General features: G+C 54.7%; 53 protein-coding genes and 1 pseudogene (2 of these 54 only partly in view). 24 read left to right on the top strand and 30 right to left on the bottom strand.

Annotation, left to right across the window (positions count from 1 at the left end; genetic code table 11):
• The 3 genes from gndA to SIL79_RS19935 all read right to left on the bottom strand — a co-directional run.
• Positions 1-31, bottom strand: the 5' portion of a protein-coding gene (gene gndA / locus SIL79_RS19925; protein WP_162206762.1) for an NADP-dependent phosphogluconate dehydrogenase. Its footprint begins 1,508 nt before the window's first position; 31 of the gene's 1,539 nt are visible here — the first part of the coding sequence; its start codon is at positions 29-31; the stop codon falls past the left edge of the window.
• Positions 32-188: 157 nt separating this feature from the next.
• Entirely contained in the window at positions 189-503 is a 315-nt protein-coding gene (gene sugE / locus SIL79_RS19930) for a quaternary ammonium compound efflux SMR transporter SugE (RefSeq protein WP_039033745.1), read from the bottom strand.
• A gap of 291 nt (positions 504-794) precedes the next feature.
• Entirely contained in the window at positions 795-2,711 is a 1,917-nt protein-coding gene (locus SIL79_RS19935; RefSeq protein WP_162206761.1) for a propionyl-CoA synthetase, read from the bottom strand.
• Positions 2,712-3,102: 391 nt separating this feature from the next.
• Between SIL79_RS19935 and SIL79_RS19940 the strand changes: the two genes are divergently transcribed.
• From SIL79_RS19940 to SIL79_RS19975, 8 genes are all read left to right on the top strand, one after another.
• Positions 3,103-3,510, top strand: coding sequence for a MerR family transcriptional regulator (locus SIL79_RS19940; RefSeq protein ID WP_025009395.1), 408 nt, complete (start codon positions 3,103-3,105; stop codon positions 3,508-3,510).
• A gap of 60 nt (positions 3,511-3,570) precedes the next feature.
• Complete coding sequence (locus SIL79_RS19945) at positions 3,571-4,740, top strand: isovaleryl-CoA dehydrogenase (protein ID WP_025889846.1); 1,170 nt, start codon at positions 3,571-3,573, stop codon at positions 4,738-4,740.
• 68 nt (positions 4,741-4,808) lie between these two features.
• Complete coding sequence (locus tag SIL79_RS19950) at positions 4,809-6,416, top strand: carboxyl transferase domain-containing protein (RefSeq protein WP_025009397.1); 1,608 nt, start codon at positions 4,809-4,811, stop codon at positions 6,414-6,416.
• Positions 6,417-6,427: 11 nt separating this feature from the next.
• Entirely contained in the window at positions 6,428-7,282 is an 855-nt protein-coding gene (locus SIL79_RS19955; RefSeq protein ID WP_233962749.1) for an enoyl-CoA hydratase-related protein, read from the top strand.
• A 13-nt stretch (positions 7,283-7,295) separates the two neighbouring features.
• Positions 7,296-9,353, top strand: coding sequence for an acetyl/propionyl/methylcrotonyl-CoA carboxylase subunit alpha (locus SIL79_RS19960; RefSeq protein ID WP_162206759.1), 2,058 nt, complete (start codon positions 7,296-7,298; stop codon positions 9,351-9,353).
• Positions 9,354-9,355: 2 nt separating this feature from the next.
• Positions 9,356-10,246 carry a hydroxymethylglutaryl-CoA lyase gene (locus tag SIL79_RS19965; RefSeq protein ID WP_162206758.1) on the top strand — a complete coding sequence of 297 codons (891 nt, stop codon included), beginning with the start codon at positions 9,356-9,358 and terminating at the stop codon, positions 10,244-10,246.
• Between the two features lie 64 nt (positions 10,247-10,310).
• The gene (locus SIL79_RS19970) at positions 10,311-11,012 is read left to right on the top strand and encodes a CoA transferase subunit A (protein ID WP_071476287.1); all 702 of its coding nucleotides are present in this window, start codon (positions 10,311-10,313) and stop codon (positions 11,010-11,012) included.
• Between the two features lie 15 nt (positions 11,013-11,027).
• Positions 11,028-11,684, top strand: a complete 657-nt coding sequence (locus SIL79_RS19975; RefSeq protein WP_025009400.1) for a CoA transferase subunit B — start codon at positions 11,028-11,030, stop codon at positions 11,682-11,684.
• 159 nt (positions 11,685-11,843) lie between these two features.
• Here the strand turns inward: SIL79_RS19975 and recN are convergent, their stop codons facing one another.
• Together recN and SIL79_RS19985 are read right to left on the bottom strand one after the other, a co-directional pair.
• The gene (gene recN, locus SIL79_RS19980) at positions 11,844-13,505 is read right to left on the bottom strand and encodes a DNA repair protein RecN (RefSeq protein WP_162206757.1); all 1,662 of its coding nucleotides are present in this window, start codon (positions 13,503-13,505) and stop codon (positions 11,844-11,846) included.
• 96 nt (positions 13,506-13,601) lie between these two features.
• Positions 13,602-14,555 carry an AEC family transporter gene (locus tag SIL79_RS19985; protein WP_039033737.1) on the bottom strand — a complete coding sequence of 318 codons (954 nt, stop codon included), beginning with the start codon at positions 14,553-14,555 and terminating at the stop codon, positions 13,602-13,604.
• 223 nt (positions 14,556-14,778) lie between these two features.
• Between SIL79_RS19985 and SIL79_RS19990 the strand changes: the two genes are divergently transcribed.
• Positions 14,779-15,681: a LysR family transcriptional regulator gene (locus SIL79_RS19990; protein WP_039033736.1), complete on the top strand. Its 903-nt coding sequence runs from the start codon at positions 14,779-14,781 to the stop codon at positions 15,679-15,681.
• A gap of 53 nt (positions 15,682-15,734) precedes the next feature.
• Here the strand turns inward: SIL79_RS19990 and SIL79_RS19995 are convergent, their stop codons facing one another.
• The 13 genes from SIL79_RS19995 to SIL79_RS20055 all read right to left on the bottom strand — a co-directional run bounded on the left by SIL79_RS19995 (position 15,735) and on the right by SIL79_RS20055 (position 28,991).
• Positions 15,735-16,706, bottom strand: a complete 972-nt coding sequence (locus SIL79_RS19995) for a PstS family phosphate ABC transporter substrate-binding protein (RefSeq protein ID WP_025889126.1) — start codon at positions 16,704-16,706, stop codon at positions 15,735-15,737.
• A gap of 347 nt (positions 16,707-17,053) precedes the next feature.
• A complete protein-coding gene (gene phoR / locus SIL79_RS20000; protein ID WP_039033735.1) occupies positions 17,054-18,355 on the bottom strand; it encodes a phosphate regulon sensor histidine kinase PhoR in 1,302 nt (433 codons plus the stop codon).
• A 74-nt stretch (positions 18,356-18,429) separates the two neighbouring features.
• Positions 18,430-19,119 carry a phosphate regulon transcriptional regulator PhoB gene (phoB, locus tag SIL79_RS20005; RefSeq protein WP_025011640.1) on the bottom strand — a complete coding sequence of 230 codons (690 nt, stop codon included), beginning with the start codon at positions 19,117-19,119 and terminating at the stop codon, positions 18,430-18,432.
• A gap of 695 nt (positions 19,120-19,814) precedes the next feature.
• Entirely contained in the window at positions 19,815-20,771 is a 957-nt protein-coding gene (gene rpoS, locus SIL79_RS20010) for an RNA polymerase sigma factor RpoS (RefSeq protein WP_025889143.1), read from the bottom strand.
• A 78-nt stretch (positions 20,772-20,849) separates the two neighbouring features.
• The gene (locus SIL79_RS20015) at positions 20,850-21,722 is read right to left on the bottom strand and encodes a peptidoglycan DD-metalloendopeptidase family protein (RefSeq protein WP_162206768.1); all 873 of its coding nucleotides are present in this window, start codon (positions 21,720-21,722) and stop codon (positions 20,850-20,852) included.
• 93 nt (positions 21,723-21,815) lie between these two features.
• A complete protein-coding gene (locus tag SIL79_RS20020; RefSeq protein ID WP_039033733.1) occupies positions 21,816-22,451 on the bottom strand; it encodes a protein-L-isoaspartate(D-aspartate) O-methyltransferase in 636 nt (211 codons plus the stop codon).
• Positions 22,448-23,194, bottom strand: coding sequence for a 5'/3'-nucleotidase SurE (surE, locus tag SIL79_RS20025; protein WP_039033732.1), 747 nt, complete (start codon positions 23,192-23,194; stop codon positions 22,448-22,450). The genes SIL79_RS20020 and surE overlap by 4 nt, the downstream gene beginning before the upstream one ends.
• Positions 23,191-24,255, bottom strand: a complete 1,065-nt coding sequence (gene truD / locus SIL79_RS20030) for a tRNA pseudouridine(13) synthase TruD (RefSeq protein WP_039033731.1) — start codon at positions 24,253-24,255, stop codon at positions 23,191-23,193. Before truD ends, surE begins: the two co-directional genes overlap by 4 nt.
• A gap of 35 nt (positions 24,256-24,290) precedes the next feature.
• On the bottom strand, positions 24,291-24,770 hold the full coding sequence (gene ispF, locus SIL79_RS20035; RefSeq protein WP_028781518.1) for a 2-C-methyl-D-erythritol 2,4-cyclodiphosphate synthase: 480 nt from the start codon (positions 24,768-24,770) through the stop codon (positions 24,291-24,293).
• Positions 24,771-24,785: 15 nt separating this feature from the next.
• Positions 24,786-25,538, bottom strand: a complete 753-nt coding sequence (gene ispD, locus SIL79_RS20040) for a 2-C-methyl-D-erythritol 4-phosphate cytidylyltransferase (protein ID WP_144361217.1) — start codon at positions 25,536-25,538, stop codon at positions 24,786-24,788.
• A gap of 28 nt (positions 25,539-25,566) precedes the next feature.
• On the bottom strand, positions 25,567-25,869 hold the full coding sequence (gene ftsB, locus SIL79_RS20045) for a cell division protein FtsB (protein ID WP_039033729.1): 303 nt from the start codon (positions 25,867-25,869) through the stop codon (positions 25,567-25,569).
• 98 nt (positions 25,870-25,967) lie between these two features.
• On the bottom strand, positions 25,968-27,263 hold the full coding sequence (eno, locus tag SIL79_RS20050; protein WP_039033728.1) for a phosphopyruvate hydratase: 1,296 nt from the start codon (positions 27,261-27,263) through the stop codon (positions 25,968-25,970).
• A 147-nt stretch (positions 27,264-27,410) separates the two neighbouring features.
• The gene (locus tag SIL79_RS20055; protein WP_233962801.1) at positions 27,411-28,991 is read right to left on the bottom strand and encodes a CTP synthase; all 1,581 of its coding nucleotides are present in this window, start codon (positions 28,989-28,991) and stop codon (positions 27,411-27,413) included.
• Between SIL79_RS20055 and SIL79_RS20060 the strand changes: the two genes are divergently transcribed.
• Positions 28,933-29,079 (top strand): hypothetical protein, encoded by a 147-nt coding sequence (locus SIL79_RS20060; protein ID WP_232786079.1) that lies wholly within the window; start codon positions 28,933-28,935, stop codon positions 29,077-29,079. The genes SIL79_RS20055 and SIL79_RS20060 overlap by 59 nt on opposite strands.
• Before the next feature lie 126 nt (positions 29,080-29,205).
• Here the strand turns inward: SIL79_RS20060 and mazG are convergent, their stop codons facing one another.
• The 3 genes from mazG to rlmD form a co-directional block, all read right to left on the bottom strand.
• Positions 29,206-30,021, bottom strand: coding sequence for a nucleoside triphosphate pyrophosphohydrolase (gene mazG / locus SIL79_RS20065; RefSeq protein ID WP_144361218.1), 816 nt, complete (start codon positions 30,019-30,021; stop codon positions 29,206-29,208).
• Between the two features lie 116 nt (positions 30,022-30,137).
• Positions 30,138-32,348, bottom strand: a complete 2,211-nt coding sequence (gene relA / locus SIL79_RS20070) for a GTP diphosphokinase (protein ID WP_071476291.1) — start codon at positions 32,346-32,348, stop codon at positions 30,138-30,140.
• Between the two features lie 126 nt (positions 32,349-32,474).
• On the bottom strand, positions 32,475-33,812 hold the full coding sequence (gene rlmD / locus SIL79_RS20075; protein WP_071476292.1) for a 23S rRNA (uracil(1939)-C(5))-methyltransferase RlmD: 1,338 nt from the start codon (positions 33,810-33,812) through the stop codon (positions 32,475-32,477).
• 99 nt (positions 33,813-33,911) lie between these two features.
• Between rlmD and SIL79_RS20080 the strand changes: the two genes are divergently transcribed.
• Positions 33,912-35,264, top strand: a complete 1,353-nt coding sequence (locus tag SIL79_RS20080) for a histidine kinase dimerization/phospho-acceptor domain-containing protein (protein WP_452580744.1) — start codon at positions 33,912-33,914, stop codon at positions 35,262-35,264.
• A 64-nt stretch (positions 35,265-35,328) separates the two neighbouring features.
• Here the strand turns inward: SIL79_RS20080 and cadR (SIL79_RS20085) are convergent, their stop codons facing one another.
• Entirely contained in the window at positions 35,329-35,736 is a 408-nt protein-coding gene (cadR, locus tag SIL79_RS20085) for a Cd(II)/Pb(II)-responsive transcriptional regulator (protein WP_004364961.1), read from the bottom strand.
• A 95-nt stretch (positions 35,737-35,831) separates the two neighbouring features.
• Between cadR (SIL79_RS20085) and SIL79_RS20090 the strand changes: the two genes are divergently transcribed.
• The 4 genes from SIL79_RS20090 to SIL79_RS20105 all read left to right on the top strand — a co-directional run bounded on the left by SIL79_RS20090 (position 35,832) and on the right by SIL79_RS20105 (position 40,691).
• The gene (locus SIL79_RS20090) at positions 35,832-36,728 is read left to right on the top strand and encodes a cation transporter (protein ID WP_004574643.1); all 897 of its coding nucleotides are present in this window, start codon (positions 35,832-35,834) and stop codon (positions 36,726-36,728) included.
• 3 nt (positions 36,729-36,731) lie between these two features.
• Positions 36,732-37,244: a signal peptidase II gene (gene lspA, locus SIL79_RS20095; protein WP_004863699.1), complete on the top strand. Its 513-nt coding sequence runs from the start codon at positions 36,732-36,734 to the stop codon at positions 37,242-37,244.
• Positions 37,245-37,265: 21 nt separating this feature from the next.
• On the top strand, positions 37,266-38,555 hold the full coding sequence (locus SIL79_RS20100; RefSeq protein ID WP_319619287.1) for an ISL3 family transposase: 1,290 nt from the start codon (positions 37,266-37,268) through the stop codon (positions 38,553-38,555).
• A gap of 255 nt (positions 38,556-38,810) precedes the next feature.
• A complete protein-coding gene (locus SIL79_RS20105; RefSeq protein ID WP_319619911.1) occupies positions 38,811-40,691 on the top strand; it encodes a methyl-accepting chemotaxis protein in 1,881 nt (626 codons plus the stop codon).
• Positions 40,692-40,738: 47 nt separating this feature from the next.
• On the opposite strand, the gene SIL79_RS20110 is transcribed toward SIL79_RS20105, so the two are convergent.
• A complete protein-coding gene (locus SIL79_RS20110; protein WP_319619912.1) occupies positions 40,739-40,927 on the bottom strand; it encodes a YgaP family membrane protein in 189 nt (62 codons plus the stop codon).
• Between the two features lie 324 nt (positions 40,928-41,251).
• Here SIL79_RS20110 and tnpA point away from each other — a divergent pair, with 324 nt between their 5' ends.
• The 3 genes from tnpA (at position 41,252) to SIL79_RS20125 (ending at position 43,519) form a co-directional block, all read left to right on the top strand.
• On the top strand, positions 41,252-41,587 hold the full coding sequence (gene tnpA / locus SIL79_RS20115) for an IS66-like element accessory protein TnpA (protein ID WP_023911066.1): 336 nt from the start codon (positions 41,252-41,254) through the stop codon (positions 41,585-41,587).
• Entirely contained in the window at positions 41,584-41,919 is a 336-nt protein-coding gene (gene tnpB, locus SIL79_RS20120; protein ID WP_003156940.1) for an IS66 family insertion sequence element accessory protein TnpB, read from the top strand. Before tnpA ends, tnpB begins: the two co-directional genes overlap by 4 nt.
• 61 nt (positions 41,920-41,980) lie before the next feature.
• Complete coding sequence (locus SIL79_RS20125) at positions 41,981-43,519, top strand: IS66-like element ISSal1 family transposase (RefSeq protein ID WP_076612155.1); 1,539 nt, start codon at positions 41,981-41,983, stop codon at positions 43,517-43,519.
• A gap of 159 nt (positions 43,520-43,678) precedes the next feature.
• On the opposite strand, the gene SIL79_RS20130 is transcribed toward SIL79_RS20125, so the two are convergent.
• From SIL79_RS20130 to clrA, 6 genes are all read right to left on the bottom strand, one after another.
• On the bottom strand, positions 43,679-45,547 hold the full coding sequence (locus SIL79_RS20130; RefSeq protein WP_319619913.1) for a WD40/YVTN/BNR-like repeat-containing protein: 1,869 nt from the start codon (positions 45,545-45,547) through the stop codon (positions 43,679-43,681).
• Between the two features lie 62 nt (positions 45,548-45,609).
• Positions 45,610-46,695: a P-loop NTPase gene (locus tag SIL79_RS20135; protein WP_051375859.1), complete on the bottom strand. Its 1,086-nt coding sequence runs from the start codon at positions 46,693-46,695 to the stop codon at positions 45,610-45,612.
• 10 nt (positions 46,696-46,705) lie between these two features.
• The gene (clrC, locus tag SIL79_RS20140; RefSeq protein WP_452580805.1) at positions 46,706-47,500 is read right to left on the bottom strand and encodes a chlorate reductase subunit gamma; all 795 of its coding nucleotides are present in this window, start codon (positions 47,498-47,500) and stop codon (positions 46,706-46,708) included.
• 29 nt (positions 47,501-47,529) lie between these two features.
• Complete coding sequence (locus tag SIL79_RS20145) at positions 47,530-48,267, bottom strand: molecular chaperone TorD family protein (RefSeq protein WP_251877795.1); 738 nt, start codon at positions 48,265-48,267, stop codon at positions 47,530-47,532.
• 16 nt (positions 48,268-48,283) lie between these two features.
• On the bottom strand, positions 48,284-49,264 hold the full coding sequence (clrB, locus tag SIL79_RS20150) for a chlorate reductase subunit beta (protein ID WP_108241478.1): 981 nt from the start codon (positions 49,262-49,264) through the stop codon (positions 48,284-48,286).
• A gap of 12 nt (positions 49,265-49,276) precedes the next feature.
• On the bottom strand, positions 49,277-52,048 hold the full coding sequence (gene clrA, locus SIL79_RS20155; RefSeq protein WP_319619915.1) for a chlorate reductase subunit alpha: 2,772 nt from the start codon (positions 52,046-52,048) through the stop codon (positions 49,277-49,279).
• A gap of 457 nt (positions 52,049-52,505) precedes the next feature.
• Between clrA and SIL79_RS20160 the strand changes: the two genes are divergently transcribed.
• The 3 genes and pseudogenes from SIL79_RS20160 to SIL79_RS20170 form a co-directional block, all read left to right on the top strand.
• Positions 52,506-52,832: a c-type cytochrome gene (locus SIL79_RS20160; protein ID WP_023445618.1), complete on the top strand. Its 327-nt coding sequence runs from the start codon at positions 52,506-52,508 to the stop codon at positions 52,830-52,832.
• A 237-nt stretch (positions 52,833-53,069) separates the two neighbouring features.
• Complete coding sequence (locus tag SIL79_RS20165) at positions 53,070-53,918, top strand: chlorite dismutase family protein (RefSeq protein WP_319619916.1); 849 nt, start codon at positions 53,070-53,072, stop codon at positions 53,916-53,918.
• Between the two features lie 169 nt (positions 53,919-54,087).
• Positions 54,088-54,431: pseudogene (locus SIL79_RS20170) on the top strand (NapC/NirT family cytochrome c); the annotation flags it as partial.
• Between the two features lie 88 nt (positions 54,432-54,519).
• Here the strand turns inward: SIL79_RS20170 and cadR (SIL79_RS20175) are convergent.
• Positions 54,520-54,927, bottom strand: coding sequence for a Cd(II)/Pb(II)-responsive transcriptional regulator (cadR, locus tag SIL79_RS20175; protein ID WP_004364961.1), 408 nt, complete (start codon positions 54,925-54,927; stop codon positions 54,520-54,522).
• A gap of 95 nt (positions 54,928-55,022) precedes the next feature.
• Here cadR (SIL79_RS20175) and SIL79_RS20180 point away from each other — a divergent pair, with 95 nt between their 5' ends.
• The 3 genes in view from SIL79_RS20180 to SIL79_RS20190 are tightly spaced (at most 21 nt apart) and all read left to right on the top strand, a layout consistent with a single transcriptional unit that may run on beyond the window.
• Positions 55,023-55,919 (top strand): cation transporter, encoded by an 897-nt coding sequence (locus SIL79_RS20180; RefSeq protein WP_004574643.1) that lies wholly within the window; start codon positions 55,023-55,025, stop codon positions 55,917-55,919.
• Between the two features lie 3 nt (positions 55,920-55,922).
• On the top strand, positions 55,923-56,435 hold the full coding sequence (lspA, locus tag SIL79_RS20185; protein ID WP_003821921.1) for a signal peptidase II: 513 nt from the start codon (positions 55,923-55,925) through the stop codon (positions 56,433-56,435).
• Between the two features lie 21 nt (positions 56,436-56,456).
• Positions 56,457-57,671, top strand: the 5' portion of a protein-coding gene (locus tag SIL79_RS20190; protein ID WP_237145758.1) for an ISL3-like element ISPpu12 family transposase. 75 nt of this gene lie beyond the right edge of the window; only the first 1,215 of its 1,290 coding nucleotides appear in the window; the start codon lies at positions 56,457-56,459; its stop codon lies beyond the right edge, outside the window.

Below are 57,671 nucleotides of genomic sequence, written 5' to 3' on the forward strand. Positions count from 1 at the left end.
CGATGTCAGAAAGATGCTTGTGGGTTTGCATTGTTATTAATTCCACGGGTAGCAGAGGAGCCGGTCGTTTTGTGAGCCAACAACCGGCCTTGAGTGGATTAATTATACTGATTAACGAAAGTTAATTACCAGCCGCCCTTGACGATAACCTTGTTTGAAAAACACGATTAACAGACAAACATCCGGGTTCAATTAGCCAGTTTCAGTCCCAAAACACCAATAAAAATCAACAGCAAACTGCCGATTTTCATCAGACTGGCACTCTCGCCGAATAGCCAGATCCCCACCAATGCCGTGCCCATAGCGCCAATGCCTACCCAAACACCGTAAGCCGTGCCTATAGGCAATGACTTGGTCGCCAGCCCAAGCAAACCGACACTGATAGCCATAGCGCCCAAGGTCAACAGACTCGGAATTAACTTGGTAAAACCCTGGGTATATTTAAGGCCTATGGCCCAACCTATTTCAAACAAACCTGCGAGGATTAAGAGTAACCAGTTCATGAACCCGTCCCTTTTTAAGAGGGGTCGTCCCCGATAGTGGAAAAGGCGCTTACAGGGTCGTCCCTGCGGCCAGAGTGATAAGGCTACATAGTGAGCTTAAGTTGCAAGCCTGAATGTAAAACTTGGATGCTACTACTTTGTATGTAACTACTTGTTGTTGCCCCGAACGGAGCAGCGGCATCTTAGCAAAGGCCGACTAAAAGGGCAAAGTGTAAGAGGCGCGCCTTTGCAACATGAAAAACAGTTAAAAAAACGCCTGCCGACGGCAGGCGCAAAAGGAGAAAGTCAGCCTCAGGCGTGCTCTTTCACCAGAGAATCAGCATAGCCCATACGGGTCAGTGCGGTGCGCACCAGATCCAGAGTAGCGGGATCTTCTATGGTCGCCGGCGCCTTGAACTCCTGATTGTCGGCAATTTTACGCATGGTGCCGCGCAGTATCTTGCCGGAGCGGGTCTTGGGCAACTTGGGTACAGCGCTCACCAAACGGAACGCCGCCACCGGGCCTATTTCCTGGCGCACCAGGGCCACCAGCTCCTTGTGTAGCTGTTCTTCACTCAGGGTATTGCCCATCTTGAGCACCACCAACCCCAGCGGCACCTGGCCCTTTAGCTTATCTTCGACACCGATAACCGCCGCTTCAGCCACCGCCGGGTGCTGACAAAGCACCTCTTCAAAGCGCCCGGTCGATAATCTATGACCGGCCACATTAATGATGTCATCGATGCGACTCATGATGTAGAGATAGCCCTCTTCATCCATATAGCCGGCATCTCCGGTGAGATAATAGCCGGGATACATGGCCAGATAGCTGTCATGGTAGCGCTTATCATTTTGCCACAGCGTGGTCAGGGTTCCAGGCGGCAGAGGCAGCTTGATAACCACATTGCCCGACTGCCCGGGAGCCACCTGCTCCCCCATTTCGTCCAGTACTTCCACCTGATAACCGGGCACGGCTCTTGCCGGTGACCCGGCTTTGACCTGAATAGGGGCAACCCCCATCAAGTTGGCAGCAATGGCCCATCCGGTTTCGGTTTGCCACCAGTGATCTATTACTGGCTTGGCCAGCTTCTCAGCCGCCCACTTCAGGGTATCCGGGTCACAACGCTCGCCGGCCAGAAACACGTTTTTCAGGCAAGAGAGGTCACTTTGAGCCACATAGCTTGCCTCCGGGTCCTCACGTTTGATAGCGCGAATCGCAGTCGGTGCGGTAAAGAAACTCTTGACCTTGTACTTGGCTATGGTGCGCCAAAAAGTACCGGGATCCGGGGTGCCCACAGGTTTGCCTTCAAACAGCAAGGTGGTGGCACCTACCAGTAGCGGTGCATAGACAATATAGGAGTGACCCACTACCCAACCCACATCCGAGGCTGCCCAGAAGACATCACCAGGTTCTATGTCATAGATGGCCTTCATCGACCAGGCCAGCGCTACCGCATGACCACCATTATCACGCACAACCCCCTTTGGCTGCCCTGTGGTGCCTGAGGTGTAGAGAATGTACAAGGGATGAGTGGCTTCGACCGCCACACAATCGGCAGGAGTCGCCTGACAGATAGCACTCTGCCAGTCATGATCCCGCCCTGGCTGCAACTCGGCCTGATACTGACTGCGACCGAGAATAAGGCAGTTTTCCACCTTGTGCTCGGACAGTTCCAGCGCCTTGTCCAGCAGGGGCTTATAAGGCACAACACCTGAAGGTTCTATGCCGCAAGAGGCAGACAATACCAATCTGGGTTTGGCATCGTTGATCCGGGTTGCCAGTTCATTGGCGGCAAAGCCGCCAAACACCACTGAATGTATGGCGCCTATGCGGGCACAGGCCAGCATGGCAAACACGGTTTCCGGCACCATGGGCATATAGATAACAACTCTGTCGCCCTTATTGATGCCGACAGATTGCATCCAGCCCGCCAGGCGACTCACCTGCTGCTGTAATTCGTTATAGCTGATGCCGTACTCGGTATCGGTTACCGGACTGACATATTGAATGGCGGTCTGTTCGCCGCGCCCGGCGGCCACATGTCTATCCACCGCGTTGTAGCAGGTGTTGAGCATGCCACCGCGAAACCAGTGGTAAAATGGCGCTTCACTCTCATCCAGCACCTGCTCCCAGGGCTGTTGCCAATCTATGGCGCGGGCATACTCACCCCAAAACTGTGTCTTGTCCTCGAGTGACGCCTTATGCATGGCTAAACCCGGATCTATCATTATCTTTCCTCCCAAAGGACGCCGTTCTGCGACGGCACTGCGTTCCCTTCCTTCCTGTGACAATTAAAGTCCTTTTTGGTCCAGTCCCCAATTAGACGTTAGCCTAAAACCCTGTTCGAACTGCGCCTTTTGGCTTCCGAGTATTTTGCTGTCCATCCGAAGCGGACATCAAAACGATTGGAATGCAAATATGCATAGTGAAGGGTGCCATGTACCGTTACCCAGATTGGAAGACAAATAAACAGGTTACTGAAGCAAGTGTTTCAATACGGGTAAAGGCCGATGGCAGCGGCGGTGGACACCAAGCTGCTCGCAAAATGGCACAACAAACTTTACCTTTACGTAAACTTCATATATCTTGCCAAACAGGTTCAATTTTATGGTGTTATCGATGAGCGCAAACCACAATCCACAAACCACTTACTCCATCAGTGATCTGTCAAAGGAATTTGATATCACCACCCGCAGCATCCGCTTCTATGAAGATCAGGGGCTGCTCAAACCCAGGCGTCGTGGCCAGACCCGTATCTACAGTCTCAAGGACAGAGTCAGACTGAAACTTATTCTGCGCGGCAAGCGTCTGGGCTTTTCCCTGGCGGAAACCCGCCGACTGTTTGAACTCTACGATGCCGACAAGAGCAGCCATGCACAGCTCAATACCATGTTGGCCCTGATTGAGGAAAAAAAGACCTCACTGCAACAGCAGATGGACGATATCAAGGTGGTGTTGATGGAACTCAATTCTGCCGAACTTCAGTGCCGTCAGGCGCTGGATGACATGGAGCAGGAAAAAGCCTGAGCCATTGACCAAACACCATAATAATAAAATAAAAATATTAACTTACAGGACATCAAGCCAATGAACTCTCTCTACTCAAGCCTCAACTTTGGACTCGGTGAAGAAATCGATATGCTGCGGGATGCAGTCAACGGTTTCGCCGCCAATGAAATCGCCCCCATTGCCGCCAAGGTGGATCAGGACAACGCCTTCCCCAATGAGCTTTGGCCTCAGTTCGGCGACATGGGGCTGCTTGGGATCACAGTCCCCGAAGAGTTCGGCGGTGCCAACATGGGTTATCTGGCGCACGTCGTCGCCATGGAAGAGATCTCCCGCGCGTCGGCGTCCATAGGTTTGTCCTACGGCGCCCACTCCAACCTGTGCGTCAACCAGATAAACCGCAACGGCAATCAGGCCCAGAAAGAAAAATATCTGCCCAAGCTGGTCAGCGGCGAACATATAGGCGCACTGGCGATGAGTGAACCCAACGCAGGTTCGGACGTGGTTTCCATGAAGCTGCATGCCCGCAAGGAAGGCGACCGTTACATTCTCAACGGCAACAAGATGTGGATCACCAATGGCCCGGATGCCCACACCTATGTGATTTATGCCAAAACCGACTTGGACAAGGGCCCGCACGGGATCACTGCCTTTATCGTCGAGCGCGGCTTCAAAGGCTTCTCCCAGGCACAGAAGCTCGACAAGCTGGGAATGCGCGGCTCCAACACCTGTGAACTGGTATTCGAAGACTGCGAAGTCCCGGAAGAGAATATTCTCGGCGGCCTCAACCAGGGTGTGAAGGTATTGATGAGCGGCCTCGACTACGAGCGGGTGGTGCTCAGCGGCGGCCCTCTTGGGATAATGACCGCCTGCATGGACATAGTGATGCCCTATATGCACGAGCGGGTGCAGTTCGGCAAATCCATCGGCGAATTCCAACTGGTGCAGGGCAAACTGGCCGACATGTACACAGGCATGAATGCCGCCAAGTCCTATATCTATAACGTCGCCAAGTCCTGCGATCGCGGCGAAACCACACGTAAAGATGCCGCCGGAGCCATTCTCTACAGCGCCGAGCTCGCCACCAAGATGGCACTGGACGCCATTCAGCTGCTGGGCGGCAACGGCTATATCAATGAATACGCTACAGGTCGCCTACTACGCGATGCCAAGCTCTATGAAATCGGCGCCGGTACTTCGGAAATCCGCCGCATGCTCATCGGCCGAGAGCTGTTCAACGAAACCAAGTAATGGCGAATGCCGGGGCCGTTCAAGCGGCCCTTCACGCTCCCCCATTCAGTCGAAAAGGATGACAAGCCGTGCCTCAAATCAGCAGTAGAATCAACGCCCGCAGCGATGAATTCAGGGAAAAACAAGCCGCCATGTCCCACCTGGTGGCCGATGTCCAACAAAAACTCAACAAGATAGTCGAAGGCGGTGGCCCTGTGGCCATGGAGCGCCATCTGTCCCGCGGTAAACTGGCGCCGCGTACCCGGGTAGAGAAACTTCTGGATCCCGGCTCGCCATTTCTGGAACTGAGCCAGTTTGCCGCCTTCGAAGTCTATGACGAGGAAGTGCCCGCCGCCGGCATCATAGCCGGGATCGGCCGGGTCAGCGGAGTCGAGTGCATGATTATCGCCAACGACGCCACGGTCAAAGGTGGCACTTACTACCCGCTAACGGTGAAAAAACACCTGCGCGCTCAGGAGATAGCCGAACGCTGTCACCTGCCTTGCATCTATCTGGTGGACTCGGGCGGTGCCAACCTGCCGCGCCAGGATGAAGTGTTTCCGGACAGGGATCACTTCGGCCGCATCTTCTTCAATCAGGCCCGCATGTCCTCCAAAGGGATCCCGCAAATCGCCGTGGTCATGGGCCTGTGTACCGCAGGTGGCGCCTATGTGCCGGCGATGGCCGATGAGTCGATTATTGTCCGTGAACAGGGCACCATCTTTTTGGCCGGCCCGCCGCTGGTGAAAGCCGCCACAGGTGAAGAGGTCAGTGCCGAAGAGCTCGGCGGCGCCGAGGTACACACCAAGATAAGCGGTGTGGCCGATCATCTGGCGCAAAACGACGACCACGCGCTGGAGCTGGCCCGCAATGCCGTCTCCCGCCTCAATCACCAAAAGCAGATTGCCCAGACACTGAGCCAGGTAAAGCCGCCCAAGTACGATATTCATGAGCTCTACGGCATAGTCGGCACCGACTTGAAAAAGCCCTTCGATGTCAAAGAAGTGATTGCCCGCATCGTCGATGACTCAGACTTCGACGAGTTCAAGGCCGGTTATGGTGCCACTCTGGTATGCGGTTTTGCCCGTATTCATGGCTACCCGGTTGGCATAGTGGCCAACAACGGCATTCTGTTTTCCGAATCGGCGCAAAAAGGCGCTCACTTCATCGAGCTTTGCTGCCAGCGCAAGATCCCGCTGCTGTTTTTGCAAAACATTACCGGCTTTATGGTCGGCAAAAAATATGAGCATGAAGGCATAGCCAAACACGGTGCCAAGATGGTGACTGCAGTATCCTGCGCCACTGTGCCCAAGTTTACCGTGATCATCGGCGGCTCCTACGGCGCCGGTAACTACGGCATGTGCGGCCGCGCCTTTGAACCCACCATGATGTGGATGTGGCCCAACGCCCGCATCTCAGTCATGGGGGGTGAACAGGCCGCCGGAGTGCTGGCCACAGTGCGTAAAGACGGCCTGGCCCGCAAGGGGCAGACCATGAGCGCCGAGGAAGAAGCCGCCTTCAAGGCTCCGGTAATAGCCCAGTACGATAAAGAGGGGCATCCCTACCATGCCAGCGCCCGTTTGTGGGACGATGGCATTATCGACCCGGCCCAGACCCGTGATGTGGTTGGCCTGGCATTGTCGGCGGCGCTGAATGCGCCCATAGAGGACACACGTTTCGGCGTGTTCCGCATGTAATGGAGGCCGGTATGGATTATCAATATCTGACCTTAACCACCGACTCCCGCGGCGTTTCATCCCTGGTGATGAATCGCCCGCAGCTGGCCAACGCCTTCGATGAAGTGATGATTGCCGAGCTCATTGATGCGCTGGAGTCCCTGGCCCGGGATCCCGCCTGCCGGGTGCTGCTGCTGAAAGCCAACGGCAAACATTTCAGCGCCGGCGCCGACCTGAACTGGATGCGCAAACAGGCGGCGATGGACTTTGACGACAACCTCAAAGACGCCGCCGAGTTGGCCCGGTTGATGGCAACCCTGGATCAATTCCCCAAGCCGTCATTGGCCCTGGTACAGGGCGCGGCCTTTGGCGGAGCGCTGGGGCTGGTGTGTTGCTGTGATATCGCCATAGCAACACCCAAGGCCAGCTTTTGCCTGTCAGAGGTGAAGCTTGGCCTGATCCCGGCGGTTATCAGCCCCTATGTGCGCCGCGCCATGGGCGAGCGTCAGGCGAGACGCTATATGTTGACCGCAGAGCGTTTCGATGCCGAAGCCGCCAAAACTTTGCAACTGGTGCATCAGGTAGCAGACGATCTCGAGGTCGCCGCCGCGCCCCTTATCGAGTCGCTGCTGGGCAACAGTCCGCAGGCGCTCAACTGGTGCAAACAGCTGATAAGCGATATCCGCCACGGACTGATAGATGAACAGACGCTGGCACTCACCGGCGAGGCCATCGCCCGGATCCGGGTGTCTGCTGAAGGCCAGGAAGGGCTGAACGCCTTTTTCGAAAAACGCCCGCCGAGCTGGCAAGGCTCAAGTGACAATTCGGGCAACAACTCCAGTTGCAATCCAGGCAATAGCTCAAACCCGCCACAGCGCCGTGACTAAGGAAGGATGTAAGATGTTCAACAAGATTCTGATTGCCAACCGCGGCGAAATTGCCTGTCGCATCATACGTACCGCCAGGTCATTGGGAGTGCGCACTGTCGCACTGTTCTCGGATGCCGATCGCCATGCCGCCCACGTGGCTATGGCCGATGAAGCCTTTTATCTGGGGGGCTCGGCGCCGGCCGACTCCTACCTCAAGGGCGATGCCATCATCGATATCGCCAAGGCCTGTGGCGCCGAGGCGATCCACCCGGGTTATGGTTTTCTGTCGGAAAACGCCGGTTTTGCCGCTGCCTGTGAACGGGCCAATATCGCCTTTATCGGCCCCAAGGCCGACTCCATAGAAGCCATGGGCAGCAAGAGCGCCGCCAAACTCATCATGGGCCGCGCCGGAGTGCCGCTGGTGCCCGGCTATCACGGTGATGACCAGAGCGATGAAGTGCTGCTCAGTGAAGCCGAAAAAATCGGTTTCCCGCTGCTGATCAAGGCCGCCTTCGGTGGCGGCGGCAAGGGAATGCGGATTGTCCGCAGCCTGACGGAAGTCAAGTCGGCCATCGACTCGGCCCGCCGTGAAGCCGCCTCCAGTTTTGGCAATGACAAGCTGTTGATGGAGCGTTACCTGGAGCAGCCGCGCCATGTGGAAGTACAGGTATTTGCCGACACCCAGGGCAATGCCATTTATCTGTCAGACAGGGACTGCTCGATTCAGCGCCGCCACCAAAAAGTGGTGGAGGAAGCGCCGGCCCCCGGCCTCAGCGACGCCCTGCGCCGCCGCATGGGTGAAGCCGCCGTGGCTGCCGCCCGCGCCATCGACTATGTGGGTGCAGGCACGGTCGAGTTTCTGCTGGACACCCATGCCACAGAAGAAGACGGCAGCTTCTTCTTTATGGAGATGAATACCCGTTTGCAGGTAGAGCATCCGGTTACCGAACTGGTGACAGGGACAGATCTGGTGCACTGGCAACTGCTGGTCGCCGCCGGAGAGCCTCTGCCCCTGACTCAGGAGCAAGTTGCCATTAAGGGCCATGCCTTTGAAGTGCGAATTTATGCCGAAGATCCGGATAACGACTTCCTGCCCGCCAGCGGCAAGCTCAACTTCCTGCGCGAGCCCAAGTCATCGCGCCATGTACGTATCGACTCAGGGGTTCGTGAAGGCGATGAAATCTCCAACTTCTACGACCCCATGATAGCCAAACTGATTGTCTGGGATGAATCACGCCCAAGAGCGCTGCAGCGCCTGCAAAGGGCTTTGGATGACTTCCAGCTCACCGGCCTGAAACACAATATCGGTTTCCTGGGAAAAATCGCCGCTCACCCGGCCTTTGCCAGCGCCGACTTCAGCACAGATTTTATTGAGCGCTATCAAGCACAGCTGCTGCCTCAAGCGAAAGACAGCACTCTGCCCTTGCCGCTGCTGGCCAAAGCCGCACTGTATGAAATGCTGTGGCGCAAACGCGACTCCCGGGCCAAACAGACAAACAGTCAGGACCCCTCCTCGCCTTGGGGCAGCGCCAATGGCTTTAGGCTCAACAGCGCCAAGCGCCACGATATCGCCCTGATGGACGATGAACACCATATTCATCACCTGCAGCTGACTGAGCTGGCCAAGGCCGATAGCTGGCAACTGACACTGGATGGCCAAACCCTGGTTATCGAAGGCGAGCTGAGCACAGATGAAGCCGGTGGTGACACGCTTCGCTGTGTGGTTGATGGGCATATCAGCAACCAGCGAATCAGCCGCCAGGGCATGGACTTTACCCTGCTTGGCCGCTCCGGCGAGCTTAGCGCCTGTCATTTCCGCGCCATTCAGAATGAACTGGAAGAGGAGCAGGCCAACCACGCCGATCTGCTCAAGGCGCCGATGAACGGCACCATAGTCACCCACCTGGTGGCTGTAGGCGACAGCGTTAAGGCCGGCCAAGGGCTGATGGTGATGGAAGCGATGAAGATGGAATACACCATAGCCGCGCCTTTCGATGGCACTGTGAGTGAGTTTTTCTTCCAGCCCGGCGAACTGGTCAGCGATGGCGCCCAGTTGCTGGAGCTCAGCGAACAACTCAAGGAGGCTTAAAAATGCTGCCTCCCAAGGTAAGCCTGTTTGAAGTGGGCCCAAGAGACGGCCTGCAAAATGAAACCTCGGTCAGCACTCAAGCCAAGATAACCCTGGTTGAAGCCCTGGCCGATGCCGGGGTGAAGCGCATCGAAGCCGCCAGCTTTGTATCGCCCAAGTGGGTGCCGCAAATGGCAGACTCGGGCGAGGTGCTGCGCGGCATTTCACGCCGCACCGGCGTCTGCTACAGCGCCCTGACTCCCAATCTCAAGGGCCTGGAGTTGGCGCTGGATGCCGGCGCCGATGAAGTGGCGGTATTTGCCGCCGCCTCCGAAGGCTTCAGCCAGAAGAACATCAACTGCTCCATCGAAGAGTCCATCGCCCGCTTCGAGCCCCTGCTGAGCCGGGCCAAGGAGCAAGGCGTTCGGGTTCGCGGCTATGTTTCCTGCGTACTGGGTTGCCCCTATGATGGTGAAATCGCCCCGGCAGAAGTGGCTCGGGTCGCCGACATTCTGCATCAATTGGGCTGCTATGAAATATCCCTCGGCGACACCATAGGCGTAGGTACACCGCTCAAGGCCCGCAAAATGCTGGAAACAGTGGCCGAGCGAGTACCGGTAGAGCGCTTGGCGCTACACTTCCATGATACCTATGGTCAGGCGCTGGCCAACATTCTCGCCTGCCTGGAAACCGGCGTCAGTGTAATAGATACCTCGGTCGCCGGACTCGGTGGCTGCCCCTATGCCAAAGGCGCATCCGGTAATCTGGCCAGTGAAGATCTTGTCTACATGCTGCATGGTATGGGTATAGACACAGGCATAGATCTCAACAAACTGGCCCGGGCCGGACGGCAGATAAGCCAGCAGCTTGGCCGGGAAACCGGTTCAAAAGTGGCCAGAGCCCTAGGAGCTTAAGGCTTCCAGGTGGCACAACAGATAAGCAGTATAACGACAGATAATAAACAGCAAGGACATCACTATGGCAGGACTCAATAAAGTCGTCGGCAGCTACGACGAAGCGCTCGCAGGTCTCACCAATGATATGACAGTCATGGTGGGAGGTTTTGGCCTTTGCGGCATTCCCGAAGGCCTTATCAATCAAATGGTCAAGCTGGGCGTCAGCGGCCTGACCGCCATCTCCAATAACGCCGGGGTGGACGACTTCGGACTGGGGCTGCTGCTGCAACATAAGCAGATAAGCACAATGATCGCCTCCTATGTGGGTGAAAACGCCACCTTTGAGCGGCAGATGCTCAGCGGCGAACTCAATGTAATCCTTACCCCACAAGGCACTCTGGCGGAGAAGATCCGCGCCGGCGGCGCCGGGATCCCCGCCTTCTTTACCGCCACCGGCTACGGCACCCCGGTGGCCGAGGGCAAAGAGACCCGCGAAATCAATGGCCGCCACTATGTGCTGGAAGAGGCACTGACAGCCGACTTCGCGCTGATCCGCGCCTGGAAGGCCGATACCATGGGTAACCTGGTATTTCGCAAGACAGCCGCCAACTTCAACCCCATGATGGCCACCGCCGGCAAGATAACAGTGGTGGAAGTGGAAGAGATAGTCGAGCCGGGTGAGCTGGACCCGGATCATATCCACACCCCGGGCATCTATGTGGATCGCGTCATCAAGGGTGTGTTCGAGAAGCGTATCGAACAGCGCACAGTCAAACAGGCATAAGGGCAGGAGAGCAAAATGGCACTTTCAAGAGAACAACTGGCCCAACGCGTCGCCAAGGAACTCAAAGACGGTTACTACGTCAACCTGGGGATAGGTATCCCCACTCTGGTGGCCAACTATATCCCCGAGGGCATGCAGGTAATGCTGCAATCGGAAAACGGCCTCTTGGGCATGGGTGAATTCCCCACCGAAGACACTATAGATCCGGATCTGATCAACGCCGGCAAGCAAACCGTTACCGCCGTCAAAGGCGCGTCTTTCTTCTCCAGCGCCGAGAGCTTCGCCATGATCCGTGGCGGGCATGTGGATCTCACGGTACTGGGCGCGTTCGAGGTGGATGTCGAAGGCTCTATCGCCTCCTGGATGATCCCCGGCAAGCTGGTTAAAGGCATGGGCGGCGCCATGGACTTGGTGGCCGGCGCCGACAATATCATAGTCACCATGATGCACGCCGACAAACACGGCAACTCCAAACTGCTGAGTAAATGCGAGTTGCCGCTCACGGGTTATGGCTGCATCAAGCGGGTACTGACAGACCTGGCCTTTATCGAAATCAAGGACGGCGCCTTCCACCTGCTGGAGCGGGCGCCAGGTGTGAGTGTCGAGGAGATAGTTGCCAAAACCGCTGGCAAGCTTATTGTCCCCGAACATGTGCCAGAGATGGCCTTGTAAGAAATTAAGTCTCTGAGGCCTATTATCACTCACAATAGGCCGACCTTGACCGGGCCGATTTTCAGCGGACCATAGTTTTTGAGTCGCCATCGCGACTCAAAAACCCCCGGATAATATTGGGTGTGACGGTTTTATCTCAAAACTTGCAAAACGCCGCTTTTAGCTGCTGAGCAACTCACGGGCATTGGCCAGGGTATTGCTGGTGATGGTATCGCCACCAAGCAACCGGGCCAACTCCTGCACCCGCTGCTCTTTATCCAGCGCCACCATAGAGGTTTCGGTACCGCTGCCCTTGGCATGTTTAGCAACAAACATATGCTGATGGCCGTTACCTGCCACCTGCGGCAAGTGAGTCACACACAATACCTGGGTCGATTCTCCCAGGGTGCGCAACATGCGGCCCACCACGGCAGCCGTCGGTCCGGAAATCCCCACATCCACCTCATCAAAAATCAGTGTCGGAGTCGCTACCTTACGGGCGGTTATCACCTGAATACCCAGGCCGATACGGGAAAGCTCGCCCCCCGAGGCCACCTTGGCCAGACTTTGCAGTGGCTGCCCCGGGTTGGTGGTCACCAGAAACTCCACCCTGTCACTGCCGTTGACCGACATCTGCCCAGGATTAAACTCCACCGCTATGCTGAACTTGCCCTTGGGCATATTAAGCTCATGGATGGAAGCCGTGACCAACTTGTCCAACTCTTTGGCATAGCGGCTGCGGCTCTGACTGAGTTTTTGCGCCTGGGTCAGATAATTCTGTTTGCTGGCTTCCAATTGCTGCTCTATCTCTTCGAGCTTCTGCTCATCCGAGTCGAGACTCCCCAGTTCGGCCAGCAACTGCTGATGATGTTGATACAGCTCTGAGGGCATCACCTGATGCTTGCGCGCCAGTTGCATCGCCTTGGAAAGTCGCGCCTCCAGCATGGCAAAGTGTTCAGGATCCAACTCGAGCTTGTCCAGATAGCGCTGCAGTTCGCTGCTGCTTTCCTGCACCTGGATCAGGGCATCGTTGAGCATGCCGCCGACATTGGACAGCTCAGCATCGACACTCTCAAGCTCGGCACTGATATGCACGGCCCGGTTCAACAATGACTCTATGTTGGCTTCTTCGCCCTCACTGAGCAGCATCAAGGCCAACTGACAGGACTCGATCAGCGCCGTACTGTTGGCCAGACGCTTGTGCTCCTGCTCTATCTCGGCAAATTCATGCTCCCCGAGAGCAAAGTCATTGAGTTCTTCCACCTGATAGCTGAGTAACTGCTTGCGGGCAATTCTCTCCTGCTGCGACAGCACCAATTGCCGCAGTTCCTGCTCGATTTGGCGATAACGCTGATAGGCACTGCTGACCCCATCGAGCAACAGCTTATGATTGGCATAGCTGTCCAGCAGGTAAAGTTGCTGCTCTGTCTTGAGCATGGCGTGATGAGCATGCTGGCCGTGGATCCCCACCAGCAAGGGTCCCAACGCCTTGAGCTGAGTCAGCGGCACAGGGTTACCATTGATATAGGCGCGGGAGCGGCCATCGCTGCCAATGGTGCGCCGTAGAATACATTCATCTTCGAGTTCGAGATCATTATCTTCCAGCCAACGCTTGGCCAGAGGGACATCCGCCAGAGAGAAACGGGCACTGACTTCCGTCTTGCTGGCGCCGGGGCGCACACTGGCGGCATCGGCCCGGTTACCGAGACAAAGCCCCAGGGCATCGATGGCAATGGATTTACCCGCCCCGGTCTCGCCGGTAATACTGGTCATTCCCGGACGGAAGTCCAGCTCCAGAAAACGCACTATGGCAAAGTTATTGATGCTGAGTTGGCAAAGCATAATGAATTCCCAAAACACTGTATTGATAAACAGTATATACTGATTTTTTATACAGTAAATATCTGTCGATTAATTATTCCCTGTGTTCTACCCAGCCTAAACAGCCCATGCCGCTATCAAAGGCAAACTGATAAAGGTGATTAGCGTGCCCAGTAATATACCCTGGGCACTGACCCCAGCCTTGGTGTCATAACGCTGCGCCAGTAAGTATACACTCGCTGCAGTAGGCAGGGCCGCAAGAATAACCCCCATCTGCAGATTGGTGCCGCTGATCCCCATGGCTTTCAATAATAGATAAGCCAGCAGAGGTTGCAGTAGTAGCTTGCAAGCGTTGATACCAAAAAGCTCGGCCAACTGCCAAGGCCCAGGTAAGCGGGTGGCGCCGCGAACCCGAGTCGCCTTGGCCAACACCATACCTATGGCAAACAGGGCGCAGGGACTGGAGGTGGCGCCTATCTGACTTATCATCATCGCTATCCCATCCGGCAGAGCCATACCGGAAGCCGAGACAGCAACGCCCAAGGCGCTGCCGATAACAATCGGGTTTTTCGCCAGCGCTTCAACAATAATCAGCAAGGGATGCGCCTTGTTTTCTGTATCTCTGGCAAGCTCCAGCGACACCAGTGCGATGGCAAACATCACCACAGACAACAGGCTGGCAATGGCCGCCGCAGCCAGCGCCAACTGGTTTCCCGGGTAGACTATCATCATCATGGGGATGCCGATAAAGGCGGTATTGCCAAAGGTGGCATTCAAGGCGCGAATCGCCCCTACCCCCTGACCGGCCCTGAAACAACCGGAAATCAGCAGCACCAGCAGATAGGTCAGCATCATTGCCACACTGAAACCGACGATGAAATGCCACTGGAAGATCTCCTCGAAAGAAGTTCTTGCCAGCACTATCATCATAATGGCCGGAAAAGCTATGTAATAAACATATTGGTTGAGGGCGGCGTCCGTACCATCCGGCAGGATTTTGCTTTTCTGTACCAGTGAACCTGCGAGCATAATGCCAAACACAGAGATCAGCGGAGTAATGATTCCAGTCATACTTCTTCCATTTTGCTGACTTTGGCTGTCGTACTCCCGCCGAGGATCTGCGAAAATGGCGGGGAATTCTGTATCTTGCCTGCCCTTATCAGTACAGCTAAGTAAGTTCGGCAGAGATTGCCGACAAGTTACCACAGCCGTTATCTGCCAGCCATTGCGCTATGGTCGTAGACATCGGCAGACAAGCGTTTTAAACATATCCTTGGCACATTGAGGAACAGCAATGAGTGACAATCAGGCTCCCGAACTGCAACTGCTCTACTTGTTTGTACATCTGGTCAATGCCGGAAGTTTCTCCCAGGCCGCCAAAGTACTGAATATGCCGGTGGCCACCGTCAGCCGCAAACTAGCCAAGCTGGAATCTGTGCTGGATAAACAACTACTGATGCGAACCACCCGCAAACTGAGGTTGACCGAAGAGGGACTGGAGTTGTTCCAACGCTATCAGCAACTGATAGCCCAGTTTGATGCCCTGGCCAGCGGCACCTGCGCCGACAAGCCCGAAGGCACCCTGAGAATTGCCGCTCCCATCTCGATTATCTCTATGATATTCATCGAGACACTGAACGAATTTTGCGAGTGCTACCCGGATATCAAGCTGCATATCGCCCAAAGTAACGAGGTGGTGGATCTCATCGATAAAGGCATAGATGTTGCCATAGTCGGCGGCACCCAGCCTGACTCCTCCTGGGTTTCCTGCTCTCTCGGAGTATTGGATTATCGCCTGGTGGCTTCCCCCGGGTATCTTCGAAAAGCGCCGGTATTTAACCATCCGCAACAGCTCAGTCAGCACAAGGTTATCAAGGTCTGGCCTCTGTTCAACTGGTCGCTGCGCCATCCCGATGGCGATGCCTTCTATTATGATGGCCCAGCCAACCTAACCCTGACGGATCTCCACGGTGCCATCCGCGCGACCTTAAATGACGGCGGCATTCTTTACGGCCCAGAGCTATTTTGCAAACAGGAGTTGAAAGATGGCCGGCTACAGGTATTGCTACCGGAGTGGAAAGGAGAAAAACGGCGTATTTCCCTGCTCTATCATCAACGCAGCCAGCAACCTCTCAAGGTAAAACTCTTTATCGAGTTCATGCAGCAGCGCGCCCCTGCGCTGTTTTCCATGGACTAAAACGCAGACGCAAAAAAGCCCGCGACGCGGGCTTTTCTTCGAAGGGGTAAGTCTTACAGACGGATACCAGCCTTCTCCAGGTCTTTGGCAATCACACTTCTTGGCAGTGCAACATAACCGTCTTTCTCAACAACCTGCTGACCCTGCTTGGACAGGACATAGCGGACAAACTCGCGCTGCATGGGTGACAGCTCTTTGTTTGGGTGCTTGTTGATGTAAACGTAGAGGTAGCGTGACAGTGGGTAAGTACCGCTGGCAGCATTCTCAGGCGTTGCCGCGATATAGTCGTCGCCCTTCTTCGACAGAGCCACAGCTTTCACACCGGCAGTCTTGTAACCTATGCCTGAGTAACCGATAGCATTCAGCGACTGAGATACAGACTGAACCACTGAGGCGCTGCCTGGCTGCTCGTTCACGTTGGCTTTGAAGTCGCCCTTACACAGCGCTTTCTTCTTGAAGTAACCGTATGTACCGGATACTGAGTTACGGCCGTACAGCTGAATGTCTTTGGCAGACCAGCTTCCGTCCAAACCGGCATCACCCCAACGAGTGATATCGCTGCCACCACACTTGTGGGTAGAGGAGAAGATGGCATCAACCTGCTCTATGCTCAGCCCCTTGATGGGGTTGTCCTTGTGCACAAAGACTGCCAGAGCATCAATGGCTACACGAATCGCAGTAGGCTTATAACCATAGTGCTTTTCAAACGCTTCCTCTTCGTTTGGCTTCATCTTGCGGCTCATAGGGCCAAACTGAGAAGTCCCTTCGGTCAGGGCTGGAGGCGCAGTTGAAGAACCGGCAGCCTGGATCTGGATGTTGACGTTAGGGTACATCTGTTTGAATTCTTCTGCCCACAGAGTCATCATGTTGGCCAGAGTGTCAGAACCGACAGAAGACAAGTTACCGGATACGCCACTTGTTTTCTCGTAGGTTGGCAGTGACTGATCGATAGCAGCCATAGATGCTGCTGAGAATACACCAGCGGCTGTAAGAGTCACCGCACCGACAAGCTGTTTCAATTTCATTATTTGCTCCAGTGTTTACCGAAATTGGTTTCTAAAACGCAGCCAGTATCAATTGCCACAATGACAAGTCTATGACTTTAAAATGACAGTTGCATGACAGGCCAAGATAAATTCGCAGCAAATGAGGGATTGAAATTAGCGGATAGCACAGTTTTCAATAGTTTCAACATTAAGGGCCTTCGAGTAAAAGTATTGTTTAAGCAGCTCACTTTCTGTAGCAAAGAGTTTGTATAATCATAATCTGAAGCTTGCTGCTGGTGACACAAGCAGCAAAATAAATCCCCTTCGCACCAGATAGTAAAAAAGGAGCCTACGGCTCCTTAATAACATTAGTCTATTCCAGCGCTTCAAGAATCTTGCTGCTCCAGCAGATGCTGCGGGATCACAAAGCTGAAAGTACTGCCCTTACCCAACTCGCTGGTCACCTTGAGTTCACTGTGGTGATGACTAAGGGCGTGTTTCACTATCGCCAACCCCAAACCACTGCCACCGGTTTGCCGCGAGCGGGCACTGTCGACCCGATAGAAACGTTCAGTCAGTCGACTGATATGCTGCGGTGCAATTCCTTCACCACTGTCTTTAACACTGAACATGGCGCCGGTTGCCACCCGTTGCCAGCGCACCTCAATACTGCCGCCCGGTTCAGTGTAACGTATGGCATTGGACAACAAGTTGGAGCAGGCACTGCGCAGCTGCAACTCATTGCCATGGGTATTGAGCCCGGGTTCGGCATGGAAGCTCAGTTGGTAGCGACCACGGGAGAGCGCTTCGCCCTCCTCCTTTAAGGTGGTCATCAACTGCTTCATATCCACAGTGTGTTCCAGGTTGATATCGGCGGCATCTTCAATCCGCGACAACGCCAACAACTGCTCTACCATGGATTGCATCCTGCCGGTCTGCTGCTGCATCAGCTCCAGCGCCTTGACATTGGGGGAATCAGGTTCGGCCATGCTCTGCATCATCTCAAGATACCCCTGCAGCACAGTGAGCGGCGTCTTCAGCTCATGGGAGACGTTGGCAACAAACTCCTTGCGCATTCCCTCGAGTTGCCTAACCCGGGTAATATCCCGGGCAATCAGCAACAGCTGCCTGTCGCCATAGGCCATCAAACGCACTTCCAGCAAACGTCTATCCGAAACCGGGGACGGCAGCTCCAGCGGCTCCTTGTAATGACCCTTTTTCAAATAGGCCGAAAAGTCGGGATGCCGGATAAGGTTATCTATTCGCTGACCATTATCCTGCGGCCAGACAAAGCCAAGCAGCAGCTGCGCCAGCTTATTACACCAGAGAATATTGTGCTCTGAATCGAGTACCACTGCCGCATCAGGAAGCGCTTCGGCCCCCTGGCGAAACCTTCCTAACAGCCCTGCCAACTGACTCACCCGCTTGCGGTTTTTACCCTGCAGGCGATAGATGCCATTGAACACCCCTTCCCAGCTGCCGCTGCCCTGAGGCGGCGTTAAGCGGCGATCGCGCCACAACCAGTAATTGAGCCGAATAAGCTGGCGATAGTGCCAACCCAATAATAGAAAAGCTCCCAGACACAACACCAAGAGCAACTGACCAAGCAGCAACCCAAGCAGCAGACAAGCCGCCAGGTACAGCATCAGACGGGAAAACAGCCGATAACCCGAATAGGAATCAAACATAGAAAATGCCCAGGCAAAAGGCCGATGGTTGCACAAGATAACGCAAAACCCGGCCCATGCCCATTGTTACCCCGCTAGATACGGGTAGAGAAGCGGTAACCTGCGCCGCGAACCGTTTGGATCAGTTTATCGTGCCCGGACAGCTCCACGGCTTTCCTTAAGCGACGAATATGCACATCCACGGTTCTGTCTTCGACATAGACATTGGTGCCCCAAACATTGTCCAGCAGCTGCTCACGGCTGTAGACCCGTTCCGGGTGAGTCATAAAAAAGTGCAGCAAACGAAACTCAGTCGGCCCCATCTCCAGCACTGAATCCCCCACTGTGACCCTATGACTGACAGGATCCAGAGTCAGGCCCTGCACATCTATGGTTTCTTCCAGGCGGGTTGGCGCGGCGCGTCTGAGAACCGCCTTGATGCGGGCCACCAACTCCTTAGGGGAAAACGGCTTGGTAATATAGTCATCGGCGCCCACTTCCAGGCCTTTGACCTTGTCCTCTTCCTCACCGCGGGCGGTGAGCATGATAATGGGGATCTGACGGGTAAACTCATCTTGCTTCAATCGCTTGGCAAACTGAATACCGCTGCCGCCCGGAAACATCCAGTCCAGCAGAATAAGATCCGGATAAGGTTCCTTGAGCAGTGCCAGGGCAGAGTCAAAGTCCTCGGCGGCACTGGTGGTGTACCCGTGTTGTTCCATAACAAAAGTCAGCATCTCACGGATAGCCAACTCATCTTCTACTATTAAAATCCTTGCAGTCATAACGGTTTCTGTCAGTGAATTTCCACGTGGCCATTATTGGACAGTTTTATTACAAAATTATGAAAAAGACTCGTTGAAGCCCTATTAACGCCACCATTTTGTCATAATTTTCCGGATTAAACACTTGAAACCCTGATAAAAATATCTTTAAAACCTCTCCATTAGCCGCTATCGACAACAATCATAATGCGTGTAAATCCATAACAAAAACATATACCAAACAATATCTTACCTGGAAAAAATTCCACATTTCCCAAAAGATAATAATCAAGTTGAACCAGGCTCGGAACATATGACACAGACCAAGGCGCTGACACATATTCTGCCGATGCTTAAAGTGATCGCATGTCCGGTCCAACTTGCCGGTCTGAAATCAAGTCAAATAGTGTGATTACCGGCGATTTTTGGCGATAAACAACCACAGGAGTTCAATGAAGCGCCACCAGGTTAATACCTGAAACCGGCCCGAAAACGAAAGCAGCTCATCACCTTAGAGTACGAACCTGAGGCTGGCGACGCCATGCTAACGAGTTTTATTTACCAAGAGGCTTGATGATGCTGGGGAACAATGAAGCTGAGTAACAAAAAATCCGATGACATATTTACATCGGATTTTTATCTTTTGCATGAACCCCTTAAAGTCGCCAGATAGATATGTTCGGGATTGCATTCTTTGGGCATTATTGCAAACTTATCTAGGCCTTGAACAAGGCCTCTACCGACAATCCCTGAGAGGAGAGTATGTCGCGCAGGCGTTTCAATGCCTCCACCTGAATTTGCCGCACTCTTTCTCGGGTCAGGCCAATTTCCGAGCCTACATCCTCCAAAGTGGAAGGTTCATATCCCAGTAGGCCAAAGCGTCTGGCAAGCACTTCTCTTTGCTTGGTATTGAGCTCATTGAGCCACTTAACCACAGAGTTGGAAATGTCTTCTTCCTGCACCTGGGCATCCGGTGTCATCTCATCATCGTCTGCCAACACATCGAGCAGGGCCTTGTCGTTGTCACCGCCTATCGGAGTGTCGACCGAGGTGATCCTCTCATTCAGCTTCAGCATCTTGCTGACATCGCTGCTTGGTAGTTCCAGCTTTTCGGCTATCTCTTCGGCTGTGGGTTCGTGATCCAGCTTATGGGCCAACTCCCGGGCAGTACGCAGATACACATTGAGCTCTTTAACCACATGAATAGGCAGACGTATAGTACGGGTCTGATTCATTATGGCTCGCTCTATGGTCTGGCGGATCCACCAGGTGGCATAAGTGGAGAAACGGAAACCGCGCTCGGGGTCGAACTTTTCTACGGCACGGATCAGACCAAGATTGCCTTCTTCAATCAGATCCAAGAGTGCCAAGCCACGGTTGTTGTAACGACGGGCTATTTTGACCACGAGGCGTAAATTACTTTCGATCATGCGGTTGCGTGATTTTTCACAACCTTTGAGGGCCTTGCGCGAGAAAAAAACCTCTTCTTCTGCACTCAGCAAAGGGGAAAATCCGATTTCACTCAGATAAAGTTGGGTCGCGTCTAAGTTTTTTTGCAGGTCATCCTGAACCATTTCGGCCAGAGCTTCTTCCTTCTTTGACGCCACTTCCGTGTCGTTTACGGATAAATCTACAAGCTCTTCCACGGGTGCGCTAGCATTTTTGCGGCTCATAATATTCTCTCCCAAACCTTAACAAACTAATTTACATCGTTTTTTATCCTCCATATGCCAATTTTGGCTCCCAAACAATCAGCGTTTGGGTAAATAATTGAGTGGATTGACAGACTGACCATGGTAGCGGATCTCAAAGTGCAGCATGACCTGGTTGGTGCCTGTGCTTCCCATCTTCGCAACCGTCTGCCCGGCAGACACATGCTGCTTTTCCTTGACCAAGATCTTATCGGCGTGGGCGTAAGCACTGAGATAGTCATCACTATGTTTGATAATGACGAGGTTTCCATAACCCCGCAAAGCATTACCCGCATAGACCACCCGACCATCGGCAGTGGCTTTAATAATATCGCCTCGGTTACCGGCTATCTTGATTCCTTTATTTCCCTGCTCTTTGGCAGAGAATGCGCCAATCACCCGGCCATTAACCGGCCATATCCAGCGACTGACTTTGTCCGGCAGAGTCGAACTCGGCTTATGGACAACATGGTTAACATTTTGTTTACCATTGGATACAGGGTAAGCAGACTTTGGTTTGGGATCAAGTGTTTTTTTCGGCTTATTTTGCTTGGCTTTAGCAACGGCCTGTTTCTGTTTAACCGTTTGTTTTTTATAGACCTTGTCTTTTGATTTTTGAGGTTGAGGTTTGGAGCTTTTACTCGATTTCAGCCATGAACCGCTATTAACATTTTTTTTACTTTCTAGGGTGAGTACCTGTCCAGGGTAGATGGTATAAGACTTATCTAGCTGATTTAACTTGGCTATTTGCGCATAGTCTTTACCGGCTCCCCAGGCGATGGAATAGAGGGTATCGCCTTTTCTCACCTTGTAAGTATCAGATTGGATTGAGCCTCTTTCGATTGCCGGCCGTTTTACACCATAAATAGATTCGACCGGAGCGGGTCTGTGAGCCTGAAAACTGCATCCAGAAACCAGAGTGACCAACAGCACTGAGCCAAGACGCCAAAATAATGATGTCTTTCGTTGCAATAACCGGCTGAAATGCAATGGATTCAAGAATACTCCTGCACGCTGTAATAACTATCAGGCTAAGCCGCCACTGATTAAAGGCACAAATTTCACCGCCTCGATAACCTGAGAAGTAAACTGTCCCTTCTCCCGGCGGATCTTCAACAACTGCTGGCTCTCATCACCGACAGGGATCACCAATACGCCCCCCTCAGCCAACTGTTCCAGCAGGGCGGCAGGGATATCAGATGCCGCCGCGGTCACCATGATGGCATCGAAGGGCGCCCTGTTGGGCCAGCCTTGCCAGCCATCACCATATTTGAAATGGACATTATGCAGATCCAGCCGCTTGAGACGTTGACGAGCTTGGATTTGCAGACTTTTGATCCGCTCGACCGTAAAAAGTTCAGGCACCAACTGCGCCAATACCGCCGCCTGATACCCGGAGCCGGTACCAATTTCCAGCACCTTGGCAGGATTATGCTCCAATAGTAACTCGGTCATTCTCGCCACAATATAAGGCTGGGATATAGTCTGACCCGAGCCTATAGGGAGAGCAGTATTTTCATAAGCCTTATGCGCCAATGCGCCATCAAGAAACAACTCTCTGGGGGTTTTGGCCACCACCTGCAACAGACCCGGGTGACGGATCCCCGCTTCCTGCAGTTTTTTGGTTAAATTCAATGCCGATGTGGAGGCTACCCGGGTCATAGTTTTTCTATCCAGTGTTGCAATTGAGAAAGCTGCCGATAGGCGGTTAAATCTACAGTTAATGGGGTGATGGACACATATCCCTGAGACACAGCATAAAAGTCGGTGTCTTCACCCACATCCAGTTCAATCCCGGGGGGCCCCAACCAAAATACCTCGCGGCCATGAGGATCTCTGGCTCTGACCATCCCCTCCGCCTTATGGCGGGCGCCGAGCCGAGTAACCCGTATCCCCTTGATTTCATCGAGAGGCAGATCCGGCACATTGATATTGAGGATCTGATCCGAGGCAATGGGATGCTTCTTAAGCCCCATAATGATCTTCACCGCATAGGCCGCCGCAGTGTCATAATGCGTAAACTCACGCCCCACCAAGGATACGGCCACCGCCGGTAACCCCAGAAAACGCCCTTCCATCGCTGCCGCCACTGTGCCTGAATAGAGGGTATCGTCTCCCATATTGGCACCGGCATTGATCCCCGAGACCACCATGTCGGGTTCGCCTTCATAGAGTTCACGAATCGCCAGATGAACGCAATCGGTCGGCGTGCCGTTTACCGAGATGTAGCCATTGTCTAACTTATTAATCCTTAAGGGATTCGTCAAGGTTAAAGAGTTACTGGCACCGGAGCAGTTGCGATCCGGTGCCACAGTCAGCACTTCGGCAACGGCTGACAAGGCTTCTGATAGAGCGCGGATCCCAGGTGCCGTTACCCCATCATCGTTGCTGACCAAGATTTTCATGCGGGATTTCCTTCCTGAGCCGCCTGGCGCTCACGCCACAGACGTTCGGTCACATCATCATAGTCGAGCAGTTCCCGCAGCACTGAGGTTGCAAAGCTGCCCGCGGGAAGGCTGAACTCCAGCTCCAAAGTGTCCGGCTCGATAAATTGGTACTTCATCCCCTCGGGACGCAGCAACAATGGTCGCCTTTCCTGCTCGAGCCCGGCTTTTTCCAAACCTTCACAATCGGCGCTGTATTCGGCCAGCACCTGAGTCTCAAAGGCCAAGGCATCGGCACTGCTGAGTGGCTGGCCCCTACCCCACATGGGCGCCGACAACAAAATATCTTTCTCTGCCAGCCTTTGTTGCAACACCTCATCCCAGCGCTCGGCAACAAAGAAGCTGCGACTGCCGGCCAGCATGACACAATCACCGTCCAGACACTCAAGCCCATGGGTCGCCAGGCGCTGAGAGACCAGTTGATTGAACAATAATGAGCGCAGCGCCGACAGGTAGATGGAGCGCTTGTTTCTGTCTTTCACCTTGCGCCCCTGTAACATCTGCCGTGCCATTTCTATGTTACGGCCGTTGTGACCAAAGCGCTGTTCACCGAAATAGTTGGGTACGCCGCTCTCGGCAATCGATTCCAGCCGCTGCAATACATCTGCCGGCTGGGTTATCTGGCGCAGAACCAGCTTGAAACGGTTACCGGAAAGCGCACCAATACGCAGCTTCTTGTTATGACGCGCCGCACTCAATACCGTGATGGACTCGCTATTGAGGCTCAGCCAATCCGGCGTTTCCTTGCCCGGAATTCGTACGCCGAACCACTGCTCTGTGATGGCATTCTTATCCTTCTGACCGGCAAAGGTCACCTCTTTGGGGTGCACCTTGGCCAATTTGGCCAGCATCTCGGCCACCTGAACCGTATTCAGGCCATCTTTACGAATATGCAGCAGATGGTGCTCACCCTCGCCCGAGGGCAGAAAAGGCAGTATTTCCTGCACCTGAAAATCGCTGTTGCTGGTGCGCATATCGCCTTTGGAGAGCGGCTTGCCATAGAGAAAGTGTAATGAATTCATCTTATTTGAAATCTTTTCCTGTAAATGAGTCGGTATTACATACCGAACATCAGCACCACGGCTTCTACCGCAATGCCTTCACTGCGGCCGGTAAAGCCGAGTTTTTCTGTCGTGGTCGCCTTGACGTTGATGGAGTCAAGATCTGTGTGCAGATCTTCGGCCAACATCTGTCGAATGGCTTCAATATGCGGCGCCATCTTGGGCGCCTGGGCAATAATGGTCACATCCAGGTTGCCGAGACGAAAGCCCTTGTCCAGCGCCAGGCGGTAACAATGACGCAGCAGCACCCGGCTGTCGGCTCCCTTGAATTCGGCATCTGTATCGGGAAAGTGTTTACCTATGTCACCAAGTGCCATGGCGCCGAGTATCGCATCTGAAATCGCGTGCAATACCACATCACCATCGGAGTGCGCCAACAAGCCTGTGTGATGCGGTACTTCCACCCCACCCAGAACCAAGGGCGGCTCACCACCGAATTTATGTACATCAAAACCGTGTCCAATACGTATATTCATTGCTTGTTCCTGTATTCAGTTACCCCGCTGATGCGCCAGATAAAGCGCTGCCAGCGGCAAATCGTCCGGATGGGTTACCTTGATATTGTCGCTACGGCCGCTGATAAGCGCCGGGTGTACCCCGCGCCACTCCATTGCCGAGGCTTCGTCTGTCACCAGCACACCGGCGGCCAACGCAGCTTTCAGCGCCTCGGTCAAAGTAAGCAGTGGAAACAGCTGCGGCGTTAGCGCATGCCAGAGCGCTTCTCTGGCAACCGTTTCACTGATGCAACCATCGATGCCGCTGCGTTTCATGGTATCGCGCACCGGCGCTGCCAGTATCGCCCCTTGTGGATATTGTTTTCGTGAAGCAAGCAGCTTATCAATATCGCCATGGGTCAAGCAGGGTCTGGCGGCATCATGCACTAAGGCCCAGGTAGTGGCAGGCAATGGCTTGTCGGCAACCAGACTCTCAAGCGCCGCCAACACAGAATCCGCGCGCTCTTTACCGCCAGTGACAGTCTCCAACTTGGGATGACTGGCCACAGAGAGTTTGCCAAAGAAGCTATCTTCCGGGTTCAGCGCCACTATCACCCTTGAAATACCACTGTGGCTCAGCAAAACCTTGAGGGTTTGCTCCAAAATGCATGAGCCGGCAAGCGGCAGATATTGCTTAGGGCAGTCAGCGCCCATGCGACTGCCTATTCCAGCGGCCGGTACTATGGCAATCACTTGTTCATCACTGGGGAGCCCGGCCTTTATGGCTCGGGAGGAAATAGCTTCACTCATGGATATCCGTTATGTTGAAATTGGGCCGTTATTGATTGGCCAAAGACATAGAACGCTGTTCACCACCAACAACCCGGTAAAAGGTTTCACCCTTCTTGATTAACCCCAGCTCATTGCGGGCACGCTCTTCCAGGGCTTCGGTACCGCTGCGCAGATCGCGGATCTCCTCTTTCAGTACCTGGTTGCGTTCTTCGAGCCTGGCATTGCTGTCATTTTGAGCCGCTATCTGCTGCTCAAGATGAAAGTACTCCGGCAGACTGTTTTCTCCCAGCCAAAGACGATATTGCAGTAACCCCAGCAGCAAGACGATGACAAAAAGCAGTCGTTTCATGGTGATAAATTCAGCTCATGCCCTAAAAATACGATTAGTGTTGATAGTACAACAAAAAAGGCCACCAAGTGGTGGCCTTTTGAAACTGGAGGCGAAAATTACGCCTGACCTTTGATCTCACTCAGGCCACGGTAGGCTGCCTTGGCACCCAGTTGCTCTTCAATGCGCAGCAGCTGGTTGTACTTGGCAACACGATCAGAGCGGCACAGGGAACCTGTCTTGATCTGGCCGGCTGCGGTACCTACTGCCAAGTCGGCAATGGTCGCATCTTCAGTTTCACCTGAGCGGTGAGAGATAACGGCGGTGTAACCGGCTTCCTTGGCCATACGGATAGCGGCCAGAGTCTCTGTCAGAGAACCTATCTGGTTGAACTTGATCAGAATCGAGTTGGCAACGCCCTGCTCGATACCGCGAGACAGGATCTTGGTGTTGGTCACGAACAGGTCATCACCCACCAGCTGGATCTTATCACCGAGGATCTTGGTCTGGTAAGCCCAGCCGTCCCAATCAGACTCATCCAGGCCATCTTCGATAGAAACGATAGGATACTGTTCGGTCAGTGACTTGAGGAAGTCAGAAAAACCGTTGGAATCGAATACCTTGCCTTCACCGGCCAGGTCATACTTACCGTCTTTGTAGAACTCGGAAGCGGCACAGTCCAGCGCCAGAGTCACATCAGTACCCAGTTTGTAGCCTGCGGCTTCAACGGCTTCTTTGATAACCGCCAGGGCGTCGGCATTGGATGACAGGTTAGGCGCAAAACCACCTTCGTCGCCCACAGCAGTGTTCAGCCCCTTGGACTGGAGCACTTTCTTCAGGTTGTGGAAGATTTCAGCGCCCATACGCAGGGCTTCGCGGAAGCTCTTGGCACCGACTGGCTGTACCATGAATTCCTGAATGTCGACGTTGTTGTCGGCATGCTCACCACCGTTCAAGATGTTCATCATAGGAACCGGCATGCTGTACTGGCCAGGAGTCCCGTTCAGTTCGGCAATATGAGCGTAAAGCGGCATACCTTTGAAGGCAGCAGCGGCCTTGGCGGCAGCCAAAGACACAGCCAGAATGGCGTTGGCGCCCAGCTTGTCTTTGTTTTCGGTGCCGTCCAGCGCGATCATAATGCCGTCCAGCTCGGCTTGAGCCGTGGCATCTTTACCCAGCAGGGCTTCACGGATAGGACCGTTGACATTATCAACAGCCTTGAGCACGCCTTTACCCAGATAGCGAGCCTTGTCGCCATCACGCAGTTCCAGCGCTTCACGGCTACCGGTAGAAGCGCCTGATGGAGCGGCTGCCATACCAATGAAACCACCTTCCAAATGCACTTCAGCTTCTACAGTGGGATTACCGCGAGAATCCATGATTTCGCGTCCTATGACGTTAATGATCTTAGCCATAATGTCCTCGATTAAAGTTAAAGAAAAAAACCATACCCATCTGAGCGTTCAGCGTCTCTCATATGGGTATTGGACTTTCACTTCACACTTCCCGGTGCAGCGGGGATGAAAAAGCCGGAGCTGCCATAGCAGTCCGGCTCTTCTAGTTTAACCCAGATTACGCTTTTGGTAAGTACTGGCAGCGGCGACAAAACCTTCAAACAGAGGGTGACCGTCGCGAGGTGTTGAGGTGAATTCCGGATGGAACTGACCGGCAACAAACCAAGGATGTGCCGGGATCTCAATCATCTCCACCAGCTTGCGATCGGAAGACAAGCCGCTGAATACCAGACCAGCCTTTTCCAAACGCTCACGGAAAGCGTTGTTCACTTCGTAACGATGACGGTGACGCTCAATACAGGTGTTGCTCTTGTATGCGGCAGCGGCCTTGGTGCCTTCAATCAGATGGCACAGCTGAGCGCCAAGACGCATGGTACCACCCAGATCAGAAGCTTCATCACGCTGCTCCAAATTACCTTCTTCATCAACCCATTCGGTGATCAGACCCACAACAGGGAAAGGTGTTTCCTTGTTGAACTCGGTAGAGTGGGCACCTTCCATGCCGGCGACATGACGGGCGAATTCAATCAGGGCAACCTGCATCCCCAGACAGATACCAAAGTATGGCAGTTGGTTTTCACGGGCATATTGAGCGGCAAGGATCTTACCTTCAACACCACGCTCACCAAAGCCGCCGGGAACCAGAATGCCGTCCAGGCCTTCCAGCACTTCAACGCCTTTGACTTCAACCGTCTGGGAGTCTATATACTTGATGTTCACTGAAACCCGGTTTTTAAGGCCGGCATGCTTCAGCGCTTCGTTGACAGACTTATAGGCATCCGGCAGTTCGATGTACTTGCCGACCATACCTATGGTCACTTCATTGTTTGGATTGGCTTCCTGATAAACCACGTTTTCCCATTCGGACAGGTCGGCTTCAGGGCAGCTCAGGCCAAAACGCTTGACGACCAGCTCATCCAGACCTTGTGAGCGCAGCAGCGCCGGGATCTTGTAGATGGAATCCACGTCTTTAAGGGAGATAACCGCCCGCTCTTCAACGTTACAGAACAGGGAGATCTTGGCTCTCTCGGTAGCCGGAATAGCGCGGTCGCCACGGCAAACCAGAATATCCGGCGCAATACCGATAGAACGCAGCTCTTTTACCGAGTGCTGAGTCGGCTTGGTTTTCACTTCCTGAGCCGGGCCGATAAAAGGCACCAGAGTCAGGTGCATAAACAAACTGCGCTCGCGGCCCAGTTCAACAGCCAGCTGACGGATAGACTCGAGGAAAGGCAGAGATTCGATATCCCCCACAGTACCACCGATTTCAACGATGGCGACATCATGGCCTTCACCGCCTTCGAGGACTTTTTCCTTGATGGCGTTGGTGATGTGTGGGATCACCTGAATGGTGGCACCCAGGTAGTCACCACGACGCTCCTTGCGCAGCACTTCCTCGTAGATACGACCTGTAGTGAAGTTGTTGCGACGGTTCATCTTGGTACGGATGAAACGCTCGTAGTGGCCCAAGTCCAGATCTGTCTCTGCGCCGTCCTCAGTGACAAACACTTCCCCGTGTTGGGTTGGGCTCATGGTTCCCGGATCAACGTTGATGTAAGGATCCAGCTTCATGATGGTTACATTCAGGCCTCTGGCCTCTAAAATTGCTGCGAGCGATGCCGCTGCAATGCCTTTACCTAGTGATGAAACAACGCCACCAGTAACGAAGATATACCTTGTAGTCATGCTGAACCTGAGAAAAAAGAATGATAAATAGGTGCTCGAATGAAAGCACCAGGACGGGGCGACAGTATATCAAAGCCCCTGCCATTTACCAAACAGGAATGACGATAATTTTTACGCGCTGATCTCATTCGCGCATTTTTAATCCAGGCTTAGCCTGCTACTGGATTTCACCGCGCTCTTCACGCTTGACCTGATCCCAATAAGCATCCAGAGCCTGCAGATCGTGTTCTGCAAACGGCTTGCCGCTGGCATTGGCTTTTTGCTCAATAGCACGAAAACGCCGCTCAAACTTGTTATTGGCCCCTCTGAGGGCCTGCTCGGGATCCACCCCCAAGTGGCGCGCCAGATTCACCGCAGCAAACAGCAAGTCGCCCACTTCATCCTCAACTCTGGCCTTATCCGGCGTGGTTTGACGCGCTTCGTGCAACACCTCTTCAATCTCTTCCTGTACCTTGTCGACCACAGGCTCAAGCTCGGGCCAATCAAACCCTACCCGGGCGACCCGCTTTTGGATCTTACCCGCCCGCGCCAACGCCGGCAGCGCCTTGGGAATATCATCCAGCACTGAGTGCAGCTCGCGCCCGGCGCGCTCTGCCGCTTTAATGCGCTCCCAGTTGTTCTTGGCATCCGGCGCCGAGTCAAAACTCAAGTCGGTATCGGCGGCAAACACATGGGGATGACGATTGATAAGCTTGTTACATATCCGCTCGAGCACAGTGGCGAAATCAAACCAGCCCTTTTCCTTGCCAAGCTGGCAATAGAACACCACCTGAAACAGCAGATCACCAAGCTCAGAAGGTAACTCCTGCCAGTCGCGGCTTTCTATGGCGTCAGCCACTTCATAGGCTTCTTCCAGGGTGTAGGGCACTATGGAGTCAAAATCCTGCGCCCTGTCCCAGGGGCAACCCAGCTCAGGATCCCTGAGCTTTGCCATAATCTCAAGCAATGCATTGATATCTGCCGCCACCGCCATTACTCCTTTATTGCTAATACGCTTACCAATCCAACGACTCTTTGATAAGTCTTAAAAAACAGCAGGACGCAACCTAGGCGTCCTGTTTTAAATACCGGTCGAATACCGAACTGGCCTCAGAGCCTGCGGGCTTCTATTACCCCGTCTATCTGGGTCAGCTTGGAGATAACCCTGGACAAACCGTCTAGGTTATAAAGCTCCATCTCAAGTTCAATGGCCGCAGTCTGGTTCTTGAGATCCGATGAGGAACTCATCGCCAGCACATTGGACTTTTCCGCCGCCAGCACAGAGGTGAGATCCCGCAGCAGACCGGTTCTGTCATTGGCCACCACTCGAATACGGATTTTGTAGCCGCCGGAGTAGTTTTCGCCCCAGACCACATCCACTACCCGCTCGGGATGGGCACGCATCAGTTCCTTGACCTGCTCACAATCGGCTCTGTGCACCGAAATACCGCGTCCCTTGGTGATAAAACCGAAAATCTCATCCCCGGGCACCGGCTGACAGCAGCGCGCCAGATGGCTCATCAGATTACCGACACCATTGACCTCTATCTGGCCGCGATTGGCACCTATGGGCTTCTGCTGACCTTTCTTGACCAGCTCTTCCACCGCCTCTTCGTCGGAAGGCTCCTGAGTCCTGAGTCGGCTCTGTACATGATTGACCACTTGGTTGAGGCGCACATCGCCGCCACCTATGGCCGCCAACAGGTCATCCATGTTGGTCATGTTGAAGCGCTCAATTGCGCTGCCGACATCCTTGAGTGTCAGCCCCACCCGCGCCAGTTCGGCTTCCAGCATCTCGCGTCCGGCCACCAGGTTCTTGTCCCTGTCCTGCTGCTTGAACCAGTGTTGGATCTTGCTGCGGGCTCTGGAGGTCTTGATATAACCCAGGTTGGGGTTGAGCCAATCGCGCTTCGGATTGGGATGCTTGGAGGTGATAATCTCGATGCGCTCACCGGTTTCCACCTGATAAGTAAACGGCACTATGCGGCCATCGACCTTGGCGCCAATACACTTGTGGCCCACCTGGGAGTGGATATAGTAGGCAAAGTCCAGCACGGTTGAGCCGGCTGGCAAATCCACCACTTCGCCGGACGGGGTAAACACATAGACCCTGTCTTCGAAGACCTGAGCCCGGATCTCCTCCACCAGGTTGCCGCTCTCGACCACATCTTCCTGCCATTGCAAAATCTTGCGCAGCCAGTTGATCTTCTCTTCGTAGCCACTCTGTTTACCGGAGTGATTACCCTCTTTATATTTCCAGTGAGCCGCCACCCCGAGTTCGGCATCTTCATGCATCTGCTGGGTGCGAATTTGGATTTCGACTGTCTTGCCCTCCGGTCCCACCACCACAGTGTGAATCGACTGGTAACCGTTTGGTTTGGGGTTGGCAATATAATCGTCAAACTCTCTGGGAATATGGTGCCAAAGGGTATGCACTACACCGAGCGCGCCGTAGCAGTCCTGCAGCCGGTCGGTGACGATTCGCACTGCACGCACATCAAACAGCTCGTCAAATTTAAGCTGCTTGCCGCGCATCTTGCGCCAGATGGAGTAGATATGTTTGGGGCGACCATAGACCTTGGCACGAATCTCTTCTTCATCCAGCCGCGTTTGCAACTGATTGACAAAGTTGTCGATAAAGACTTCTCGGTCCAGGCGCTTGCCGTCCAGCTGCTTGGCAATCTCTTTATAGGTTTCGGGATGCAGATAACGAAACGAGATATCCTCCAGCTCCCACTTGAGCTGACCTATACCCAAACGGTTGGCCAGCGGCGCGTAGATGTCGGCAATTTCCCGGGCCAGCAATACCCGGGTTTCTTCATCGTCGTTTTTCACGGCCCTAAGCAGGCATACCCGCTCGGCCAGTTTGATCACCACGGCGCGTACATCTTCCACCATCGCCAGCAACATCTTGCGGATATTGTCGATTTGCGGCTCACTGCTGCGGCTGTCATTGCCCACCTTGAGTGCACCTATGGCATCCATGGTCTTGACGCTGTTGACCAAGGTAGCCAACTCGGGACCAAAGTCTTCAGTGAGCTTGGCTTCATCGACTATGCCCACCTCGAAAAACACAAATAAGATGGCGGCCTGCAGGGTTTCGATATCCATGTTGAGCGGCGCGAGGATCTCTATCATCTCCCGCGCCTTGGCCTGAAGCTCGGCTTTAGGACGCTTGCACTTGCCCATAGGCAGTGCTTCCACCTTGGCTATCAGCTCCAACAAACGCCCGGCATCGGCGGAGTCGGCCACATAACGATTAACCCACTCATCCAGATTGAAATCAGGATCCTTAAAGTGTGCTTCGCGAACAGATACCATCTCACCTTCCTTTAGTGTCCGATTAACAGACTCAACAAGACTCCCTATCTTGAGCATACCCGATGGTATGTCAAACCCCCGTGAGTACCTTTATTGATAAAATTGACTCGATAGACAATAAAAGCATCAATTCCGCACAAACAATGCCATGGCTTCGGTGTGATGAGTCTGGGGGAACATGTCCAACACACTGAGGCGCTCCAGGCGATAGCCTTGCGCGAGCAATAACACGCTGTCCCGCGCCAGGCTCGCCGGATTGCAAGAAACATACACTACTCGCTCTGGCGCGATGTTTTTCAGGTAAGAAAGCGTCTCATAGGCCCCGGCACGGGCGGGATCCAGCAGCAGCTTATCCACCTTGCCAAGCCAGGGCTCGGCCGAAAGGTCGGCGCTAAGATCGGCGCAAAAGAACTGCACACCTTCAAGCCCGGCTTGTTTGGCATTTTGCCTGGCCTGCTCAACCATGGCGGGCACACCCTCGACACCTGTGACCCTGGCGCCGGTGGCCGCCAGCGGTAGGCTGAAGTTACCCATGCCGCAAAAGAGATCCAGTATGTGCTCACCGGCCTTGGGTTGCAGCCAATCTATGGCCTTGGCCACCATGGCGCGGTTCACTTCGCCGTTGACCTGAATAAAATTCCCCGGATTAAACTTAAGCGTCAGTTCATCGCCATCGACGCCGGGCAAGCGGTAGCTTGGCTGACTGCCCGCAAGATATTCACACTCGCCCTGATTGTCCTGCAGCACCAACTGCAATCCTTGCAGCCCGGCAAAGGCCTTGAGCTTTTCCTTGTCTTTATTCACCAGTGGCCGGGTAATTCTCAGCACCACAAAACGACCGGCTTCGGTTTCAATCAGCTCCACATGACCAAGCTGAGCCACACCCTGCAGGTGCGCCAGTTGCGCCGCCAACGGTTTTATCAGCTCAGACAACGAAGCCGCCAACACAGGGCATTCGCCGATGGCAACTACCTTACTGCTGGATTTAGCCCTGAACCCCAGGGTGAATTCGCGACTTTGTTTGTCATACCAGGTCGCCAGTCTGGCCTTGCGTCTATAATGCCAAGGGGCAGAAGCCAACTCGCCTATCTCCGGCAGTTCGGATAAGCCAGAGAGCTTGGCAAACAGCTCGGCCAGGGCCCGGCGCTTGTGCTGCCGCTGGCTCAAATCTGACAAGTGTTGCAGATCGCAGCCGCCGCAAAGCGCATAATGGGGGCATTGGGGTTCAACCCGCTCCGGGGATGTTTGGCTGATGCGGATGAGTTTACCCCTGGCATAGTTCTTTTTTTGTTCGGTGAGCTGCACCTCGGCGCTCTCACCGGGCAATAAGCCGGGAATGAACACCACTTTGCCCTGATATTGACCGATCCCGGCACCCTGATGATCCAATCCGGAAGCCGTGAGTGACAGTTTTGCGGAGACTTTCTTGGATCTGTTTGGTTTTTCTCTAAAAAATTGTGCCATCTAGGCCCCTGAAACAATAAAAAACTGGCAAAGACGCCGGGATATCTGGCAGTCTATCTATAGCCGTAAAACAAACTAGCTGGAATACCTATACCGCCCATGAACAGTGCGAATAACATGACCAAGTACAGCCTCAGATCCTGGGTGCTGGTATTGGCCCTGGCTCCTACCATTTTGGTCGGTATTCTTCTGGGCAGTTACTTTACCATAAATCGCTTTTATGAGCTTGAAGATACGCTCATAGAACAGGGCAGTAATATCATAGAGCCGCTGGCCATCGCCAGCGAGATAGGCCTGGCTGCCAACAACCGCGAAGCCACCAAACGCCTGCTCGCCGCGGCTCAGCTCAACAAGTCGACCTTGGTGAAATCCATCGCCATCTTCGATGCCGACAACCAGCTGTTTGTCACCTCCCATTATCACAAAGACTTTGAGATCATGCGCTACAAGGGCGCCATCTCGGATCTGGCCCGCACCGAATACGATCAGCTAGGCGACAGCCTGGTGCTTAGGGCACCGATTTTCGCTGCCGGTAGTCTGCTGGCGATAGACGACGCTCCCGGCTTCAATGAAAAACCCCTGGGCTATATCTCTTTGCTGCTCAACAAGGAAAAGGCGCTGCTGGAACAGCACAGAGCCGCGGTGGCGGCTTTTATCATAGTGCTTATCGGGGTGCAGCTGAATCTGCTGTTCACCTTCCGCCTGGTAAAGAATGTCACTCAGCCGATCACCGACATGGTGCGGGTGGTGGCCAAAATCCGTGAGGGCAAGCTGGATACCCGACTGGAGGGTAATCTCATCGGTGAGCTGGATCTGCTCAAACGGGGGATTAACGCCATGGCGGGCTCCTTGTCGGAATACCACGACGAGATGCAGCAAAATATCGATCAGGCGACCTCGGATCTCAGGGAAACCCTGGAACAGATTGAAATTCAGAACGTCGAACTGGACTTGGCCAAGAAACGGGCACTGGAAGCCAGCCGGATAAAATCCGAATTCTTGGCCAACATGTCCCACGAGCTGAGAACGCCGCTCAATGGCGTGATAGGTTTTGCCCGTCAACTATTGAAAACGCCGCTGCACGCCAGCCAGATGGAATATATTCGTACCATTGAACGCAGTGCCACCAACCTACTGGGGATCATCAACGACATCCTCGACTTCTCCAAGCTGGAAGCCGGTAAGATGGTGCTGGAAACCATGCCATTCGCCCTCAGGGAAACCCTAGATGACACCCTGATGCTGCTGTCCGGTTCCGCCCACGAAAAAGGGCTGGAACTTGTCGTGGATGTGGCCCCGGAAGTGCCGGATGCCGTTAGCGGAGACGCCATGCGGGTTGGCCAGATCATTACCAATCTGGTGGGTAATGCCATCAAGTTTACCGATCAGGGCAGTGTGCTGTTGAAGGTGGATATCAGCAACATCAAAGGGGTAAGCGGATTAAATGGTTGATCTTACCTTTGCATGAGAGTGAGACAGACCGGCATCTCATCGGATTATCTGGTTGATGCTTCACCTACTGCTGGTGCATGTTTCCTTCGCTAATTCCAGCAAGAACCCCACACGCCTCAACTTCCCGGTCATCGTTGCAACTCGCTCTCAGTGAAACGAGTTGTTTCTCAAGCGCTTGCAGAGCGGTTATCTGCGACCGCACATGAGAGATGTGATCATCGAGCAAGGCGTTGACGGCGGTACAAGGCTGATGAGGGTCGTCCTGATAGCTCTGTAGTTCGTGAATCTCAGCCAGTGACAGGCCCAGGATTCTGCAGCGACGGATGAAGGCCAGCCCCTCACCATGCTTCTCGGTATAGACACGGTAACCGTTGTCCTGCCGATCAGGCGGCGGCAACAAGCCCTGCTGTTCATAGAAGCGGATCGTCTGTGTTTCGACCCCTACCAACTGCGCCAACTGACCAATGCGCATCAGCCTCCTCCCCAACGGATTCTTTACTCTATTGACCTTATAGTAGCTTTATAGTTTTAAATGGTACCACAACATTGTTCAAGTGGAGTCGTATCATGAGCAAATCCTGTGGTGGCGCCTGTGGCGGTGATGCAACGTCCGCAGCGGATACCGATATACAGGCCTCCTCCGAGGCGCCAGGGAGATGGGTCAGTGTTTATGCCGTGCCGAAGATGGACTGTCCATCAGAAGAACGAATGATTCGCCTAGCCCTGAACGGCTTTGAGGAGATTCGGGCGCTGTCCTTCGACTTGTCGAACCGCCGGCTGAAGGTCGTGCATGACGGCGAGGTCGAGCCCGTCACCTCGAAACTGAAGACCTTGGGGCTAGGCGCCTCGCTTCAGGAAACCGTCGCTGCAAATCCGGAGACCATCAAGGCCGCCGAGTTTTCGGCAGCTTCTGCTAAGCAAGAATCCGGGACCCTGCGCTGGTTGCTCGGCATCAATGCACTTCTGTTCGTGGTGGAAATGACTGCCGGTCTGATCGCCCAGTCCACCGGCCTGATTGGAGAATCCCTGGACAATTTTGCCGATGCGGCGGTGTACGGGCTTGCCCTTTATGCGGTTGGACATAGCGTGAAAATGCAGGTACGTGCCGCGCATCTTGCTGGTGTACTGCAACTGATCTTGGCTGTGGGCGTGCTCGTAGAGGTGGTGAGACGCTTTGTATTCGGTAGTGAGCCTGAATCGCTGGTGATGATGGCTATCGCATTCGTCGCATTGATTGCCAATACCAGTTGTCTGCTGCTCATATCCAAACATCGGGAAGGCGGGGCGCACATGAAGGCAAGCTGGATATTCTCGGCCAACGACGTGGTGATCAACCTGGGGGTCATCACCGCCGGCGCCCTGGTCGCGTGGACCGGTTCCAATTATCCGGATCTGATTATCGGCACCATCGCGGGGGGCATTGTACTTAACGGTGCCAGACGCATTTTGGCGTTGAAGGGTTAAATAATGCTCATTATTGGCAAAAAGCTCTCGCCGTATGCCCTATTGTCCATATCGGGCCTGCTGGCAGCGTCTGATCAGGCTGTAAAGTGGCTGGTGCAGCAATCAATGGCCTATGGCGAGTATGTTTCGGTGACCCCGTTCTTTAACTGGGTGCACCTATGGAACACCGGTGCCGCATTCAGTCTTTTTGCGAATGGTGGAGGCTGGCAGCGCTACTTTTTTATCGGAATCGCGGTAGTGGTCTCGATTTTTCTGATCAAGCTGATCCTTGAAAATCGTCATAAAGGAGAAGCCATCGCTTACAGTCTTATCCTCGGTGGCGCCATGGGCAACCTGATTGACCGGGTCTTTCGCGGCTATGTTGTGGATTCCTTTGATTTCTATTGGCGAGATTGGCATTGGCCGGCCTTCAACCTGGCTGATATTGCAATTGTCCTCGGTGCCTTACTTTTCGTTTCCAGCAGTTTGTTGGGTAAAAAAGCAAACACCAATGCCGAGCCGGATGGATCTGACTGACACCTACGCCTATACAACACCATGACCGAACTTCCCGACAACATCCTTCACCTGCCGCAATACCAAGTACTGGGCTGCAAATCAACCGACGACGAAATGCACTTCCAGGTGGACGCGCCCGATCCCATCTCCTGCGAGGAATGCGGCGTGCAGGGTGAGTTCGTGCGGTTCGGCAAGCGTGATGTTCCCTATCGGGATCTGCCCATCCACGGTAAGCGGGTCACCCTCTGGGTGGTCCGCCGCCGGTACACCTGCCGGGCCTGCAAGACTACCTTCAGGCCCCAGCTACCGGGGATGGTGGACGGCTTCCGCATGACGCTGCGGCTGCATGAATACGTGGAGAAGGAATCCTTCAACCACCCCTACACCTTCGTGGCGGCACAGACCGGCCTGGACGAGAAGACGGTACGCGACATCTTCAACGCCCGCGCCGAGTTCCTGGGGCGCTGGCACCGCTTCGAGACGCCCCGCATTCTGGGCATCGACGAGCTGTACCTGAACAAGCGCTACCGCTGCATCCTGACCAACATCGAGGAGCGAACCCTGCTCGACCTGCTGGCCACCCGCCGTCAGGACGTGGTGACCAACTACCTGATGAAGCTGAAAGACCGGCATAAGGTCGAGATCGTCAGCATGGACATGTGGAACCCCTACCGGACAGCGGTCAAGACGGTGCTGCCACAGGCCCGCATCGTGGTCGATAAATTCCATGTGGTGCGTATGGCCAACGATGCCTTGGAGAAGGTACGCAAGGGTCTCAGGAAGGAGCTGAAGCCTTCCCAAAGCCGAACCCTCAAGGGAGACCGGAAAATCCTGCTGAAACGCGCTCACGAAGTCTCAGACCGGGAACGCCTCATCATGGAGACCTGGACGGGAGCATTCCCGCAACTGCTGGCCGCCTACGAGCACAAGGAACGCTTCTACGGCATCTGGGACGCCACCACACGACCCCAGGCAGAAGCCGCCCTGGACGACTGGATAGCTACTATTCCGAACGGCCAGAAGGAAGTCTGGAGCGATCTGGTCAGGGCGGTGGGCAACTGGCGCGAAGAGATCATGACCTACTTCGAGACGGACATCCCCGTCACCAACGCTTACACGGAGTCCATCAACCGACTGGCCAAGGACAAGAACCGTGAAGGGCGTGGTTACTCCTTCGAAGTGATGCGGGCACGAATGCTCTACACCACGAAGCACAAGAAGAAGGCCCCGACTGCGAAGGTCTCTCCGTTCTACAAGAAAAGCATCGGTTACGGACTGCCGGACTTCGCAGAGGAACTCAACTACGGGGTCGATCTATCAACCATCTGAGGGTGGTATCAGGTTGGTGGGGTAAAGGTGCCCCATCAACCATTAAATCCGTATACCCTAAAAAAACAGGCATCCCGACTCTCGTCGGGATGCCTGTTTTTGTTTGGCTTGCTTCAATAGTGAATCAAATGATCCTCTATCGGGCTTAGGGTGTGGCGCGGCGACACCTCGATAATGGAACAGCATTAACATTCAGTTAAAGTTTTCCTGGTAGCGGCCGATATCACGAATCCCGCCTGTAGCCGGACATGTAAAGTGAATAAATTAAAATTAAAGCATAAGATTCTATTGAGTTTCATCGTTGCCATTACCATCACGGTAGCGGCACTCAGTGCCATCAGTTTTAACAATATGAAAGCCCGGCTGTATGAAGACAGCGAAACCCTGGTCGCCAGCCTCGGCAAGCTCGAAGCAGAAAAAGTAACCCGCTGGTTTGACGTGCGCCAACGCATGCTGTCTGCCGCCGCCCCACACCTTGATCGGGCACTCCTGCCCGCCCTGCAACAAGCCAAGGAGTCCGGCGGCTTTCAACTTAGTTACTTTGGCGCCAAAAACGGGGTCATGTATGACGATGACCCCAGTATCGACCGCACCGGTTACGACCCGCGCAGCCGCCCCTGGTATAAACAAGCGATGGCTGCAAACGGCGCCATTATTACCTCGCCTTACGAAGACGCCACCGGTCTGGGTACCGTGGTCACCCTGGCTGAGCCGGTGCGCACCCATGGCCAGATTAGGGGTGTGATCGGCGGCGACATCGGCATCAGCCAGCTGATTAAAGATGTGAATGCCATTCAGTTGCCCGCCAAGGGCTATGCCATGATGCTGAGTAAAGATGGCACCATCATCGCCTATCAAGATGAGTCCATGATCTTGCAGCCGGCCAGCAGAATCGACGACGATATTACCGTCGCCAATCAGAATAAATGGCAACAAAGCCAGCAGCTGCATCCGGTGAAGTTGAAAGAGGCGAACAAGCTGGTGTATAGCCAGGCCGTCCCCGGTACCGACTGGCAGTTGCTGATGATCCTCGACAGGGCCGCATTGGAAGCCCCGCTAACGCCCATGTTATTGCAACAGCTGGGCATTGCCACGCTGGTCGTGGTAATCGCCACCATATTGATCAGCCTGTTGGTGCAATGGTTACTCGCGCCTTTGCTGCGCGTCTCCCAGGCGCTGGCCCAAATTGCCGATGGTCGTGGCGATTTAACGCGCCGCATCGACATCCAAAGCCAGGATGAAGTGGGTACGCTGGCCACCAACTTTAACCGCTTCGTTGCCAGCCAGGCCGAGCTGATTGGCCGTATCCGCAGCCAGGCAGAATACCTGGGCAACAATGCCGAACAAGCCTCGATACGTGCCAACCAAACGGTCACCGAGCTGGGCCGTCAGCAACAAGAAGTGACCATGGTGGCCACCGCCGTCACCGAAATGGCCTCGGCCACCCATGAAATTGCCAATAACGCCGAGCAAACGGCCACCGCGGCCCAACAGTCGAGCAGCAGCACCGCCCATGGCAAGCAGCAGGTGAATAAAACCCGCGACTCCATTCAGTCGCTGTCGCAAGAGATGATTCAGGCCGCCTCCGTGATCCAGCGCCTGGACGTGCATGCCAAGGAAATTTCGAGCGTGTTGTCGACCATTCAGGGCATTGCCGAGCAAACCAACCTGTTGGCGCTTAACGCGGCCATAGAAGCGGCCCGCGCCGGTGAACAGGGTCGGGGGTTTGCGGTCGTGGCCGACGAGGTGCGGGTGCTGTCACAGCGTACCCATAAGTCGACCGAAGAAATTCAAGACACTATCAGTACCTTGCAGCAAGCCACCAAGGAAGCCGTGCAGTTGATGGCCACCAGCCGTAATCTGGCCGAGTTGAGTGTTGAGGATGCAGAAGCGGCGGCCGACGCCCTCACCGAGATCACCACCGCCGTGAGTCTGATTTCGGACATGGCCAGCCAGATTGCCACCGCCGCCGAAGAGCAGAGTCAGGTCACCGGTGAAATCACCCAGAATACTACCGCCATCAAGGACGTAGCCGACGAGCTGGCCCACGATGCCGAACTGTCACTCGCCCAGTCGAAAGACCTGCACAAGCAGGCGGGTGAGCTTAACGGTCTGGTAAGCGCTTTTATTCTGTAACTCAGGAAAAAACAGAGGGAGCAAACTGCTCCCTCTGCCGACGGCTGTTATTTGGTTTTACAGGTTTTAATACCAAAAATGGCATACGCTGGGCATACGCCCATAAAGGCCGTTGCCAGTGGAATAACTCCCAGCCAACCCCACGGCGTCTCTGGCCCCACGAATACCAGGGCAATCAACACCAATCCCACTATCGCCCGTAACACTCTATCAATGGTTCCCATATTGACCTTCATCGGTGTTCTCCCTTGGTTGAGGCAGGTGATATGGATTAAGCTCAGCGTCCACTCTGGACAATGGCTATGCCACACCCAGTGATAACGGAACACAGCTGCAAGCGATCCGCCGGTCTCTTCGTCACACCGGATGATCTACAAAGCACAGCCATATTCAGTCCGGTTTACCCCTTGTTCTTCCCCCGTACTCTTCAGCAGGTGTGCGGCGCTCGCGGCTATTTTGTAACCGTCCGCCGAACCCATCTCCCCGCTTCTTCCAGATAGCGGCATGGTGTGCACCTATTTTTGGTGGACACCATTTCAAGCCACTTTCTGGAGGGTTTCGTGTCTCGACAGCGCCGTACATTCCCCAAGGCTTTCAAGGCCCAGGTCATCGAAGAGTGCGCCCAGTCCGGTGCTTCCGTCGCCGGCGTGGCGCTCAGCCACGGGCTCAATGCCAACCTGGTGCATAAATGGATTCGTAAGCAGCGCGAGCCGCTACCGGTCGTATCTGCACGCTTTATCCCGGTGCCGCTCGGCATCCTGCCTTCAGAGCAGGCCAGCTCTGAAGAGCTGACGATACGAATCGAAATCCCCTACCACGCCGGCAGTCTGTCGGTGCACTGGCCGGTGCAGGACGGCGAAGGCTGTACACGCTTGCTGCGCGGGCTGCTCGCATGATTCGCATCGATCGCATCTGGCTGGCCACCGAGCCGATGGACATGCGCGCCGGCACCGAAACCGCATTGGCCCGTGTAGTGGCGGTATTCGGTGCGGCCAAGCCGCACTGTGCTTATCTGTTCGCCAACCGCCGCGCCAACCGCATGAAAGTGTTGGTGCATGACGGTGTAGGGATCTGGCTGGCCGCGCGGCGATTGAACCAAGGCAAGTTTCACTGGCCAGGCATCCACCGCGGCTTGGAAGTTGAACTCGACACCGAGCAGCTTCAGGCTTTGGTGCTCGGTTTACCCTGGCAGCGGGTTGGTGCAGCCGGTGCGATCACAATGCTGTAGCGCCGGCCATTAGCCTATCGCTTTATCTGCGCGGATCGCCTGCTCTGGCACAATCAGCGGCATGACTTCCTTGCCCAATCTCGACCAACTAACACCTGAGCAACTGCGCGCACTGGCCGCCCAGTTGCTCACGCAGGTCGATGCGATGGGCAAAAAGATCCACCGTGATCAAACCATCATCGAGCAGCTCACCCACGAAATCGCCTGGTTCAAGCGCCACAAGTTCGCCAAGCGTAGCGAGCAACTAAGCCCTGAACAGGGCAGCCTGCTGGATGATTTGCTCGACACGGACATCGCCGCCATCGAGGCGGAACTGAAAACCCTCAATCCTCCGGCGGCTCCGGCTGAACCCCGCCAACAGCCCAAGCGCGCGCCGCTGCCAGCCCAGTTTCCGCGTACTGTGATCCGTCACGAGCCGCAGAACACTCAATGCGCCTGCGGCTGCCCGCTGCAACGCATCGGCGAAGACATCAGCGAAAAGCTGGATTACACGCCTGGCGTGTTCACCGTCGAACAGCATGTGCGTGGCAAGTGGGCCTGCCGCCAGTGCGAAACATTGATCCAGGCGCCGGTACCAGCCCATGTGATCGACAAGGGCATCCCGACTGCCGGCTTGCTGGCTCATGTCATGGTGGCCAAATACGCCGATCATCTGCCGCTGTACCGGCAAGAGAAGATCTTTGGCCGTGCGGGTCTGGCTATCGCGCGTTCGACATTGGCGCAGTGGGTCGGACAAACCGGCGTACAGCTCCAACCATTGGTCGATGCCCTGCGCGAGGCGGTACTGGCGCAAGGCGTGATCCATGCCGACGAAACCCCCGTGCAAATGCTGGCCCCTGGCGAGAAGAAAACCCACCGGGCTTACGTCTGGGCATACTGCACCACACCCTTCGCCGACCTGAAGGCCGTGGTCTATGACTTCAGCCCAAGCCGTGCAGGTGAGCATGCGCGCAATTTTATGGGTCAGTGGAATGGCAAACTGGTCTGCGACGACTTCGCCGGCTACAAGGCCAGCTTCGAGCAGGGCATCACCGAAATTGGCTGCATGGCCCACGCCCGCCGCAAATTTTTCGATCTGCACTCAGCGAACAAAAGCCAGTTAGCCGAACAGGCGCTGCACTCCATTGCCGGGCTGTATGAAATCGAGCGGCAAGCACGGCACATGAGCGATGAAGAACGCTGGCGAATACGCCAGGAAAAGTCTTCACCGATCCTCGATGCGCTGCATGACTGGATGCTGGCCCAGCGTGATCGGGTGCCCAATGGATCAGCCACGGCAAAAGCCCTGGATTACAGCCTAAAACGCTGGCTAGCGCTGACGCGCTATCTGGAAGATGGAGCCGTGCCCATCGACAACAATCAGGTCGAGAACCAGATTCGGCCTTGGGCATTGGGGCGCTCGAACTGGCTGTTTGCCGGTTCACTACGCAGCGGCAAACGGGCGGCTGCGATCATGAGCCTGATCCAGTCAGCACGCCTCAACGGTCACGATCCGTACGCCTACCTGAAGGACGTGCTCATGCGGCTACCAACGCAGCGGGCAAGCGAAATCAGTCAACTGCTGCCGCATCAGTGGATACAGCCTGAAGCAGGCATGTAACCACAGCGGTGTATCACCCCAAACAGCCTACCCGTAATAGTCTCGCACTGATTTTTTGGGCGTTCACGATGTGATACACGGTAAGCGTTCAGCGTGTGATACAGCTACCCGTGCAGCCTGTGATACAGATACGCAAGGTGAGTTAGCTAGACGCTTACGCTATTTTTTTGTTAGCCGACGCAGAATGGTGCCTCGATCACCTGCCGCATATACGGTGCCGCCCTGGGTGGCGCATACCGCGCGCAGCCCAACCTCGCTGCCGCTTGGCTCAGTCAGCCACTGCTCGCCTTCTAATCGCAGCACGCAACCCCGTGTGCCTACCGCATAAGCCCCCGCCGCAGGCGAGCCGGAGATGGCCAACAGATCGTCACGCAACCGGGTGGCCATTTGCTGCCAGCGCTGGCCATTAAAGTGCGCCAGTGTGCCAGAAAGCCCAATGGTATAAATATTGCTCAGGCTGTCGCCCCAAACACCGTATAAAAAGCTCTCGGTGCCCACGTTGAACTCGGTCCACTCTTTGCCGTTGTAGCGCAGCATCAGGCCAAAGTCGCCTGGCGCCAGCAAGTGTTCGTTGTCCCAGGCCCATAAACCATATAACGCAGACTGGGTGCCGCTGGGCATACGCTGCCAGCGCAAACCATCAAAGTGCAGTATCAGGCCTTCATCGCCTACGGCGTAAATGGAATCCGGTCCGCTGCCCCACATCGCCATTATGGTCACATCTAAATGCAGCTCAAAATGCAGTGTCCACTCGGTGCCACCAAAGCGATAAATACGCCCCAGCTGACCGGCAGCAAACAAGCCATTGCCGCTGTCCCACAGGCAGTGCACCGCCAGCTCGCTGGGGGCCGGCAAGGCTTCCCAGCTATTTTCTCCGTCACGCAAGCGCCACACACTACCGGCTTCGCCACAGGCGTAACAGCTACCGTCAACGCCTTCGATAATACCCCACAGCTGATGTTTGCTGGGCACATCCATTAGCTCCCAGGGGCTGGCATCCGCTGCCTGGGGTGGCGGTGCCAGCGCCTGGGTAAAGTCTTCGGCGGCGGTCATAATAGTGCCAAAATCGCCCACCACCAACGCTTCGCCGGTGGACAACACAATAATATCCATTAGATCGTGGCGGCTGTTGCTTTCGAGCTTGTCCAGCCGCAAGTCGTTCAGGTAATACAAGTGGCCCTGATCGCCGACGATCAGCACGCCGTCTTTGTAGGACTTGAGCGCGCGCAAGCGCGGCATGGGCTCGTCGAAGTTCAGAGCCTGAAACATCCCATTTTGATAGCGCACCAGTTCGCCCCGAAAGCCGCCGTGATCGACAAAATAACGGCCGCCACCCAACAGCAAGCTACCGTCATCCTGCACCAACATGGTTTGAAAACCGGAGCCCAGCGGGCAATCAAGCGCCGCCCACACCCCGCTGGCGTCCCGCTTGAGCACGGTACCTTCGCCGCCGGCCGCATAAACAGTACTGTTATCGGCGCAGGCCACCGCACGCAGATTAATCTGGGTAGGGCAGGTCTCGCGCTGCCAGCTAACGCCGTCAAAATGCAGAATAACGCCATCATCACCTACCGCCCAGGCCTGGCCCAGCTCGTTACCATCGATGGCAAACAGCGGCGTGTTTTCTTCGCTGGCGGCAAAGCGTCCGCTGCGCTCATCAATACGTCCGCCGCGCAGCTTGTGCCACTGCTCACCGTCATAATGCAACAGGCAACCCATCCAGCCCACGGCATACAGGTTATCGGCCGTTAATCCCCAGATGCCGTGTAATGGCAGGCGCTCTGGTACCGCCATCGTCTGCCATAACCGACCTTCGGCATCGGCCACACCGGTATAGCGCAGCACCCGACCTTCGTCGCCCACTACAAACAGTTCGCCATCGCCACTCCAGCCGGACCACAGCACATCCCCGTCGCCGGCCCCCACTTCGGGCACTCTATGCCAGGGGGCGCGATTGGGCGCATGTTGGTCAGTGCCCAACAGTTGACGAAAGAAATGACGACGATTGGGGGTACGGGTTTCGGTCATGACAGCACTCTCACATATTTAGAAATAAATCGATGACGAGCATCGGCGACAAAGCACCCACTCTAATGAATGGGGCCCTGACTATTGCCCAGCAAAGAGGCCAGTTGTTCGCGCAGCGCCGCTCTTTGTTCCGGCGCCACCGCATTCAGCGCTTGCTCAAGCTCGGGGGCTTCCAGCCCGGCCTGGGTCAGGCTGTGCAGAGACGCGGCGGCCGCTTCGGCAAAAATGGCCTCGCCATGGGCACGCACCGCCGCCACCGCGGGCGCAAAGGCTCGGGCTTCGGCCCCATCGGGCGCGGATAAAATAACAGGCACCCCGGTATCGGAGCCGCTGGATAACGCCAGCGACAAGGGAATTTGTGCTATCGACTCCACTTCGACTTCCGCCAGGGCCGCCGCCAGATGGGCGCGCGGAAACACGTGAAAATGACCGCTGCAATGGGGGCAGGTGACGCCCGCCATGTTCTCGACCACGCCAATCAGGGGCAGCTTGCGCTCCTGGCAAAAACGCACCGCTTTCAGGCTGTCCATTAATGCCACTTCTTGCGGCGTGGTGGTCAACAGCGCCGCCACATCATGGCCTTCCAGCATGTCGGCCAGGGTGATCAGTTCGTTACCCGTGCCCGGTGGCATATCAATGACCAGAAAATCCAGTGGCCCCCAGTCGAACGAGCCAATCAAATGGTGCATAAAGTCATGCTTGTAGGCATCACGCCACACAATAGGGGTATCGTCGCGCTCCATCATGAACGCCAGCGAGCCCACTCGCACCGGATGTTCAATACCTTCATAGGCAAAGGCTTGAGGGGGCAGCCCTTGGTTAGTCAAGCGCACTCGCTGGCCGACAAAGCCGAAAAATCGACTCTGATTGGGCCCATGAATATCCGCATCGGCCACCCCCACCCGATAACCCTGAGCGGCAAGACCGGCGGCCACGTTGGCCGATACCGTGCTTTTACCCACCCCCCCCTTGTTGGCCATGACCATGATGATTTGGCCAATATCTGCCAGGCGCGATTCAATCAGCCGCTTTTCATGACGGCCTTTATCCAGCTGGCATTGTTCTTCTTGTGGGCAAAACTGACAGGCGTGGCCACGGCCACAATCTGTGGGTGCCAGGGTCTGGGGATCAAAGTGAGAAACCGACATAGAGAGATCCTTATTTTTTAGTAGTACCGTCGTACCCGGTATCCAGCAGAATCCAGGTGTGCGTCACGCGTTTGTTGCCATTGCGCTCTTCGTCACTTCCCTGCCACACCGCAAAGCCCATGGGGACGATGGCGCGCTCAAAATCCACCTCAAACTCCCCCTTGGCGGCTAATGGCCGCGACATGACGACCTGCCAGCTGCTGTGCTGGGGGACCTGATTGGTGACGTACGCACTATCACCGGACACCGTCTGTTCCGTTAAAGTAGTCGTGCTGCCATAGCCGCCGGCAGCCAGATTTTCTACTCGATTCTGGTCGGCGAGCCAATACCAGATATTCACCGGTTGCTCTGGGCCAGAGCCCATCATATAGGAAGTGTCTGTATCGTTAAGGGCATACTGCACCGCCACCCCATCGCGAAAATGATCGACGGTCGTTGCCCTGTCTTCGGTGGCATCCTTCCAACGCAGCCGTACATAAAAGCGATCGCTAGAGCGGGCAACCTGGAAATAGATGTGTTTACCCCGGGTGGCGCCGTCATCGAAACGTAACTTAACCGACTGATGCACCGGCGGTGCCGGCAGCAGATAGGTACTGTAGACCGGCAGTCGACTCCAAATCAGATCGTCAGGATCGTTCTGGCTACGCAAAAAAATGGTATCGGGTATTGTCGATACCTTGACCGTATCGCCGGGCTTTATTTCTAGAATATTGGGGTTTTGCTCACTGCGCTCGGCCAGGGCGCCTGCACTGGCCAACACCAGCGCCAGGGTAAGGCTGCCTTTCATAAAATGACCCAGTTTCATGGCATGATTCCTCATCGGTAATGGCTCGCTCAGTCCCACATGGACTGATTGGCAGGGGCGGCTCGTTCTTCTCCCGGCTTTGGGCTCGGGCCCACCAGGGTTTCTAACGACAGCAGCTGGGCATTGGCCCATGCGGGCAACATCTCCACCAGGTGCTCCAGATTAGGATCCAGACCGTGATGGCTCTCTTTGGCGTAGCTGGCTCGTATCGCTTGCAGCAGCGGTGCCAGGTAGCGAGCCAAAAAGTCACGCTGGGCACGGCGATAAGGGGCGGCATCTCTGTCATTCGCCAGCGCCCGTGATTCGAGGTGACACAATAGAGCACAAAACTCCAGCATGGCCACCAGATGATCTGGTTCGTCTTTATGGCCTTCGTCGCTCACGGCGGCAGTCAAGCCAAAGTGAGTGTAAAAGGCCTGCACATTCAGCAGATAGGCCCCGGGGGTGAGCCCGTCAACCAAACCTGCATAAGCACTGGCCACCAAGGGCACCCGCGGCTTGCCACGACGGCCCTGGATAAAGGTGGACATATACCCCACCTCCAGCTGCTCCAGGCTTTCGCTGATATCAAATTCCGGCCAGGGTTCACCGCCCAGCGTCTGCCAGGCTTGATCCAGCGCCATCTGCAGCCGACCTTCTTCCAGTGCCTGCTGGGTCTCTGCCAATGGGTAGCCAAGCACGACCGCAGCCAGGCGGTAAATAGCCTCGCGAGCCTCGGCCCGTTCGGCTTGCAGCTGGCGAGCCAGTGACGTATTAGCATTTGTCATAAGGTTACTCCCGCCGTTAGCTCAGCTTGAACATTTCAGCGTGTTTAAAGCCGATCAGGGTGTCCATCAGCTCACTGTCTTTACCGTCTGCCTTGGCCTGACGGGCCTCGGCCAGGGTATCCAGCACTTCTCCTACTCTGGGGCCAAACAGGCTTTCCAGATAAGACAAGGGGATCCGCGACTCCTCGAGTTGTTCACCATTGGGGCCGAACTTGGGTGGTGACGTCGGTGGTACGTAGAACACGTTGGGCTGCGTCCCCCACTCCGCATGCAGCGGCAAGGCAACCTTGTACTTTTCTACCAGCAAATGGATGGGACCTGCTTCATCATCACGATAGCCTATCCAGCGAATGCGCCCTACACACTGCTGGGCACAGGCGGTGGGCAACCCCTTTTCAATGCGCGGATAGCAGAAGATGCACTTCTCGGACTTTGAGATTTGCTCATTGAAGTAGATTTTTTTGTAGGGGCAGGCGTTGACGCAATAGCGATAACCGCGACAACGCTCCTGATCCACCAGTACGATTCCGTCTTCCTGGCGCTTGTAAATGGCGTTGCGCGAGCAGGCCGCCAAACAGGCCGGGTTGGCGCAGTGGTTACACAAGCGTGGCAGGTAGAAGTAGTAACTGTTCGGGTAGTCGCCTTCACCCTCGTCCTCATCCCAGTTGGCACCCCAGGTTGGTTTGACGTGAGGACGCAGCCAGGGGTCGGTACCTGTCATCAGTGCTTCTTCGTAGTTGTATTCCCAGGGAATACCGTAGTCTTCCTGGCTTGGTTGCTTGCCTAAACGCAAGGCACCGTCTTTGTCGAAGCCACCGCCCATGTTCTGATAATCACGGGGATAGCCTTTACCCGGCATCGTTTCCACGTTATTCCAGTACATGAATTCGCGGCCATTACGGTTGGTCCACATCAACTTGCACGCGGCAGTACAGGTCTGGCAACCAATGCATTTGTTTAAATCTAAAACCATGCTGAGCTGGCGCTTAACAGTCATAATAATTTCCTCTTAAACGGCACGTGGGTCGTTAATGTCTTCCGGCTTCGCCAGTTCAATGTCGTAGCTTGATTCATGAATGTGCTGGTTGGCGTTCCATCCGTGGTAAACGTACCTCAGGTGCCCCCAGTTACCCACCAGCTCCAGTGGTTGCAAGAATATGGCGTGGGAAATGTTCATATTTCTGCGCTTGATGTACTGATGCGGCTCCCAGCCGTGCTCCATCATGATCGAGTCGGCAGGAATGCTCGGATAGAACTTCGCCTGAGCAAAAAAGTCACCGTTGCCGTTAAACAGCCGTACCGTGTCACCGTCCTTGATACCTTTTTGTGCTGCCAGTTTCGGGTTGATGTAGATATTCGGTTCGCCACGCTGCAAACGCAGCAGGTATTTATTACTGCGCCAGTTGGAGTGGATACCCCAGCGTGCGTGTGGCGAGTAGAACTTCAATGGGTAGTTGGATGCCTTAGGCCCGGCGTGCAAACGCGCGGTGGGCACTGTGGACTTCAACTTCTCAAACCACGGGTGGTCACAATAGAAGGTGATACGACCGGTCAAGGTATCGTAGGGCTCCTTGCCATCGGTTTGTGCGGTGAACGGGTTATAACCTTCATCTGGCTTTAACGGCTGGTTCAGGCCCGCATGCTCATTCATCACAATGAAGCCTTTTTCGGCAGCTTCCTCGATGGTGACACCACCGAATTCCGGCGAATCTTCGATGATATGTTTCAGTACATCGTAATCGGTATTGAGCGCGCCATTACGGGTAAAGTCGTCGTGAATGGTATGCAGATCACGGGTAACATCACCATCCTGAATCGGGCCTATACCGCGCGCAATGGCTCTTTCCTGAATTTTTTTGGTCAGCAGCGCCATGATTTCCCAGTCTGGCTTTGACTCACCGACCGGCTCTACCGGGCGGGTGAAAATGTTGGCAAAGCGGTGATAGCCCTGGGTGCGTATATCCCAGGCTTCATAATGGCTGGCCGCCGGCAGCACGTAATCTGCCCACTCGGCGGTGGAGTCCATGCGCACGTTAATGTTCACATACAACTCTTCAGCCTGGCGTAAGTGCTCTTCGCGGTACTTTTCCGACATCTTGTTACGACGGAAAGTGTTGTCCGCGATGGAAATCATGCCTTTGATTTCGCCGTAGTACGGCATCCAGCCTTTTTCGATGGATTCGTTCATCATCTCTTCCATCTCATCGAGATCGAAGCCGACGCGCTCTTTTAGTTTTTTGTTATCGAAATGGTTACGGGCACCTTCCATCATGCCGCCACGCAAAAACTCACCCAAACCACCGGCTTCCTTGCGCGCTGACTTCTTGCCTTCAAAGCCCGCCAATTCCGACCAGCGTGGGTGATTCCACACCACCCAGGAGGTATCCAAACCACCGGTACGACCACCATGTCCAGTCAGTGCCAGGGTTAATGCATAGCCCCAGCTGGTGTACAAGCAGTTGGAGTAACTTGAAGTCATATAGCCCAGCATGATGATGGCTTTTTTAGCCGCCGCCAGATGACGGGCTTCCTGGCGCACAATATCCGGGTGAATATTGGTCTCTTCCTGGGTTTTTTCCGGAGTGTACTTGGCGGCTTCTTTTTTAACCTGTTCAAATACCGTGGTGACCGAAATGCCTTCTACCTCGAAGGTGCCCTCAATGGCCGGATCGACATTACCCAACTTAAGGGTCTTGTCTTCATCGCCCATAGTGCCTTTCGCTTTTACTGCTTGCTGGCTGTTCAGATCCCAGTGGTAGAACACCTGATCAGAACCGCCTTCCACCAGATCCGCTTCACGCAGCAGCTTACCGTTGTCGGTACGCACCAGCATCGGCAAGTCGGTTTGCTCTTTCATAAACTCAGGTTTGAACAGCTTCTCGGCAATGATCACGTTGACAAATGACATGGCCAAGAATGGATCACTCCCTTGATGGATCGGCATCCACAGATCGGTGTGAATAGCACTGGGGTTGTAATCCGGTGCGGTACTGGTGATGCGTGCGCCATTGTATTTGGCTTCCCAGATATAGTGGGCATCCGGGATACGGGTGGCGTTCGGGTTAATCATGCCGAGCATTATGTAGTCGGCATCAAACCAGGCATCGGAGGTGAAACTTTCCAGCGGGTTACCGTACGCCAGATGCGCACCGGTAATCAAATCTCCCACCGCGGTAATATGGTCCAGTTGAATACCACCGACCAGCGCAGCAAAGCGTGCAGGGCCGGCGTGACGGACTATAGACTTGTTACCCGAACCTTGGTGAGTTTTCAGCTTGCCAGGGCCGTGTTTGACAAAAATATCGATGATTTTGTCAGCCACTTCTTCAGTGGCCTGATCCCAGGAAATTCGCTGCCACTTGCCTTCACCACGTTCGCCGGCACGTTTCAATGGATAGCGTAAGCGGTCAGCTTCGTACATGGAGGTGGAGTGAATCGCACCTTTTTGGCAGCCTCGAGGGTTGGCATCCGGGATGTTTTCGTGAACCTGTGGGTATTTGGCAATCTGTTCTTCGCGGACCACGATGCCATCTTTAACGTAGACGTTCCAGGCGCAGTTACCCATGCAGTTGATACAGTGTGCCGCGTGGCCGACGGAGTCCCACGTCCACTCGTTGCGATATAAATCTTCCCAGTCACGATAGGGATATTCGCTGGCCAGGGTCTCGCCCACGGGTTCAAGGCGGTTTAGTCCCCAGACGTTACCACTCAGCATGACGCCCGCCCCCGTCACGCTCAGCCCTTTAAGAAAATCCCGGCGCTTCAGTTTCCACATTCCCATGGTTTTCTCCTCATCGACGATGATGCCGACGTGCCGGGACAATCCGGTGACGGCGTGCAGGTGACAGTGACGTCACCGTCTATTTGGTGTGTTGGTGTGTTTGGCCAAGACTCCTGGCGTGGGAGCCAGCCATACAGATGTCGATAGCTCTGCAGACAGCTCCCGGTATCAAGAGGGATTCAGTATTCATAAACAATAGCAACGGGAACGCGTTCCTGTGGAACGCACCCCCGTCGTATCATTTTTTTCTTGGTCCGCTAATGGTGGCCAGCCTACATCTAAACAGAGCCGTCCGCCATCGCTTAGCCGCCGTCATCACGGCTTTTTCAACTTCATTTGACCAAGATCAACAGAGCCGTATTTAGCGCTAACCAAGGCTTGCAAAAGGGGCCTGCAACGTTCCTAATAAATTCATGGATATGGTTGTCGAAGTACTGTCACTATAAAGGGAAACAAAATGTCGAATAACTGGGTAAAAGGGTCTGTTGCCGCGGTATTGCTGGGGATGATGGCGCAATCGGGGTTGGTTATGGCCGCAGGGGATGCCGCAGCCGGAGCGCAGAAAGTAGCGGTCTGTGCCGCCTGCCATGGCGCTAACGGCACGTCGGCGGTAAATATCTATCCCAATCTTGCCGGTCAATGGGCGCCCTATCTCGAGAGTGCACTCAAGGCCTATCGGGCAGGTGAGCGTACTGGTGGCATGACGGCCATGATGGCCCCGCAGGCCGCCAATTTAAGTGATGAGGATATTGCTGATATTGCGGCCTTTTACAGCGAGCAATAACAGCGGTTTTTAGGGTCTGTTGACCTTGCGCCAGGCAAAGAGGTAAAAGAAAGGTGGCAACCCAGTTTTTTGTTGCTTTGACAGAGCTGGCTGAACAATTTGTGACGGCCCATCTGCAACACGTGTGCTGCGGGAAATTGATTCATAGATTCAGTTAGCCAAGAGTTTTTATGTATGAAAACACCAATTTTTTAGATTCTAGAATTTCATTTATTCATTTCACACAAGGGGATATCCATGACCAACATGTCGATTCGCAGTTTCAAATTGAGTCTCGCTGCCACTGCTATCGGGGCAGCCATAGCGATGGCTTCGTCACCTGTTGTTGCTCAGCAGGCAATGCAACCCATGCAACCGATGAAAATCGAGCGGGGAACCATCCTGACCCAGCCCGGGGTCTTCGGCGTTTTTACAATGTTCAAATTGCGCCCTGATTGGAGCAAGGTGCCAGCAATGGAACGCAAGAGCGCCGCGGAAGAAGTTAAGAAACTAATTGAAAAACATAAGGATAACGTTCTGGTTGATCTCTACCTAACACGTGGCCTAGAAACCAATTCCGACTTTTTCTTCCGCATCAACGCCTACGACTTGGCAAAAGCCCAGACCTTCATGCGCGAATTCCGCTCGACAACGGTCGGGAAGAATGCCGATGTTTTTGAGACCCTTGTCGGTGTAACAAAGCCCTTAAACTACATCAGCAAAGACAAGTCTCCAGAGCTGAATGCGGGACTTAGTTCGGCTACCTATAGCGGGCCGGCACCAAGATATGTGATCGTAATCCCCGTCAAGAAAAACGCGGAATGGTGGAACATGTCGCCGGAAGAGCGTCTGAAAGAGATGGAAGTTCACACGACACCTACCTTAGCCTATCTCGCGAACGTCAAGCGTAAGTTGTACCACTCAACTGGCTTGGATGACACCGATTTCATCACCTATTTTGAGACCGATGATCTGACAGCATTCAATAATTTGGCGCTGTCTCTGGCGCAGGTCAAAGAGAATAAATTCCACGTTCGTTGGGGCAGTCCGACAACGCTCGGAACCATTCACTCTCCGGAAGACGTGATAAAGGCGCTTGCCGAGTAAACGGCAAGGCTGTTCCTCCCATGCGCGCCTGGAACAGCCTTGTCTCGCGATCCTTGGGCCAGACCCAAGGATCGCCATACCCCAGTATTTGAGCATTTGAGAGTCTGAAGCTCACCTTGCTCGTTTCAGATCGCCGAGTAACCGACTCGCTATTATGCATGCCAATTAAATGACAAACATTCTCAAATCGCTGCGCCAACCAAGCACTAAATACTCACTATTGGGTTTGCTCTCGGTCGGCTTTATCGCAGGCATCTTCTTTTGGGGGGCTTCAATACTGTAATGGAAGCAACCAACACGCTTGAGTTCTGTATTTCATGTCATGAAATGCGTGACAACGTATATCAGGAATACAAGGAAACCATCCACTTTACCAACCGAACCGGCGTCCGTGCCACTTGCTCAGACTGCCACGTGCCCAAGGACTGGGGCCACAAGATGATGCGCAAGGTTCAAGCGAGTGGCGAAATCTACGGCAAACTCATGGGAACCATTGATACCAAGGAAAAGTTTGGGGTAAGCGGATTAAATGGTTGATCTTACCTTTGCATGAGAGTGAGACAGACCGGCATCTCATCGGATTATCTGGTTGATGCTTCACCTACTGCTGGTGCATGTTTCCTTCGCTAATTCCAGCAAGAACCCCACACGCCTCAACTTCCCGGTCATCGTTGCAACTCGCTCTCAGTGAAACGAGTTGTTTCTCAAGCGCTTGCAGAGCGGTTATCTGCGACCGCACATGAGAGATGTGATCATCGAGCAAGGCGTTGACGGCGGTACAAGGCTGATGAGGGTCGTCCTGATAGCTCTGTAGTTCGTGAATCTCAGCCAGTGACAGGCCCAGGATTCTGCAGCGACGGATGAAGGCCAGCCCCTCACCATGCTTCTCGGTATAGACACGGTAACCGTTGTCCTGCCGATCAGGCGGCGGCAACAAGCCCTGCTGTTCATAGAAGCGGATCGTCTGTGTTTCGACCCCTACCAACTGCGCCAACTGACCAATGCGCATCAGCCTCCTCCCCAACGGATTCTTTACTCTATTGACCTTATAGTAGCTTTATAGTTTTAAATGGTACCACAACATTGTTCAAGTGGAGTCGTATCATGAGCAAATCCTGTGGTGGCGCCTGTGGCGGTGATGCAACGTCCGCAGCGGATACCGATATACAGGCCTCCTCCGAGGCGCCAGGGAGATGGGTCAGTGTTTATGCCGTGCCGAAGATGGACTGTCCATCAGAAGAACGAATGATTCGCCTAGCCCTGAACGGCTTTGAGGAGATTCGGGCGCTGTCCTTCGACTTGTCGAACCGCCGGCTGAAGGTCGTGCATGACGGCGAGGTCGAGCCCGTCACCTCGAAACTGAAGACCTTGGGGCTAGGCGCCTCGCTTCAGGAAACCGTCGCTGCAAATCCGGAGACCATCAAGGCCGCCGAGTTTTCGGCAGCTTCTGCTAAGCAAGAATCCGGGACCCTGCGCTGGTTGCTCGGCATCAATGCACTTCTGTTCGTGGTGGAAATGACTGCCGGTCTGATCGCCCAGTCCACCGGCCTGATTGGAGAATCCCTGGACAATTTTGCCGATGCGGCGGTGTACGGGCTTGCCCTTTATGCGGTTGGACATAGCGTGAAAATGCAGGTACGTGCCGCGCATCTTGCTGGTGTACTGCAACTGATCTTGGCTGTGGGCGTGCTCGTAGAGGTGGTGAGACGCTTTGTATTCGGTAGTGAGCCTGAATCGCTGGTGATGATGGCTATCGCATTCGTCGCATTGATTGCCAATACCAGTTGTCTGCTGCTCATATCCAAACATCGGGAAGGCGGGGCGCACATGAAGGCAAGCTGGATATTCTCGGCCAACGACGTGGTGATCAACCTGGGGGTCATCACCGCCGGCGCCCTGGTCGCGTGGACCGGTTCCAATTATCCGGATCTGATTATCGGCACCATCGCGGGGGGCATTGTACTTAACGGTGCCAGACGCATTTTGGCGTTGAAGGGTTAAATAATGCTCATTATTGGCAAAAAGCTCTCGCCGTATGCCCTATTGTCCATATCGGGCCTGCTGGCAGCGTCTGATCAGGCTGTAAAGTGGCTGGTGCAGCAATCAATGGCCTATGGCGAGTATGTTTCGGTGACCCCGTTCTTTAACTGGGTGCACCTATGGAACACCGGTGCCGCATTCAGTCTTTTTGCGAATGGTGGAGGCTGGCAGCGCTACTTTTTTATCGGAATCGCGGTAGTGGTCTCGATTTTTCTGATCAAGCTGATCCTTGAAAATCGTCATAAAGGAGAAGCCATCGCTTACAGTCTTATCCTCGGTGGCGCCATGGGCAACCTGATTGACCGGGTCTTTCGCGGCTATGTTGTGGATTCCTTTGATTTCTATTGGCGAGACTGGCATTGGCCGGCCTTCAACCTGGCTGATATTGCAATTGTCCTCGGTGCCTTACTTTTCGTTTCCAGCAGCTTGTTGGGTAAAAAAGCAAACACCAATGCCGAGTCGGATGGATCTGACTGACACCTACGCCTATACAACACCATGACCGAACTTCCCGACAACATCCTTCACCTGCCGCAATACCAAGTACTGGGCTGCAAATCAACCGACGACGAAATGCACTTCCAGGTGGACGTGCCCGATCCCATCGCCTGCGAGGAATGCGGCGTGCAGGGTGAGTTCGTACGGTTCGGCAAGCGTGACGTTCCCTATCGTGATCTGCCCATCCACGGCAAGCGGGTCACTCTCTGGGTGGTCCGCCGCCGATACACCTGCCGGGCCTGCAAGACAACATTCAGGCCCCAGCTACCGGAGATGGTGGACGGATTCCGTATGACACTGCGGCTGCATGAGTACGTGGAGAAGGAATCCTACAACCACCCCTACACCTTTGTGGCGGCACAGACCGGCCTGGACGAGAAGACGGTGCGCGACATCTTCAACGCCCGCGCCGAGTTCCTGGGGCGCTGGCACCGCTTCGAGACGCCCCGCATCCTGGGCATTGACGAGCTATACCTGAACAAGCGCTACCGCTGCATTCTAACCAACATTGAGGAGCGAACCCTGCTCGACCTGCTGGCCACCCGCCGCCAGGACGTGGTGACCAACTACCTGATGAAGCTGAAAGACCGGCAGAAGGTCGAGATCGTCAGCATGGACATGTGGAACCCCTACCGGGCAGCGGTCAAGGCTGTGCTGCCCCAGGCCCGTATCGTGGTCGATAAGTTCCATGTGGTGCGCATGGCCAACGATGCCCTAGAGAGAGTGCGCAAGGGCCTCAGAAAGGAGCTGAAACCGTCCCAGAGCCGGACTCTCAAGGGAGACCGGAAAATCCTGCTGAAACGCGCTCACGAAGTCTCAGACCGGGAGCGCCTCATCATGGAGACCTGGACAGGCGCGTTCCCGCAACTGCTGGCCGCCTACGAGCACAAGGAGCGCTTCTACGGCATCTGGGACGCCACCACACGGCTCCAGGCAGAAGCCGCCCTGGACGAGTGGATAGCCACCATCCCGAAGGGCCAAAAGGAAGTCTGGAGCGATCTGGTCAGGGCAGTGGGAAACTGGCGCGAAGAGACCATGACCTACTTCGAGACGGACATGCCCGTCACCAACGCTTACACGGAGTCCATCAACCGACTGGCCAAGGACAAGAACCGTGAAGGGCGCGGTTACTCCTTCGAGGTGATGCGGGCACGAATGCTCTACACCACGAAGCACAAGAAGAAGGCACCGACTGCGAAGGTCTCTCCTTTCTAC

Source organism: Shewanella indica, assembly GCF_033842865.1.
Lineage (GTDB): Bacteria > Pseudomonadota > Gammaproteobacteria > Enterobacterales > Shewanellaceae > Shewanella > Shewanella indica.

Excerpts from the sequence above, each read along its gene's own strand:
- sugE (WP_039033745.1), bottom strand. The coding sequence starts at position 503 with ATGAACTGGTTACTCTTAATCCTCGCAGGTTTGTTTGAAATAGGTTGG.
- SIL79_RS19935 (WP_162206761.1), bottom strand. The coding sequence starts at position 2,711 with ATGATAGATCCGGGTTTAGCCATGCATAAGGCGTCACTCGAGGACAAG.
- SIL79_RS19940 (WP_025009395.1), top strand. The coding sequence starts at position 3,103 with ATGAGCGCAAACCACAATCCACAAACCACTTACTCCATCAGTGATCTG.
- SIL79_RS19945 (WP_025889846.1), top strand. The coding sequence starts at position 3,571 with ATGAACTCTCTCTACTCAAGCCTCAACTTTGGACTCGGTGAAGAAATC.
- SIL79_RS19955 (WP_233962749.1), top strand. The coding sequence starts at position 6,428 with ATGGATTATCAATATCTGACCTTAACCACCGACTCCCGCGGCGTTTCA.
- SIL79_RS19960 (WP_162206759.1), top strand. The coding sequence starts at position 7,296 with ATGTTCAACAAGATTCTGATTGCCAACCGCGGCGAAATTGCCTGTCGC.
- SIL79_RS19965 (WP_162206758.1), top strand. The coding sequence starts at position 9,356 with ATGCTGCCTCCCAAGGTAAGCCTGTTTGAAGTGGGCCCAAGAGACGGC.
- SIL79_RS19970 (WP_071476287.1), top strand. The coding sequence starts at position 10,311 with ATGGCAGGACTCAATAAAGTCGTCGGCAGCTACGACGAAGCGCTCGCA.
- SIL79_RS19975 (WP_025009400.1), top strand. The coding sequence starts at position 11,028 with ATGGCACTTTCAAGAGAACAACTGGCCCAACGCGTCGCCAAGGAACTC.
- recN (WP_162206757.1), bottom strand. The coding sequence starts at position 13,505 with ATGCTTTGCCAACTCAGCATCAATAACTTTGCCATAGTGCGTTTTCTG.
- SIL79_RS19985 (WP_039033737.1), bottom strand. The coding sequence starts at position 14,555 with ATGACTGGAATCATTACTCCGCTGATCTCTGTGTTTGGCATTATGCTC.
- SIL79_RS19990 (WP_039033736.1), top strand. The coding sequence starts at position 14,779 with ATGAGTGACAATCAGGCTCCCGAACTGCAACTGCTCTACTTGTTTGTA.
- SIL79_RS19995 (WP_025889126.1), bottom strand. The coding sequence starts at position 16,706 with ATGAAATTGAAACAGCTTGTCGGTGCGGTGACTCTTACAGCCGCTGGT.
- phoR (WP_039033735.1), bottom strand. The coding sequence starts at position 18,355 with ATGTTTGATTCCTATTCGGGTTATCGGCTGTTTTCCCGTCTGATGCTG.
- phoB (WP_025011640.1), bottom strand. The coding sequence starts at position 19,119 with ATGACTGCAAGGATTTTAATAGTAGAAGATGAGTTGGCTATCCGTGAG.
- rpoS (WP_025889143.1), bottom strand. The coding sequence starts at position 20,771 with ATGAGCCGCAAAAATGCTAGCGCACCCGTGGAAGAGCTTGTAGATTTA.
- SIL79_RS20020 (WP_039033733.1), bottom strand. The coding sequence starts at position 22,451 with ATGACCCGGGTAGCCTCCACATCGGCATTGAATTTAACCAAAAAACTG.
- surE (WP_039033732.1), bottom strand. The coding sequence starts at position 23,194 with ATGAAAATCTTGGTCAGCAACGATGATGGGGTAACGGCACCTGGGATC.
- truD (WP_039033731.1), bottom strand. The coding sequence starts at position 24,255 with ATGAATTCATTACACTTTCTCTATGGCAAGCCGCTCTCCAAAGGCGAT.
- ispF (WP_028781518.1), bottom strand. The coding sequence starts at position 24,770 with ATGAATATACGTATTGGACACGGTTTTGATGTACATAAATTCGGTGGT.
- ispD (WP_144361217.1), bottom strand. The coding sequence starts at position 25,538 with ATGAGTGAAGCTATTTCCTCCCGAGCCATAAAGGCCGGGCTCCCCAGT.
- ftsB (WP_039033729.1), bottom strand. The coding sequence starts at position 25,869 with ATGAAACGACTGCTTTTTGTCATCGTCTTGCTGCTGGGGTTACTGCAA.
- eno (WP_039033728.1), bottom strand. The coding sequence starts at position 27,263 with ATGGCTAAGATCATTAACGTCATAGGACGCGAAATCATGGATTCTCGC.
- SIL79_RS20060 (WP_232786079.1), top strand. The coding sequence starts at position 28,933 with ATGATGGTTACATTCAGGCCTCTGGCCTCTAAAATTGCTGCGAGCGAT.
- mazG (WP_144361218.1), bottom strand. The coding sequence starts at position 30,021 with ATGGCGGTGGCGGCAGATATCAATGCATTGCTTGAGATTATGGCAAAG.
- relA (WP_071476291.1), bottom strand. The coding sequence starts at position 32,348 with ATGGTATCTGTTCGCGAAGCACACTTTAAGGATCCTGATTTCAATCTG.
- rlmD (WP_071476292.1), bottom strand. The coding sequence starts at position 33,812 with ATGGCACAATTTTTTAGAGAAAAACCAAACAGATCCAAGAAAGTCTCC.
- SIL79_RS20080 (WP_452580744.1), top strand. The coding sequence starts at position 33,912 with ATGAACAGTGCGAATAACATGACCAAGTACAGCCTCAGATCCTGGGTG.
- cadR (WP_004364961.1), bottom strand. The coding sequence starts at position 35,736 with ATGCGCATTGGTCAGTTGGCGCAGTTGGTAGGGGTCGAAACACAGACG.
- SIL79_RS20090 (WP_004574643.1), top strand. The coding sequence starts at position 35,832 with ATGAGCAAATCCTGTGGTGGCGCCTGTGGCGGTGATGCAACGTCCGCA.
- lspA (WP_004863699.1), top strand. The coding sequence starts at position 36,732 with ATGCTCATTATTGGCAAAAAGCTCTCGCCGTATGCCCTATTGTCCATA.
- SIL79_RS20100 (WP_319619287.1), top strand. The coding sequence starts at position 37,266 with ATGACCGAACTTCCCGACAACATCCTTCACCTGCCGCAATACCAAGTA.
- SIL79_RS20110 (WP_319619912.1), bottom strand. The coding sequence starts at position 40,927 with ATGAAGGTCAATATGGGAACCATTGATAGAGTGTTACGGGCGATAGTG.
- tnpB (WP_003156940.1), top strand. The coding sequence starts at position 41,584 with ATGATTCGCATCGATCGCATCTGGCTGGCCACCGAGCCGATGGACATG.
- SIL79_RS20125 (WP_076612155.1), top strand. The coding sequence starts at position 41,981 with ATGACTTCCTTGCCCAATCTCGACCAACTAACACCTGAGCAACTGCGC.
- SIL79_RS20130 (WP_319619913.1), bottom strand. The coding sequence starts at position 45,547 with ATGACCGAAACCCGTACCCCCAATCGTCGTCATTTCTTTCGTCAACTG.
- SIL79_RS20135 (WP_051375859.1), bottom strand. The coding sequence starts at position 46,695 with ATGTCGGTTTCTCACTTTGATCCCCAGACCCTGGCACCCACAGATTGT.
- clrC (WP_452580805.1), bottom strand. The coding sequence starts at position 47,500 with ATGAAACTGGGTCATTTTATGAAAGGCAGCCTTACCCTGGCGCTGGTG.
- SIL79_RS20145 (WP_251877795.1), bottom strand. The coding sequence starts at position 48,267 with ATGACAAATGCTAATACGTCACTGGCTCGCCAGCTGCAAGCCGAACGG.
- clrB (WP_108241478.1), bottom strand. The coding sequence starts at position 49,264 with ATGACTGTTAAGCGCCAGCTCAGCATGGTTTTAGATTTAAACAAATGC.
- clrA (WP_319619915.1), bottom strand. The coding sequence starts at position 52,048 with ATGGGAATGTGGAAACTGAAGCGCCGGGATTTTCTTAAAGGGCTGAGC.
- SIL79_RS20160 (WP_023445618.1), top strand. The coding sequence starts at position 52,506 with ATGTCGAATAACTGGGTAAAAGGGTCTGTTGCCGCGGTATTGCTGGGG.
- SIL79_RS20165 (WP_319619916.1), top strand. The coding sequence starts at position 53,070 with ATGACCAACATGTCGATTCGCAGTTTCAAATTGAGTCTCGCTGCCACT.
- cadR (WP_004364961.1), bottom strand. The coding sequence starts at position 54,927 with ATGCGCATTGGTCAGTTGGCGCAGTTGGTAGGGGTCGAAACACAGACG.
- SIL79_RS20180 (WP_004574643.1), top strand. The coding sequence starts at position 55,023 with ATGAGCAAATCCTGTGGTGGCGCCTGTGGCGGTGATGCAACGTCCGCA.
- lspA (WP_003821921.1), top strand. The coding sequence starts at position 55,923 with ATGCTCATTATTGGCAAAAAGCTCTCGCCGTATGCCCTATTGTCCATA.